This is a genomic window from Sandarakinorhabdus sp. DWP1-3-1 (assembly GCF_049896705.1).
In the GTDB taxonomy this organism is placed as follows: Bacteria; Pseudomonadota; Alphaproteobacteria; order Sphingomonadales; family Sphingomonadaceae; genus Sandarakinorhabdus.
This window is the reverse complement of the sequence record NZ_JAFCUV010000001.1, coordinates 1,183,358-1,236,802: the sequence shown is the minus strand read 5'-3', so window position 1 is coordinate 1,236,802 and position 53,445 is coordinate 1,183,358. Positions and strand designations below refer to the sequence as shown.

General features: G+C 67.9%; 61 protein-coding genes (2 of these 61 only partly in view). 46 read left to right on the top strand and 15 right to left on the bottom strand.

All coding sequences use genetic code 11. From position 1 onward, the window contains the following. The 17 genes from fliE to fliD all read left to right on the top strand — a co-directional run. A protein-coding gene (fliE, locus tag ACP7AI_RS05955) for a flagellar hook-basal body complex protein FliE (RefSeq protein ID WP_426165121.1) crosses the window boundary here: on the top strand, positions 1-148 show its 3' end. Its footprint begins 185 nt before the window's first position; the window shows 148 of its 333 coding nt (coding positions 186-333); its start codon lies off the left edge, out of view; its stop codon occupies positions 146-148. Between the two features lie 16 nt (positions 149-164). After that, the gene (fliF, locus tag ACP7AI_RS05950) at positions 165-1,706 is read left to right on the top strand and encodes a flagellar basal-body MS-ring/collar protein FliF (protein WP_426165119.1); all 1,542 of its coding nucleotides are present in this window, start codon (positions 165-167) and stop codon (positions 1,704-1,706) included. Continuing rightward, positions 1,703-2,695, top strand: a complete 993-nt coding sequence (locus tag ACP7AI_RS05945) for a flagellar motor switch protein FliG (protein WP_426165117.1) — start codon at positions 1,703-1,705, stop codon at positions 2,693-2,695. Before fliF ends, ACP7AI_RS05945 begins: the two co-directional genes overlap by 4 nt. Continuing rightward, the gene (locus ACP7AI_RS05940; RefSeq protein ID WP_426165115.1) at positions 2,688-3,212 is read left to right on the top strand and encodes a FliH/SctL family protein; all 525 of its coding nucleotides are present in this window, start codon (positions 2,688-2,690) and stop codon (positions 3,210-3,212) included. The genes ACP7AI_RS05945 and ACP7AI_RS05940 overlap by 8 nt, the downstream gene beginning before the upstream one ends. Then, a complete protein-coding gene (locus ACP7AI_RS05935; RefSeq protein ID WP_426165113.1) occupies positions 3,209-4,525 on the top strand; it encodes a FliI/YscN family ATPase in 1,317 nt (438 codons plus the stop codon). The genes ACP7AI_RS05940 and ACP7AI_RS05935 overlap by 4 nt, the downstream gene beginning before the upstream one ends. Next, entirely contained in the window at positions 4,522-4,881 is a 360-nt protein-coding gene (locus ACP7AI_RS05930) for a hypothetical protein (protein ID WP_426165111.1), read from the top strand. Before ACP7AI_RS05935 ends, ACP7AI_RS05930 begins: the two co-directional genes overlap by 4 nt. Next, positions 4,881-6,347, top strand: coding sequence for a hypothetical protein (locus ACP7AI_RS05925; RefSeq protein ID WP_426165109.1), 1,467 nt, complete (start codon positions 4,881-4,883; stop codon positions 6,345-6,347). Before ACP7AI_RS05930 ends, ACP7AI_RS05925 begins: the two co-directional genes overlap by 1 nt. A gap of 12 nt (positions 6,348-6,359) precedes the next feature. Then, positions 6,360-6,869: a flagellar basal body-associated FliL family protein gene (locus ACP7AI_RS05920; RefSeq protein WP_426165107.1), complete on the top strand. Its 510-nt coding sequence runs from the start codon at positions 6,360-6,362 to the stop codon at positions 6,867-6,869. After that, a complete protein-coding gene (locus ACP7AI_RS05915; RefSeq protein ID WP_426165105.1) occupies positions 6,866-7,582 on the top strand; it encodes a hypothetical protein in 717 nt (238 codons plus the stop codon). Before ACP7AI_RS05920 ends, ACP7AI_RS05915 begins: the two co-directional genes overlap by 4 nt. Beyond that, positions 7,579-7,863: a flagellar motor switch protein FliN gene (gene fliN / locus ACP7AI_RS05910; protein ID WP_426165103.1), complete on the top strand. Its 285-nt coding sequence runs from the start codon at positions 7,579-7,581 to the stop codon at positions 7,861-7,863. Before ACP7AI_RS05915 ends, fliN begins: the two co-directional genes overlap by 4 nt. Next, entirely contained in the window at positions 7,860-8,051 is a 192-nt protein-coding gene (locus ACP7AI_RS05905) for a flagellar biosynthetic protein FliO (protein WP_426165101.1), read from the top strand. Before fliN ends, ACP7AI_RS05905 begins: the two co-directional genes overlap by 4 nt. Then, positions 8,048-8,707, top strand: a complete 660-nt coding sequence (gene fliP / locus ACP7AI_RS05900) for a flagellar type III secretion system pore protein FliP (RefSeq protein WP_426165099.1) — start codon at positions 8,048-8,050, stop codon at positions 8,705-8,707. Before ACP7AI_RS05905 ends, fliP begins: the two co-directional genes overlap by 4 nt. An 11-nt stretch (positions 8,708-8,718) precedes the next feature. Then, entirely contained in the window at positions 8,719-8,991 is a 273-nt protein-coding gene (locus tag ACP7AI_RS05895; protein ID WP_426165097.1) for a flagellar biosynthetic protein FliQ, read from the top strand. Further along, positions 8,988-9,707, top strand: a complete 720-nt coding sequence (locus ACP7AI_RS05890) for a flagellar biosynthetic protein FliR (RefSeq protein WP_426165095.1) — start codon at positions 8,988-8,990, stop codon at positions 9,705-9,707. Before ACP7AI_RS05895 ends, ACP7AI_RS05890 begins: the two co-directional genes overlap by 4 nt. After that, positions 9,708-10,832: an EscU/YscU/HrcU family type III secretion system export apparatus switch protein gene (locus ACP7AI_RS05885; RefSeq protein WP_426165093.1), complete on the top strand. Its 1,125-nt coding sequence runs from the start codon at positions 9,708-9,710 to the stop codon at positions 10,830-10,832. A gap of 113 nt (positions 10,833-10,945) precedes the next feature. Beyond that, positions 10,946-11,596, top strand: a complete 651-nt coding sequence (locus ACP7AI_RS05880) for a PEPxxWA-CTERM sorting domain-containing protein (protein ID WP_426165091.1) — start codon at positions 10,946-10,948, stop codon at positions 11,594-11,596. Between the two features lie 43 nt (positions 11,597-11,639). After that, positions 11,640-13,040, top strand: a complete 1,401-nt coding sequence (gene fliD / locus ACP7AI_RS05875) for a flagellar filament capping protein FliD (protein ID WP_426165089.1) — start codon at positions 11,640-11,642, stop codon at positions 13,038-13,040. Positions 13,041-13,104: 64 nt separating this feature from the next. Here the strand turns inward: fliD and ACP7AI_RS05870 are convergent, their stop codons facing one another. Then, on the bottom strand, positions 13,105-14,103 hold the full coding sequence (locus ACP7AI_RS05870; protein WP_426165087.1) for a sigma-54 interaction domain-containing protein: 999 nt from the start codon (positions 14,101-14,103) through the stop codon (positions 13,105-13,107). A gap of 285 nt (positions 14,104-14,388) precedes the next feature. Here ACP7AI_RS05870 and ACP7AI_RS05865 point away from each other — a divergent pair, with 285 nt between their 5' ends. Then, positions 14,389-15,102 carry a hypothetical protein gene (locus tag ACP7AI_RS05865; protein ID WP_426165085.1) on the top strand — a complete coding sequence of 238 codons (714 nt, stop codon included), beginning with the start codon at positions 14,389-14,391 and terminating at the stop codon, positions 15,100-15,102. 24 nt (positions 15,103-15,126) lie between these two features. Further along, positions 15,127-15,492 carry a bleomycin resistance protein gene (locus ACP7AI_RS05860; RefSeq protein ID WP_426165083.1) on the top strand — a complete coding sequence of 122 codons (366 nt, stop codon included), beginning with the start codon at positions 15,127-15,129 and terminating at the stop codon, positions 15,490-15,492. A 111-nt stretch (positions 15,493-15,603) separates the two neighbouring features. Here ACP7AI_RS05860 and ACP7AI_RS05855 read toward each other — a convergent pair whose 3' ends face one another. From ACP7AI_RS05855 to ACP7AI_RS05845, 3 genes are all read right to left on the bottom strand, one after another. After that, positions 15,604-16,077: a BLUF domain-containing protein gene (locus ACP7AI_RS05855; RefSeq protein ID WP_426165081.1), complete on the bottom strand. Its 474-nt coding sequence runs from the start codon at positions 16,075-16,077 to the stop codon at positions 15,604-15,606. A 121-nt stretch (positions 16,078-16,198) separates the two neighbouring features. Continuing rightward, positions 16,199-17,173, bottom strand: a complete 975-nt coding sequence (locus tag ACP7AI_RS05850; protein WP_426165079.1) for an alpha/beta fold hydrolase — start codon at positions 17,171-17,173, stop codon at positions 16,199-16,201. Continuing rightward, complete coding sequence (locus ACP7AI_RS05845) at positions 17,174-18,559, bottom strand: cytochrome P450 (RefSeq protein ID WP_426165077.1); 1,386 nt, start codon at positions 18,557-18,559, stop codon at positions 17,174-17,176. It lies immediately after the preceding gene. Between the two features lie 125 nt (positions 18,560-18,684). On the opposite strand from ACP7AI_RS05845, the gene crtY reads away from it, so the two are divergent. The 3 genes from crtY to ACP7AI_RS05830 all read left to right on the top strand — a co-directional run bounded on the left by crtY (position 18,685) and on the right by ACP7AI_RS05830 (position 22,584). Then, positions 18,685-19,857 carry a lycopene beta-cyclase CrtY gene (gene crtY / locus ACP7AI_RS05840; RefSeq protein ID WP_426165075.1) on the top strand — a complete coding sequence of 391 codons (1,173 nt, stop codon included), beginning with the start codon at positions 18,685-18,687 and terminating at the stop codon, positions 19,855-19,857. Positions 19,858-19,937: 80 nt separating this feature from the next. Further along, the gene (gene crtI, locus ACP7AI_RS05835) at positions 19,938-21,575 is read left to right on the top strand and encodes a phytoene desaturase family protein (RefSeq protein ID WP_426165073.1); all 1,638 of its coding nucleotides are present in this window, start codon (positions 19,938-19,940) and stop codon (positions 21,573-21,575) included. Positions 21,576-21,651: 76 nt separating this feature from the next. Beyond that, entirely contained in the window at positions 21,652-22,584 is a 933-nt protein-coding gene (locus ACP7AI_RS05830; RefSeq protein ID WP_426165071.1) for a phytoene/squalene synthase family protein, read from the top strand. Between the two features lie 36 nt (positions 22,585-22,620). On the opposite strand, the gene ACP7AI_RS05825 is transcribed toward ACP7AI_RS05830, so the two are convergent. Both ACP7AI_RS05825 and ACP7AI_RS05820 read right to left on the bottom strand, forming a co-directional pair. Continuing rightward, the gene (locus ACP7AI_RS05825; protein ID WP_426165069.1) at positions 22,621-23,256 is read right to left on the bottom strand and encodes a metallophosphatase domain-containing protein; all 636 of its coding nucleotides are present in this window, start codon (positions 23,254-23,256) and stop codon (positions 22,621-22,623) included. A 47-nt stretch (positions 23,257-23,303) separates the two neighbouring features. Continuing rightward, positions 23,304-23,921: a sterol desaturase family protein gene (locus ACP7AI_RS05820; RefSeq protein ID WP_426165067.1), complete on the bottom strand. Its 618-nt coding sequence runs from the start codon at positions 23,919-23,921 to the stop codon at positions 23,304-23,306. Positions 23,922-24,028: 107 nt separating this feature from the next. On the opposite strand from ACP7AI_RS05820, the gene ACP7AI_RS05815 reads away from it, so the two are divergent. Both ACP7AI_RS05815 and ACP7AI_RS05810 read left to right on the top strand, forming a co-directional pair. Beyond that, positions 24,029-24,334, top strand: a complete 306-nt coding sequence (locus ACP7AI_RS05815; RefSeq protein WP_426165065.1) for a hypothetical protein — start codon at positions 24,029-24,031, stop codon at positions 24,332-24,334. Beyond that, complete coding sequence (locus ACP7AI_RS05810) at positions 24,322-24,843, top strand: excalibur calcium-binding domain-containing protein (protein WP_426165063.1); 522 nt, start codon at positions 24,322-24,324, stop codon at positions 24,841-24,843. The genes ACP7AI_RS05815 and ACP7AI_RS05810 overlap by 13 nt, the downstream gene beginning before the upstream one ends. A gap of 53 nt (positions 24,844-24,896) precedes the next feature. Here ACP7AI_RS05810 and uvrB read toward each other — a convergent pair whose 3' ends face one another. Next, positions 24,897-27,104 (bottom strand): excinuclease ABC subunit UvrB, encoded by a 2,208-nt coding sequence (uvrB, locus tag ACP7AI_RS05805; RefSeq protein WP_426165061.1) that lies wholly within the window; start codon positions 27,102-27,104, stop codon positions 24,897-24,899. A 151-nt stretch (positions 27,105-27,255) separates the two neighbouring features. Between uvrB and ACP7AI_RS05800 the strand changes: the two genes are divergently transcribed. Then, positions 27,256-27,612 carry a DUF6152 family protein gene (locus ACP7AI_RS05800; protein ID WP_426165059.1) on the top strand — a complete coding sequence of 119 codons (357 nt, stop codon included), beginning with the start codon at positions 27,256-27,258 and terminating at the stop codon, positions 27,610-27,612. Positions 27,613-27,615: 3 nt separating this feature from the next. Next, positions 27,616-28,062 carry a hypothetical protein gene (locus tag ACP7AI_RS05795; RefSeq protein ID WP_426165057.1) on the top strand — a complete coding sequence of 149 codons (447 nt, stop codon included), beginning with the start codon at positions 27,616-27,618 and terminating at the stop codon, positions 28,060-28,062. 135 nt (positions 28,063-28,197) lie between these two features. On the opposite strand, the gene ACP7AI_RS05790 is transcribed toward ACP7AI_RS05795, so the two are convergent. Next, positions 28,198-30,594 carry a TonB-dependent receptor gene (locus tag ACP7AI_RS05790; protein WP_426165056.1) on the bottom strand — a complete coding sequence of 799 codons (2,397 nt, stop codon included), beginning with the start codon at positions 30,592-30,594 and terminating at the stop codon, positions 28,198-28,200. A gap of 198 nt (positions 30,595-30,792) precedes the next feature. On the opposite strand from ACP7AI_RS05790, the gene ACP7AI_RS05785 reads away from it, so the two are divergent. Together ACP7AI_RS05785 and ACP7AI_RS05780 are read left to right on the top strand one after the other, a co-directional pair. Then, positions 30,793-32,040: an MFS transporter gene (locus ACP7AI_RS05785; protein WP_426165054.1), complete on the top strand. Its 1,248-nt coding sequence runs from the start codon at positions 30,793-30,795 to the stop codon at positions 32,038-32,040. A 17-nt stretch (positions 32,041-32,057) separates the two neighbouring features. Beyond that, positions 32,058-32,444, top strand: a complete 387-nt coding sequence (locus ACP7AI_RS05780; RefSeq protein ID WP_426165052.1) for a hypothetical protein — start codon at positions 32,058-32,060, stop codon at positions 32,442-32,444. Positions 32,445-32,456: 12 nt separating this feature from the next. Here ACP7AI_RS05780 and purC read toward each other — a convergent pair whose 3' ends face one another. Then, complete coding sequence (gene purC, locus ACP7AI_RS05775) at positions 32,457-33,233, bottom strand: phosphoribosylaminoimidazolesuccinocarboxamide synthase (RefSeq protein ID WP_426165050.1); 777 nt, start codon at positions 33,231-33,233, stop codon at positions 32,457-32,459. A gap of 225 nt (positions 33,234-33,458) precedes the next feature. Here purC and ACP7AI_RS05770 point away from each other — a divergent pair, with 225 nt between their 5' ends. Genes ACP7AI_RS05770 through ACP7AI_RS05755 form a run of 4 tightly spaced genes read left to right on the top strand, consistent with a single transcriptional unit; the run spans position 33,459 to position 35,052 of the window. Beyond that, the gene (locus tag ACP7AI_RS05770; protein ID WP_426165048.1) at positions 33,459-33,776 is read left to right on the top strand and encodes a DUF1476 domain-containing protein; all 318 of its coding nucleotides are present in this window, start codon (positions 33,459-33,461) and stop codon (positions 33,774-33,776) included. Between the two features lie 4 nt (positions 33,777-33,780). Then, positions 33,781-34,011: a BolA/IbaG family iron-sulfur metabolism protein gene (locus ACP7AI_RS05765; protein ID WP_426165046.1), complete on the top strand. Its 231-nt coding sequence runs from the start codon at positions 33,781-33,783 to the stop codon at positions 34,009-34,011. Positions 34,012-34,020: 9 nt separating this feature from the next. Then, positions 34,021-34,353: a Grx4 family monothiol glutaredoxin gene (gene grxD / locus ACP7AI_RS05760; protein ID WP_426165044.1), complete on the top strand. Its 333-nt coding sequence runs from the start codon at positions 34,021-34,023 to the stop codon at positions 34,351-34,353. Between the two features lie 3 nt (positions 34,354-34,356). Beyond that, entirely contained in the window at positions 34,357-35,052 is a 696-nt protein-coding gene (locus tag ACP7AI_RS05755) for a hypothetical protein (RefSeq protein ID WP_426165042.1), read from the top strand. Here the strand turns inward: ACP7AI_RS05755 and ACP7AI_RS05750 are convergent. Further along, positions 35,049-35,654, bottom strand: a complete 606-nt coding sequence (locus ACP7AI_RS05750) for a GNAT family N-acetyltransferase (RefSeq protein ID WP_426165040.1) — start codon at positions 35,652-35,654, stop codon at positions 35,049-35,051. The two genes, ACP7AI_RS05755 and ACP7AI_RS05750, sit on opposite strands and share 4 nt — an antisense overlap. Further along, positions 35,651-36,505 (bottom strand): oxygen-dependent coproporphyrinogen oxidase, encoded by an 855-nt coding sequence (gene hemF, locus ACP7AI_RS05745; RefSeq protein ID WP_426165038.1) that lies wholly within the window; start codon positions 36,503-36,505, stop codon positions 35,651-35,653. The genes ACP7AI_RS05750 and hemF overlap by 4 nt, the downstream gene beginning before the upstream one ends. Before the next feature lie 195 nt (positions 36,506-36,700). Here hemF and petA point away from each other — a divergent pair, with 195 nt between their 5' ends. The 5 genes from petA (at position 36,701) to ACP7AI_RS05720 (ending at position 40,978) form a co-directional block, all read left to right on the top strand. After that, entirely contained in the window at positions 36,701-37,267 is a 567-nt protein-coding gene (petA, locus tag ACP7AI_RS05740; RefSeq protein ID WP_426165036.1) for a ubiquinol-cytochrome c reductase iron-sulfur subunit, read from the top strand. A gap of 10 nt (positions 37,268-37,277) precedes the next feature. After that, the gene (locus ACP7AI_RS05735) at positions 37,278-38,591 is read left to right on the top strand and encodes a cytochrome b (protein WP_426165034.1); all 1,314 of its coding nucleotides are present in this window, start codon (positions 37,278-37,280) and stop codon (positions 38,589-38,591) included. A gap of 11 nt (positions 38,592-38,602) precedes the next feature. Next, positions 38,603-39,448 carry a cytochrome c1 gene (locus ACP7AI_RS05730; RefSeq protein ID WP_426165032.1) on the top strand — a complete coding sequence of 282 codons (846 nt, stop codon included), beginning with the start codon at positions 38,603-38,605 and terminating at the stop codon, positions 39,446-39,448. 76 nt (positions 39,449-39,524) lie between these two features. Continuing rightward, positions 39,525-40,055, top strand: a complete 531-nt coding sequence (locus ACP7AI_RS05725; RefSeq protein WP_426165030.1) for an adenine phosphoribosyltransferase — start codon at positions 39,525-39,527, stop codon at positions 40,053-40,055. Between the two features lie 119 nt (positions 40,056-40,174). Continuing rightward, positions 40,175-40,978: a hypothetical protein gene (locus tag ACP7AI_RS05720; RefSeq protein WP_426165028.1), complete on the top strand. Its 804-nt coding sequence runs from the start codon at positions 40,175-40,177 to the stop codon at positions 40,976-40,978. Between the two features lie 94 nt (positions 40,979-41,072). Here ACP7AI_RS05720 and ACP7AI_RS05715 read toward each other — a convergent pair whose 3' ends face one another. Genes ACP7AI_RS05715 through ACP7AI_RS05705 form a run of 3 tightly spaced genes read right to left on the bottom strand, consistent with a single transcriptional unit; the run spans position 41,073 to position 44,716 of the window. Then, complete coding sequence (locus ACP7AI_RS05715; protein ID WP_426165026.1) at positions 41,073-41,402, bottom strand: DUF6481 family protein; 330 nt, start codon at positions 41,400-41,402, stop codon at positions 41,073-41,075. A 24-nt stretch (positions 41,403-41,426) separates the two neighbouring features. Further along, positions 41,427-43,523 (bottom strand): molybdopterin-dependent oxidoreductase, encoded by a 2,097-nt coding sequence (locus tag ACP7AI_RS05710; RefSeq protein WP_426165024.1) that lies wholly within the window; start codon positions 43,521-43,523, stop codon positions 41,427-41,429. 23 nt (positions 43,524-43,546) lie between these two features. Continuing rightward, positions 43,547-44,716: an aminotransferase class I/II-fold pyridoxal phosphate-dependent enzyme gene (locus ACP7AI_RS05705; RefSeq protein ID WP_426165022.1), complete on the bottom strand. Its 1,170-nt coding sequence runs from the start codon at positions 44,714-44,716 to the stop codon at positions 43,547-43,549. A 107-nt stretch (positions 44,717-44,823) separates the two neighbouring features. Here ACP7AI_RS05705 and ACP7AI_RS05700 point away from each other — a divergent pair, with 107 nt between their 5' ends. From ACP7AI_RS05700 to ACP7AI_RS05685, 4 genes are read left to right on the top strand one after another with little or no spacing between them, the layout of a single operon-like run. Further along, positions 44,824-45,315 carry a pyridoxamine 5'-phosphate oxidase family protein gene (locus ACP7AI_RS05700; RefSeq protein WP_426165020.1) on the top strand — a complete coding sequence of 164 codons (492 nt, stop codon included), beginning with the start codon at positions 44,824-44,826 and terminating at the stop codon, positions 45,313-45,315. 41 nt (positions 45,316-45,356) lie between these two features. Next, complete coding sequence (locus tag ACP7AI_RS05695) at positions 45,357-46,019, top strand: Pr6Pr family membrane protein (protein ID WP_426165018.1); 663 nt, start codon at positions 45,357-45,359, stop codon at positions 46,017-46,019. A 58-nt stretch (positions 46,020-46,077) separates the two neighbouring features. Beyond that, positions 46,078-47,598, top strand: coding sequence for an acyl-CoA synthetase (locus ACP7AI_RS05690; RefSeq protein ID WP_426165016.1), 1,521 nt, complete (start codon positions 46,078-46,080; stop codon positions 47,596-47,598). Continuing rightward, a complete protein-coding gene (locus ACP7AI_RS05685) occupies positions 47,598-48,452 on the top strand; it encodes a TraB/GumN family protein (protein ID WP_426165014.1) in 855 nt (284 codons plus the stop codon). Before ACP7AI_RS05690 ends, ACP7AI_RS05685 begins: the two co-directional genes overlap by 1 nt. A 10-nt stretch (positions 48,453-48,462) precedes the next feature. Here the strand turns inward: ACP7AI_RS05685 and ACP7AI_RS05680 are convergent, their stop codons facing one another. Beyond that, positions 48,463-49,071, bottom strand: coding sequence for an RBBP9/YdeN family alpha/beta hydrolase (locus ACP7AI_RS05680; protein ID WP_426165012.1), 609 nt, complete (start codon positions 49,069-49,071; stop codon positions 48,463-48,465). Between the two features lie 329 nt (positions 49,072-49,400). Here ACP7AI_RS05680 and ACP7AI_RS05675 point away from each other — a divergent pair, with 329 nt between their 5' ends. From ACP7AI_RS05675 to ACP7AI_RS05655, 5 genes are all read left to right on the top strand, one after another. Continuing rightward, positions 49,401-50,027, top strand: a complete 627-nt coding sequence (locus tag ACP7AI_RS05675) for a 50S ribosomal protein L25/general stress protein Ctc (RefSeq protein ID WP_426166564.1) — start codon at positions 49,401-49,403, stop codon at positions 50,025-50,027. A gap of 65 nt (positions 50,028-50,092) precedes the next feature. Beyond that, entirely contained in the window at positions 50,093-50,656 is a 564-nt protein-coding gene (gene pth / locus ACP7AI_RS05670) for an aminoacyl-tRNA hydrolase (RefSeq protein WP_426165010.1), read from the top strand. A 122-nt stretch (positions 50,657-50,778) separates the two neighbouring features. Next, positions 50,779-51,879 (top strand): redox-regulated ATPase YchF, encoded by a 1,101-nt coding sequence (gene ychF, locus ACP7AI_RS05665; RefSeq protein ID WP_426165007.1) that lies wholly within the window; start codon positions 50,779-50,781, stop codon positions 51,877-51,879. Between the two features lie 126 nt (positions 51,880-52,005). Continuing rightward, the gene (locus tag ACP7AI_RS05660; protein WP_426165005.1) at positions 52,006-52,467 is read left to right on the top strand and encodes an RcnB family protein; all 462 of its coding nucleotides are present in this window, start codon (positions 52,006-52,008) and stop codon (positions 52,465-52,467) included. A 101-nt stretch (positions 52,468-52,568) separates the two neighbouring features. Then, positions 52,569-53,445: the 5' portion of a molybdopterin-dependent oxidoreductase gene (locus ACP7AI_RS05655; RefSeq protein WP_426165003.1), read on the top strand. 275 nt of this gene lie beyond the right edge of the window; the window shows 877 of its 1,152 coding nt (coding positions 1-877); its start codon is at positions 52,569-52,571; its stop codon lies off the right edge, out of view.

The window sequence follows — 53,445 nt, the reverse complement described above, 5'->3', positions numbered from 1 at the left end:
CACCGATGCCTATGAGCGCGGCGACAGCCAGGATCTCGCCGGCGTGATGATCGCCCGGCAAAAGGCCTCGATCGCCTTCGAAGCGACGCTGCAGGTGCGCAACCGCCTGCTCGGCGCCTACAAGGACGTGATGAGCATGCCGCTTTGACGTGGCTTGCTGACCGATGACCGAGACGGGCCTGGCCGTCATCGAGGCGTCGCCGCTCGCCTGGCAGGATCGCGCCCGCGCGATCGCCGCCAGTCCCGCCGTGGTTCGCGCCCGGCCGGCGATCTTCGCCGCGCTCGCGCTGGTCGTCGTGATGCTGCTGTGGCTGGCGCTGCGCGCGCCCGACTGGCGGCCGCTGTACGGCGAGATGTCCGATGGCGACAAATCGGCGGTGATGACCGCGCTGGCCGCGGGCAATTATGCCGCGCGCATCAACCCCGACAGCGGCAGCGTCGAGGTCGGCGCCGGCGATGTCGCGGCGGCGCGTATCCTGCTGGCGGGCCAGGGACTGCCGAAATCGGCCAAGGCGCTCGATCCCGTGGGGGACATGCCGCTGGGGCTGAGCCGCGCCGTTGAGGCGGCGCGGTTGAAGAATGCCGCATCCGTCGAGCTGGCGGCGTCGATCGAGGCCATCGACGGCGTTCGTCATGCCACCGTCCATATCGCGACGCCCGAGCCATCGGTGTTCGTGCGCGACAAGGCGCCGGCGAGCGCGTCGGTGTTCGTGACCCTGGCGCCGGGCCGCGTTCTGGGCGAGGCGCAGGTGCGCGCCATCGTCTGGCTGGTATCGTCGTCGATATCGGGGCTGGCGGCCGACAAGGTCAGCGTCGTCGATCAGTCGGGCGCGCTGCTGTCGGCGGGCACGAGCGTCGGCGAGGCGGCGCAGCTCGGTTATCAGGTCAAGGTCGAAGGGATGGTGCGCGAGCGGCTGTGGAAGCTGCTGACACCGCTGATCGGTACCGGGCGCTTTACCGCCGAAGTCGCTGCCGATGTCGACTATAGCGAAAACCAGGCCTCGTCGGAGCGCTATGCCCCCGGCGGCGTGCTGCGCAGCGAGGCCGCGACCCGGGCGATCGACACGTCGCCGCTGCCGGCGCGCGGGATTCCGGGCGCGCTGTCGAACACCGCGCCGGCGGCGGCGCAGCTGACCGCCACGCCGCCGGCCGCAGCGCCGGTGCCGGCACCGGCCCCGCAGGTGACCAATGAAAGCACCAACCGCGCCTGGGAGATCGGCCGCGACGTGACCGTGACGCGCGGGCTGGCGCCGCGCCTGCGCCGGCTGTCGGTCGCGGTCGTCATCGACAAGGCGGCGCTGGCCAAGGCGACGCCGGCGGACATCGCCGGGCTGGTGCGCATCGTCCGGGGCACCGTCGGCTACGACCAGGCCCGCGGCGACATCGTCGAGGTGCAGCTGCGCGGCTTTGCCGTGCCGACGCCCGAGCCGCTGCAGCCCTGGTATGAAAAGCCGGCCGTGAAGGATTATGCGCCGCTGGCGGCACTGGCGCTGCCTCTGCTGGTCGGCGGGGTGATCGCGGCGCTGCGGTTCCGCAGGCGCGCCGTGCCGGCCCTGGCCGATCCGATCGACGGTGGCGAACTGATGCCGGTCGGCGAAGCGGTGCCTGGCATCGATTACAGCGAAAAGCTGGGCACGACGCGCGGGCTGGTGACCGCTGACGCCGATCGCGCGACGGCGGTGGCGCGGCAGATGCTGGCGGCATGACCGCGCCCCTCACCGGCGCGCAGAAATGCGCCATTCTCGTGCTGCTCCTCGAGGAGGTGCAGGCCGCCGAGCTGCTGCGCCGCATGGATGCGGCCGAGGTCCAGGCGGTCGGGGAGGCGATGCTGACCGTCGCCGAGATCGAGCCGACGCTGATCGACGGCGTGCTCGATGAGTTCATCAGCCGTACCCGCGGGGTATCGGCGCTCGACAGCCAGGGTCGGCAGGTGCGCGCCGTGCTGTCGCGGGCGCTGGGCACGCCGCGCGCCGAGCGGGTGATCGAGCAACTGGGGCCGCCCGCCGCGCCGCGCCGCTTCGCCGGGCTCGACTGGCTCGATACGGCGACGATCGCGACGCTGTTGTCGGACGAGCATCCCCAGGCCGCGGCCCTGGTGCTGGCGCATCTGGCGGACGTGCGTGCCGCCGCGGTGCTCGATGCGCTGCCGCTGGCGATGCGCGGCGATGTCGTGACCCGGCTGGCGACGATGAAGCCGGTCGCCCCGGCCGTCATTGCCGATCTGGAGGCCGACCTGGAGGCCAAGCTGGCGGCGCAGGAGAGCGCTGCCAACGAGGCGCTGCTTGCCGGCACAGAATTCACCGCGCGGCTGGTCAAGCTGTCGACCGACAAGGCCGGGCTCCTTGAAGCGCTGGCCGGCGTCGATGCCGATCTCGCTGCCGAGGTTGCGGCGCAGCAGTTCGTGTTTGCCGACTTGCTCGGCCTCGGCATGAAGGACGTGCAGCTGGTGCTGCGCGAGGTCGATCCGGCGACGCTGGCCGTGGCGCTGAAGGGTGCCGACGCGGCGCTGCAGGGCCTCGTCTTCTCGGCCATGTCGAAGCGGGCGGCGTCGCAGTTGCAGGACGACCTGGCCGAACGCGGCCCCATGAAGCGCGCCGAGGTCGATGCCGCGCAGGCGGAGATCTGTGCGCTGGTGCGGCGGCTGGGCGAAAGCGGCGCGGTGATGATGCCGGGAGCGGCAGGTGCCTATGTCTGAGGGGCTTGCGGGGCTGCTGTCGGCGCTGCAGCCGCGGGTCGAGGTGCCGGTCGTGGTGCCCGACCTGGACGCGGTGCGGGCCGTGGCGTTCGACGCCGGCTTTGCCGCCGGCGCAGCCGAGGCCGACGCCGCGCTGGCACCGCTGCGCGACCAGCTCGCGGCGGCGGCAGCGGCCTATGAAGCGGCCTGTTTGATCGAGGCCGATACGCTGCGGCCGGTCCTTGCCGCGCTGGTGCGGCGGATGGCGGAAACGGTGCTGATGACCGAGCTGAAGGCCGGCGCGGCAGTGCTGCTGCCGCTGGTCGAGGCGGCGTTGGCCGCGGTGCGGCCGGGCGCAGCGGCGACGCTCAACGCCCATCCCGACACGCTGGCGGCGCTGCGGCCGCATCTGCCGGACATCGCCACCGCCGCCGATCCGGCGCTGCCGCCGGGCAGCGTCTGTGTGACGGGTACCGAATTCTGTATTGCGGTCGACATCGGCCAGCGGCTCGACGACGTGCTGGCGGGGCTGGCATGACGGTGACCGCCGCCCTGACCGGCTTGGCAGCCGGTGCCGTGGTGCCGCCTCTGCCTGTGCGCCGTGGCGGGCGGGTCGTGGGCTTCGACGGCACCACCGTCGAAGCGATCGGCATCGAGGCGCTGGTCGGCGGCCGGGCGCTGGTCGGCACGGGCCGCCAGGCAGCGGAGATCATCGGCTTTCGCGATGGCCGCGCCGTGCTGATGGGCCTGTCGCCGCTGGCCGGCATCGTGCCCGGCGCGCCGGTGCTGACCGATGGCATCGACAATGATGTCGCCACGGGTCCGGCGCTGCTCGGGCGGATCATCGACGGGCTGGGCCGGCCGCTCGACGGGCTGGGGCCGATTGCAAGTGCCGAGCGGCGCCCGGCGCAGGGGCGGGTGCTGGCGCCCGGCGATCGCGCCCGGGTGACGGCGGCGCTCGATACCGGGGTGCGGACGATCGACGGGCTGCTGACGCTGGGGCGCGGACAGCGCGTCGGCATCATGGCCGGCACCGGCGTCGGCAAATCGGTGCTGCTCGGCCAGGTGGCGCGCTGGGCGGCGGCCGATGTCGTCGTCATGGCGCTGATCGGCGAGCGCGGCCGCGAGATCACCGATTTCATCGAGCTTGAACTCGCCGGCGCGGCGCGGGCGCGGACCGTGACCATCGCGGTGCCGGCCGGCGATGCGCCGCTGCTGCGCGTGCGCGGGGCGGAACGGGCCTTTGCCATCGCCGAGGGCTTTCGCGACGCCGGGCGGCACGTCCTCCTGATCCTCGACAGCCTCAGCCGGGTCGTCCACGGCGCCCGCGAGGTCGCGCTGGCGCGCGGCGAGCACGCCGGCGGGCGCGGCTATCCGCCGTCGGCGATGGCGCTCATCGCCGCGCTCGCCGAACGCGCCGGCGGTGATCGCCGCAGCGGCGGGGCGACCACGGCGATCGTGACGGTGCTGCAGGAGGGCGACGACGCCGGCGACCCGGTCGCCGATGCGGCGCGCGGCGTGCTCGACGGACATATCCTGCTCAGCCGCAAGCTGGCGGGGCGCGGGCAGTTCCCGGCGATCGACATCGCCACCTCGGCGAGCCGGGTTATGGCGGATGTGTGCAGCGACGACCATCTGGCGGCGGCGGCGCGGTTCCGGCGGCTGTCGGCGCTGATCGAGGACAATCGCGACCTGGTGCTGATGGGCGCCTATGCGCCCGGCGCCGATCCCGAGCTCGATGCCGCGCTGGCGCTGGCGCCGCAGCTCGAGGCCTGGCGCGCCCAGCCGCGCGGCGAGCGTGTCGATGCTGTGGCGGCGCGAGCGGCGCTCAACGCCCTGGTGATGCCATGACGGATCGGGATGCGGCGCGCGTGCTCGACAGGTTGATCCGTGTGCGGCGGGTGCGGGCGCGGCTGGTACTGGCGGCGCTGGGGCGCACCCAGGCGCGGGCGCTGGCGGAAGCGGCACTGCAGGCGCGGGTGACGAATCTGTTGGCGCATGGCGGTGCCGCGCCGGGGCCGGTGGCGGCGGCCGCCGCCGCGTCACGGGCGATGACCGACGCGATGCTGGGCCGGCTGGCGGACGATGTGGCGCGCCGGCTGGCGGCGACCACCGCGGAACGTCGCGCCGGTGTCGAGGCGCTGGGCCGGGCCCGCGCCGCGGTCGATGCGGCGGTGGCACGGCGGGCTGAACGGGAGCAGGAATGATGATGATCGCTGAAATTTCGCCGCCGGTGGCGGTCCCCGGGCCCGCGGTCGGCGCCGGCAACGCCGTCGGTCCGGGCTTTGCCGCGGCATTGTCTGCCGCCTTGCCGGTTGCGCGCGCCGATGCTGCGACGATGCCGGCGGTGGTGCCGACGATGCCGGCCGATACGACCGTGCCGCCGGTATCGCCGGATCCGGGCGTGGACACGCCAGCGGCGGAGGGTGCTGACCCTGAGGCTGCACCGCTCATGCCTCCCGCGGTACGCAAGATGCCCGAGCGCCCGCTGATCCCGAGGGTGGCCGGTGCGACGGCAATCGCGCCGCCGGCCGAGGCGTCGATGGTGCGCGAGCCCGAGCCGTTGCGGTCGGAGCAGGTGCTCGGGCGCCGGTCCGCGGTGGCGAGGCGAGCCGTGCCCGCCGTGCAGTTGCTGCCGGAACCGTCGCCATCCGCGTACAGTTTGCCCAGTCCGCCGATCGTCGTCCCCCTGATGGCGACGGCGGGCCCCCACAACAGCCTGACGCCGACGTCGCTGCCGATCCCGCCGGTTGCCGCGGCGTTGCCGATCACGCCGGTTGCCGCGGCGTTGCCGCCCACGGTCGGCCCGACTGTCGGCATCCCCGTGTCACTGTCGTCGTTCGAGCTTGACCTGCCGCCGACGATCGGCCCGACGGTCGGTATTCCAGCGCCACTGCCGTCCCTTGAATGGCCGTTGCCGCCGACGATCGGGCCGACTGTCGGCACCTCCGCCCACCTGCCGGCAACGCCTGTTTCGCAAGGCCCGGTAATCGTTGCGATGGCGCCGCCGGTGGCGCCGGCACCCCGGACACAGGCGCCGATCGCGTCGCGGGGCACCGATGTCCCTGCCGAGGCGCCGACCGGGGCAGCGGCGGCAGCCGGGGCGGTCCCGGCGGCCGTCCCGGCTTTCCCGACCGCCAGCGGCGGCCGGCCGGCGGTCCGCGACGGCGCGGCAAGGGACCGCGCCGATCCGCTGGGGCACGCGGCAGCATCGCCGCGGCTGCCCGATGCATCGCAGCTTTCCGTGGTGCCGCTGCCGGGCTTTGTGCCGCCACCTGCCGCTGCGCCGCCACCACCCGGGAATGCCGCGCCGCCCGGTGCGCCGGCAGATGCCGCGCGCGCGGCCGACGCTGGGGCGCTTACCGTCACCACGCCGGCGCTCGGCGATGTCCGCATCGCGCTCGATGGCGGGCCGCAGGATCTACGCGTCTCGCTGGCGCTCGGTGCCGGTGGCGCCATGCTCGTCAACGCCGATGCGGCGCGGCTCGGCACCGATCTGGCCGCGCAGGGGCTGCGGCTGCAGTCGCTCGACGTCGGTGGCGGCGGGGGCGGCGGTGGTGCAGCCGACAGCAATCCGGGCAGTGGCGGCGGCGAGACACGCCGACCGGTGCCGCCGCGCCTGTTCGTCGCCCAGCCGTCCGACCGCTTCGCCACCCCGGACCGCTACGCCTGAAGGTAACCGACCATGTCCGATGCCCCCGCCACCGATGCCAGGCCCGCCAAGCCCAGGGGTCGTCTTGCCAAGCTGCTGTTCATTCCGCTGGCCTTTGCCGCCGGGGCCGGCGCGGGCGGGTTCGGCGCCGTCATCGCCGCGGGCAAGCTGGGCCTTGGCGATGATGGCGGCGGCCATGACGCGGCGCCCACCGCCAGCGTTGCCGCGCCGGTCGAGTATATCGAGATCGACACCGCCTTCACGTCCAACCTCGTCGATACCGGGCGCTACCTGCAGGTCCGGCTGTCGGTGTCCACGACCGGCGGCCCCGATGTCGTCGCCGCCATCGCGCGGCACAAGCCGGCGCTCGTATCGACGATCCTGTCGGTGCTCGGCGAACTGTCCGAAAACGACGTCGCCGATCGCGCCGGCAAGGACAAACTGCGCGGGCGGCTGAAGATCGCCGTCAACGACATGCTGGCGCAAAAGGGCGTCGCCAACGGCGTCGACGAGGTCTTCTTCATCTCGCTGGTTGTGCAATGAGCGACCTGCGTATCCGGTCCGAGGCTGCCAACGAACGCTGGGTGGAGGCGTTCCTGCCGCCCCGCGCCGATGCCAGCGACCGCCCTGGCGGCGACGATGGCGACTTCGCGCCGTTCCTCACGGCCTGTGCCCGCGCGCTCGCCACGCTGTTCGGGGCGCCTGTCGAGATATTGCCGGCCCGGCCGCGCGATCCGGCGGCGCCGCGCATCGCGGCGGAGCTGGCCGGCTTGCTCGCCGGCGTGCGCATGGGCGGCGATGCCACGCGGCCGGCGGTGGTCGGCGGTGTCGCCCAGGTGCGCTATGCGCGGATCATTGCCGATACGCTCGACGCCTGTGCGGTCCGGGTGTGGCCGGCGGCATCGAACGCAGCGGGCTATGACCTCGATATCAGCTGCGGCGCGGTCAGCGGCCATGCCCATGTCCCGGCGCCGCCGCCGCTGGCCACGCTCCACGCGGCGGTGCCGGCGTCATTGCCGCGGCGCGACGACCTGCCGCTGCGGTTGCGCGTCGAGCTGGCCAGCGACCTGGTGCTGGTGTCGAGCCTGTTGCCGCTGCGCGCCGGCGGCGTGCTGCCGATCAGCCCGCGGCCCGAAATGCCGCTGATCATCGGCGATCACCGCATCGGCCGGGTCACGGTCGTGCCGCATGCCAACGGCAGCCAGCAGGCCAGCATCGTCGCCATCGGCGTCGAACATCGGGGGGAACGACCATGAATGCCGAAACACCCGGCGGGTTCCACGCCGATGAAAGCGTCGGGCTGGGCGCCTTTGGCGCCATCACGGTGCGACTTTCGGTGGAGGTCGGTGCCATCCGCATGACCCTGCGCGATGTGCTGGCGCTGGAGGTCGGCAGCGTTCATGCCCTCGATCGCCGGGTCGACCAGCCGGTCGATGTGCTGATCAACGAACGGCTGATCGCCCGCGGCGAGATCGTCGCCATCGGTGACCGGTTCGGGGTCAAGCTGACCGAGATCGTGCCGGGGGCGGCGGCATGACGGCGCTGCTCGATCGGCTGCGGGCGGGATTGAAGCTGCCGGCCGGCCCCGCCCATGCGCGGGTGCTGCAGGCCGTACCGCTGGGGCCGGGGACGCGGCTGCTGGTGGTGGAATTCGCCGGCCGGCAGGTGCTGGTCGGGCAGGGGCGCGGCGGTTTGGTGGCACTGGCACAGGGCGACGCCGCATGACGCCTGCCGTAACGGCGAGCCTGCCGAGCCTGTCGTCTTCGCTGCAGATCCTGCTGCTGATGTCGGCGCTGACGCTGCTGCCGGCGGCGCTGTTGATGATGACCTGCTTTACCCGCATCGTCATCGTGCTCGCCATCCTGCGCCAGGCGCTGGGCCTGGGGCAGAGCCCGCCCAACCAGCTGCTGGTCGGCATGGCGCTGCTGATGACGGTGTTCGTCATGCAGCCCAATCTCGATCGCATCTATACCGCCGCCTATCAGCCGATGGTGGCCGGCACGCTGGGCGCCGAGGTGGCGCTGGCGCGGGCCGGCGACGAGCTGAAGGGCTTCATGCTCGGCCAGACGCGGGAGGCGGACCTGCGCAAGTTTGCCGAGATCGCGCACAGTGGCCCCTATGCCAGCCCGGCCGATGTGCCGCTGCCGGTGGTGCTGCCGGCGTTCGTATCGAGCGAACTGAAAACGGCGATGCAGATCGGATTCGTGGTCTATTTGCCGTTCCTCGTCATCGACCTGATCGTATCGTCGGTGCTGATGTCGCTGGGCATGATGATGGTGTCGCCGGCGACTGTCAGCCTGCCGATCAAGCTGGCGCTGTTCGTGTCGATCGACGGCTGGACGCTGATGCTGGGGTCGCTGGCCAAGAGTTTCGGGGGGTGACGGGCGGCGAGATGCCCGACGATCGCGTGCTGGAGGAGATCGCGCGCGCCGCGGTGTTGCTGTTCGCGCAGGATGCGGCGCTGTTCCTGGTGCCGGTGCTGGTCGTCGCCGTCATTGTCGGGCTGGTCCAGACCATATTTTCCGTGAACGAGAACAGCCTGTCGTTCCTGCCCAAGCTGGCGACGCTGATCGCGGTGATGGGCATCGCCGGCGGTGCGGTGATGCAGGGGCTGGGCGATTTCATGACCGGCGGGCTGATCGACATCGTCGGCGCAATACGGTGATCGTCGACATCCCGGCCTTCGACGGCCTTGCGCTGATGCAGCGCTTCACGCTCGCCGGCGTACGGCCACTGGCAATGCTGGCGCTGCTGCCGGGCTTTGCCGGGGCGGTACTGCCGTGGCGGGCGCGTCTGGCGGTGGCGGCGGCGCTGGCGGTGTTCACGGCGTTCGGCCCTTCTGCGGTGCCGTTGACGCTGGCGATGCTGCCGGGGGAGGTGCTGGCCGGGTTGCTGGCGGGCCTTGCGGTGGCGCTGGCCTTTGCCGCGGCGCAAATGGCGGGGGAGGTCGCGGCGCAGATGATGGGGCTGGGCTTTGCCAGCTTTCCCGGCGCCGGCGGCAATGTCTCGGTCGTCGGCGGGCTGTTCGCGATGCTGATGTGGTGCGCCTTCCTGACCGGCGACGGTCATCTGCTGCTGTTTTCGACGCTGGTGGCCGGCCAGCAGTTGCTGCACCCTGGCGGCGTGACGCTCGACCTCGTCGCGGCCTATGGCGCGGTGATGTTCGCCGGTGGCTTGCGCATGGCGCTGCCGGTGGTGGCGCTGCTGCTGCTCGGCAACCTGCTGGTGGCGGTGGCGTCGCGGTCGGCGCCGCAGCTGGGGTCGATGGCGGTCGGGCCGGCGGCGCTGCTGCTGGCGTTCGTCTGGGCGCTGCCGCTGCTGTTCGCGGCGCTGATGGGCCGGGCGCGGCTGACGCTCGATGCCGCCTGGGGGCTGCTCTGAATGGCCGAGACCGACGCCGAGAAAACCCAGGCGCCGACACCGCGGCGGCGGGAGGAGGCGCGCAGGCAGGGCAACATCTGGCAGCCGCGCGAACTGGGGCCCGCCGCGGCGGTGGCGACGGCGGCGCTGGCGATGATGGTGGGTGGCCCGGCGCTGTGGCAGGCGCTGGGGCAATATCTGGCGCTTGCGCTCGACAGCGCGGTGCCGATGGCGGACGACAGCCTGCCCGTCGGGGAACTGGCGGGGCGGCTGCCGCTGGGGCTGCCGGTGGCGCTGGCCGCGATGGTGGCGCTGGTGACGGCCGGGCTGCAGGTGGCAGCGTCGCGCCATGTGACGCTCGCCAGCCTGGCGCCCAAGGTCGGACGGTTGAGCCCGGTGGCGGGGCTGAAGCGGATCTTCTCGATGACCGGGCTGGGTGGCGCGGTGACGGCCGTGCTGAAACTCGCCGCGGTGGCCGGCGTCGCCGCCGTCGTCGTGCTGCCTCTGGTGCCGGTGCTCGCCAACATCGGGGAGGGCGGCGGCGCGCTGGCGGTGATCGGCGCCGCGGTGGCGCGATTGTTCGGCGCGGCGGCGTTGGTGCTCGCAGGCGTCGCGCTTGTCGACGGCGGCATCTCCTTTGTCATCCGCGAGCGCAAGCTGATGATGACCCTGGATGAAGTGAAGCGCGAGAGCCGGCAGAACGATGGCGCGCCCGAGGTCAAGGCGGCGATCAAGCGCGCGCAATATGCGGCGGCGACGGGGCGGATGCGGTCGAGCCTGAAGGATGCCAGCGTCGTCGTCGTCAATCCGACGCATTTTGCCGTGGCGATGCGGTACCAGCCGGGCAGCGACGCGGCGCCGATCGTGGTCGAAAAGGGCCGGCTGGAAATGGCGGCGGCGATCATCGCGGTGGCGCGCGAGCTGCAGGTGCCGGTGATCCGCACGCCGCGCCTGGCCCGCGCGCTGTTCTTCACGGCGCGGCCCGGCGAACCGGTGCGCGAGGAGCTGTTCGCCGCGGTGGCGACCATCCTCGCGTTCGTGATGAGTTTCGAGGCACCCGAGGCCGAAGCGACGCCGCCGGTGTTCGTGCCGCCGGCGTTCGATTTCGACGAGGCGGGCGCGCGGCGCAAACCCGGCGGCGGGTGACTGGCACATAAGGTGCCCTTGCGCTTCATAAGGCTTAACTCTTTCTGGAACTTTGTTTGCAGCGGTAAACGATTCTGCTAAGGGCTGTGCCGGGCAATTGCAGGGGTGCAAGCATGAACATGAAGATGGGTCTGGTGGCGGCTGTGGCATTCGGCGCGCTGGCGCTGGCGCCGGCCGGCATGGCGGCGGCCGCGGTCATCGATGTCGGGCCGCAGACGGGGACGTTCACCAGCAACACGCGCGGCTATTGGTTCACGGCGCCGGTCGATTTCTACATCACCGGGCTGTTCGTGCCGACCGATGCCAGCATCGCCAACCAGAACATCGCGGTCCTCCGGCTGAGCGCTGCGCCACCGCAGTTCGCGGCAACGACCAACGATTTCACGACGCTGGCGCTGATCCGCGATAACAGCAGCGCCGGCTTCATCAGCACCAGCATCCAGTTCCTCGCCGGCGACGTCGTCGGCATCCTGGGGAGCCGTGGCACCACCAACTCCTATGGCGCCGGCAACTACGCCTCGGCCATCGGCGGCAATGCGGTCACCCTGGCGCGCTTCGGCATGCAGTTCCCACTGGCGACCGTCGATCCCCAGGACCTGTGGACCGAAGCCGGTGGCTCGATCAGCCGCGTCGAATTCAGCTATGAACTCGGCCGCCTGGCGGCGCCCGGTGTTCCGGAACCCGCTAGCTGGGCGCTGCTGATCGCCGGCTTCGGCCTGACCGGCGCTGCCATGCGCCGCCGCCGGGTTGCTGTTGCCGGCTGATCGGGATCGCTAAAGAGATCGGAGTCCTGGCCGTGATGTGGCCATGGACTCCATTATCTCCACTCTTGGCGCCGGATCGGGCATCGATACCAAGGCGCTGATCGACGGGCTGGTGGCGGCCGAGAAGTCCGCGCGCCAGACACCGCTGACGACCAAGGCGGCGGCGCTCGACGCGCGGATCTCGGCGCTAGGCCAAGTGCGGTCGGCGCTGCAGGGCATTGCCACCTCGCTCGAAACGCGGGTCGGCAACGGCGTGCTGGGTCTGGCACCGCAGAGCAGCAATGTGGGTGCGGTGACGATCGCCGCCTTCGGCACCGGGCCGACAGGTGCCTTTGTTTCATCCCTGACCGTCAATCGGCTGGCGGCGGCACAGCAGCTGGCCGGCCCGGCGCTGGCCGGCGCCGATGCGCCGGTGGGCGAGGGGACGCTGACCATCGGCTTCGGTACGCGCACCGCCAATGGCGACGGCAGCTTCGGTTTTGCCGGCAATGGCAGCGCCGGGGTCGACATCGTCATCGATGCCACCAACAACACGCTGACCGGGCTTCGCGACGCCATCAACCGCAGCGGCGCCGGCATCACCGCGGCGATCGTTGCCAGCAATGGCCAGGCGACGCTGAGCCTGCGCGGCCGCGAAGGCGCCGCCAACGGCTTCATCTTGAGCGCGGCGGGCGACCCGGCGCTGGCGCGGTTTTCCTACACGCCGGGGGCGCCGGCGATGGCTCTGGTGGCCGGCGCCGTCGACGCCGATCTCGGCCTCGACGGCATCGCGGTGACGCGGAGCAGCAACGTCATCGACGACCTGGTGGCCGGCACGCGCATCCGGCTGGTCAAGGCCGACGCGGCGCCGGTGACGATCAGCGCGGCGCGCGACGGCGCCCAGATCGGCACGACGGTCGCCGACCTGGCGTCGGCGCTGTCGGCGATGCGATCGCTGGTCGGCGATTTCCGGAAAGGTGCCGCCGGCAGCGAGGCGCCGGGGGCGCTGGCCAACGACGCGACGGCGCGGCTGCTCGACCAGCGTCTGGCCGCGCTGGTGGCGACGCCGTTCGCCGAGGCCAACGGATTGCGGCTGCTCGATCTCGGGGTCTCGGTCAGCCGTACCGGCGAAATTGGCTATGACGCGGCGCGCTTTGCCCGGCTGTCGCCGACGCGGCTGGGTGATGCCGAGGCGCTGCTGAAGGCGCTGGCAGCGCCGGCCTCGGCAAGCCGGCCCAGCCGGCTCCAGTCGATCGCCGCGCTGGCAACGCCGGCCAGCCAGGGCCTGGCGCAGCAGAAGGCCGCGGTGACCGCGCGGCTGGCGCGCGAGGATGCCCGGCTGGCGACCTATCGCGCGACGCTGACCCGCCAATATGGCGCGATGGAGCGGCTGGTGGCGGCGTCGAAGGCGGTGGGGTCGCAGCTCGACCAGCAGATCAGGGCCTGGCAGAACCGGGACAGTTGAGAACTTGATGTGGTGTAGTGTCCTCCCGGCGAGCCTTCGGCGCGCCGGGAGGACAGGTGGGAGGTTAGCCCGCCGTCCCGATGTGCAGGCGCCGCATCTTCTCGATCAGCGTCGTCCGCTGCAGGCCGAGCAGCTTGGCCGTGGCGGCCACGGCGCCGCCCGACGCTGTCAGCGCCTCGGTGATATAGGCCGCTTCGAGGTCGGTCAGGATGCGTTTCAAGTCGATGCCGGCGTCGGGGATCGGTTCGGGCGTCGGCGTCGCGGACCGGGGGGCGGGGGGCGTGAACCCGCGCAGCAGCCGGGGCAGCAGCTCGGCGCCGATGATCTCGCCCGGGAAATGCGCCTGGGCGCGTTCCACGAAGTTCTTCAGTTCGCGGACATTGCCCGGCCACGCCTGCTGCATCAGCAGGTCCTCGGCGGCGGCGGTGAAGCGGACCGGCTGGCCGGGCAACGCCGCGGCGAAATGGCGGATCAGCAGCGGCACGTCCTCCGGCCGATCGGCGAGCGCCGGCATCTCGATGCGGATGACGTCGAGGCGGTAGAGCAGGTCGCAGCGGAAATCGCCGCGGTCGATGGCGGCGAACAGGTCGACGCTGGTGGCGGCGATGACGCGAACGTCGACGGCGATCGGCAGCATGCCGCCGACCCGCTCGACGACGCGGGTTTCGAGGGCGCGGAGCAGCTTGGCCTGCATTGCGGTCGCCATGTCGCCGACTTCATCGAGGAACAGCGTGCCGCCGTGGGCCGCCTCGAAGCGGCCGGGCCGGGCCTTGACGGCGCCGGTGAAGGCACCGGCCTCGTGGCCGAACATCTCGCTTTCGAGCAGGTCGGGTGCGACAGCGGCGCAGTTCAGCGCGACATAGGGCCGGGCGGCGCGGCGGCCGCGCTGGTGCAGCAATTGGGCAACGACGTCCTTGCCGGAGCCCGACGGGCCGGTTACCAGCACCGAGGCAGCGGAATCGGCGAGTTTTTCGATCTCGTCCCGAATATCGGCAATTGGCTTGCTGGTACCGACAAGTCGGGCGAGATGATCGGCAGGAACAAGTTCACGACGTGTAGACATGATGCTATCCAGCAGAGTGGTTAACTACTCTTTAACACTTTCGCGAATTACTCGCTGTTCCTCCTCACAGCTTATGATCTAGACTAGAGGCGAAACGAAGTTCTTGACCATGGAAGTTCTGCCGAAATGACTGCCTCAAGCCCGATTGCGACCCATGATTGGAGCCGTAATGGCGCAAAAACCACGCCTGTTAGGGTTTTAACGAGCAGTGAGACGTGGCCCGGTACGCCGGTCGATGCCGGCTCCGGGTGGGTGGTCATCCGTCAACCGCTTGAAATCCTGCGCATGACGCGCGGCGCCGACGGCGATTGCCTGGCACTGGAAAGCGGCGATCTGGCGGCTTTTTCTGTGGATGAACTCGCGGCTTGGGGTCTGCCTGTCGTGCTCGTGCTGGGGGCCAGCGGCGACGACGCGACACGCCGCCTGCCGGCGCTGGCCGATCGTGCCGACGGCTTTGTCTTTGCCGACGACGATGCGGCGACGATCCGCCAGGTCGTGGCCGGGATCACCGCCGGTACGCCGGCGCTGCAGGTGCGCGACCTGTCCGACGGCACCGCCCGCACCATCAACGCGCTGTCGGTGGAGGCCGGACGCATCGCCGACGCCCTGGCCCGGCTGGCGGACCAGCAGCGCGACGGTGGCGTTGCCCAGCAGCCGGTCGATGCGGTATTCGTGCGGCGACTGCTGAAGGTGCGACGCGACCGCGACCGCTTCTTTCCGGCCGAGATTTTCGCCGATCCGGCCTGGGACATGCTGCTCGACCTGATCGCCGCGCAGCTGGAGGGCAAGCCGGTGCCGGTATCGAGCCTGTGCATCGCCGCCGCGGTGCCGACGACGACCGCGCTGCGCTGGATCCGCAGCCTGTCGGAAGCCGGGCTGTTCGTCCGACAGACCGACCCTGCCGATGCCCGGCGGACCTTGATTTCGCTGGCGCCCGACGCCGCCGAGGCGATGCTGGCCTGGCTGCGGCTGTTTGCCGGGCAATTCGCGGTGCGATAGGCTGATGACCGTGGAGCCATCGCCATGGTCGATCATGCAACGCCGAACCTGCCGTCCCGCGATTTCGAGGCGACGGCGCAATTCTATGCCCGGCTCGGCTTTGTCGAAAGCTGGCGCGATCCCGGCTGGATGATCCTGCGGCGCGGCGACCTGGTGGTGGAGTTCTTCCCCTACCCCGGCCTCGACCCGGCGACGAGTTCGTTCAGCTGCTGCTTCCGGATGGACGATGTGGGAGCGTTCTTCGACTTGGCGGTGGCGGCCGGCGTGCCGGTGCAGACGACGGGCTGGCCGCGGGCGCATCGGTCGAAGCGCGAACCCTGGGGCGGACTGGTCGGCGCGCTGATCGATCCGGACGGCACGCTGGTGCGCCTCGTGCAGGAGGACGGTTAGACGGCTTGACATTTATCACCGATATGGTTATATAATCCGGCGCGCCGTTCTTTGACATCGTGAGTATCGACAGGGCGGGTGGCTCCGCGTGTGGGCCCCACGACGGCGCCATCAACTGCGCCCAAGCGTGTCCAGCGAACCCCGATCGAGGTGCTTCAGGATACGCCGCAATGCCGCGATGCTGCTTGCGTTTTCAGCGCTTTCAAGCGCCTCCTGCAGCACCGCGCGGATGTCGTCGGCGCCGACCCGCTCCATTTCCCAGTTCGGATACAGGCGCTCGCGCTTCTCCATGCTCCGGTCCAGCACGACGATGTCGTAGTGCCGCGGATCATCGTGAAGGCTGGCGACCAGGGTGTTCACCTCGGCAGGCGGGCCCTCGATCCACTGGAAGAAAACGCCGCTGCCGAACACCAGGACCCCGGTGATCTGGCGTTCGACATTGCGGCGTTGCGACCGTTCGATGAGGCGGTCGACCTCGACATCGTCGACCCCTTCGGCGGCACGGCTGCAATAAACGAACGTGTCGAGAATTTGCGCGTCGGGATCCCCGTCGGGGCCTCGCGGAAAACCAATTTCGTCGAACATCGATTGGATCGCTTTGTCTGTGGCGGGCAGGCCGTGCCGGCCGGCAACTCGGCGTCGCCTTAGCGCATCTTTCCGCACCGGGTAAGAAAGCATCGGACGTCCCGTTCCGAGCCTGCGTCTGTTACCGGGCGGGCGTCACCTGCTCCAGCAGGCCCAGCACCGGTGCCAGCGACCGGTCGGGGGCTTCCTCCATCGGGATATGGCCGACCTGGTCGAGGATGGTGACGCGGGCGTTGGGCAGGTGTTTGGAGAACCAGTCGGCGGAGCTGACCGGGATCAGCTTGTCCTCGCGGCCCCAGATGATCTGGGTTGGCATGGTGACCGACTTGAGCAGCGCCGTGTCGTCCTGGCGCTTGTAGCCGGCGAAGCGGTCCATGGTGGCGCTGCGGTTGCCGGGATAGCGCAGCAGTTCCCAATAGCGGTCGACGGCGGCGGGGGTGACGATGCTCTGCACGCTGACCGACTGGTGCAGCGACTGGTCGATCATGCTGCGCGGCAGGACCGAGGCGAGCAGGTCGCGGATCACCGGCATGCCGGCGATGCGGAAGCCGATGGGCGGGGTCGATTCGCCGGGTTCGGGTTCGCCGACGCTGTCGACCAGCACGAGGCCTGCGACCTTGTCGGGATGCGCCGCAGCATAGTGCCAGGCGACGCCGCCACCCATCGAATTGCCGGCAAGGGCAAAGCGGGTGAGGCCGAGGCGATCGACGATCTTTTCGGTGACGGCGACATAGCTGGCCTGCGAATAGTCGCGCGACGGCACCGGGCCGGACAGGCCGTGTGCCGGGAAATCGAAGCTGATGACGCGGTACTTCGGCGTCAGCCGCGCCACCCAGGGTTCCCAGGTGTGCAGCGAGGCGTTGGAGCCGTGCAGCAGCACGATCGGGAAACCATCGCGCGGGCCCTCGTCGCGCAGGTGGATGACGGTGCCGGGCGCGATCTCGACATAGCGCGACGCCGGGCTGCCGTATTTGGCGCGCAGGTCTTCAACCGGGATGTCGGGCACGTGGAAGGCGACGAACAGCCCGGCGATGAGCAGGACGAGGGCGCCGGCGCCGATGGCGATGCGGCGCGGCCAGCGCGACTTGGTGGCCATTCAGAGGCGCTCGATGCGGATCGGCAGGCCGTCGCGCGGCTTGGGGATGGGGAACATGATGAATTCGCCCTTGTAGCCGTCGCCCGGCACGATGCGATGTTCGGCGAGCAGGTGAAAGAAGAAGGATTTGACCTGCATATAGGCGAAATGCAGCCCCAGGCACATATGGCCGCCGCCGCCGAACGGCACCCAGGCATATTTGTGCCGGCCCCTGGAGTTTTCGGGCGTGAAGCGCAGCGGATCGAACCTGGCGGGTTCGGGCCACACATCGGGGAGGCGGTGGGTCATCATCGGGTTGACCCCGACATGGCTGCCGGCCGGAATACGGTGGTTCATGAACACGAAGTCCTTCAGCGCGCGGCGCGGCATCGATGGCACCGGCGGGATCAGGCGCAGCGATTCCTTGAAGACCAGTTCCATGGTTTCCATGTCGGCGAGTGTTTCATAGGTCAGTTCGCCGGCGGTTTTTGCCTTGATGCCAAGGATTTCGGCGCGGATCCTGTCCTGCCATTCGGGATATTGGCCGAGGAAGTGCACCGTCGAGGTGATCGACGAGGTGGTGGTGTCGTGCGCCGCCATCATCAGGAAGTTCATGTGATCGATGATGGCCTGGTCGGTCAGCTGGACGCCATCGTCGTCGGTGGTGTTGCAGATCTGGGTGAAGATGTCGTCGCCCTGGCGGCCGCGGCGCTTGGGGATTTCGCGGCCGAAGAACTCGCTCATATATTCGCGGCCCTTGACGCCGCGGCGCATGGCGGTGAGCGGCAGCGGCTTGCGGATGACCGCGACGGACGCGAGCACCATGTCGACGAACGCCTTGTTGATCTTGGCGGCATCGGGCCCCCAGGGCACGCCGAGGAAAGACGCGGCGGCAAGGTCCAGCGTCAAAGCCTTGATCGCCGGGTAGAATTTGAAATCGCCCTGGCCCGGCCAGCCGGCTATGCCGCGGGTGATGCCGGAGTTGAGTTCGCCGAGATAATGCTTCATCGGCTCGGTCTTGAAGGCGACCGACAGCGCCTTCCTGTGGATGCGATGCTCGTCGAAATCCATCAGCATCAGGCCGTGCGGGAACAGGTTCTCGAGCACCGGATTCCAGCCGAGCGATGACGAGAAGATCTTGTCCTTGTTGAACAGCACCAGCTCATTGGCTTCCGGGCCGATCATCGACACGCCCCAGCCGCCGAAATCCTGGCGGCGGAAGACGCGGCCATAGGTTTCCACCATCTTCTGCGAGCGGCCGAGCGGGTCCTTGAGGAAATCGATGGTGCGCAGCACCGGCATCCGCGCCGGCGTCATGCCGGGCAGGTGGGCGAGGTCGGCAAAGCTCGGTTCGGGCAGGTCGGCCGGAATGAAGGCGGAGGCGGGGTGCGGGGCGTTCATCGTCATGCTCTCCTGTATGCGGAGCCGTGATACGCAAATGCCCGGCAGTTAACAACAGGGCCGCAATGGTCCGGCGCGGCAGTCTGCCACTGGCGGCTTTCGCTGCGACACAAGCCTGCTAATGACGGATAGTGGAGTCCGATATCATCCTTGCCGGCGGCGGCCTGGCCAATGGCCTGATCGCGCTGCGGCTGGCGCAGTTGCGGCCCGATGTGCGGGTGACCATCATCGAAGGCGGTGCGGCGATCGGCGGCAACCACACCTGGTCGTCGTTCGCCAATGACCTGACGCCCGACCAGGTCGAGTGGACGGCGCCGCTGTTTCGCTATCACTGGGATCGCTATGAAGTGCGCTTCCCGTCGGCGACGCGCCAGCTGGAGGCGGGTTATCGCAGCGCCACTTCGGAATTGCTCGCCGCCGAGATCGCGCGTGCGCTGCCGCCCGAAAGGGTGATGACCGCCGTGCCTGTCGTGGCGATGACGCCGACCAGCGTGACGCTCGCCGACCAGCGCGTGCTGACCGCCGCGGCGGCGATCGACGGCCGCGGGCAAGGCCCGACGAGGGCGCTCGACCTCAGGTGGCAGAAGTTTCTGGGGCAGGAGGTCGAGCTCGCCGAGCCGCATGGCCTCGCCGGCCCGATCATCATGGATGCGACTGTGCCGCAGTTCGACGGCTATCGCTTTGTCTACACGCTGCCGTTCGGGCCGCGCCATGTGCTGATCGAGGACACCTATTTCAGCGACGGCAACGACCTGTCGCCCGACCTGCTGCGCCGCCATCTTGCCGATTATGCGGCGTCGCAGGGCTGGACGATCACCGGCATCATCCGCGAGGAAAAGGGCATCTTGCCGCTCGGCATCGGCGGCGACATCGAGGCCTTCTGGGACGAGGCAGCGGCGGCCGGGGAGGCCGGGGTGCCGCGCGTCGGCCTGCGTGCCGGCATGTTCCATCCGGTTACCGGCTACAGCTTTCCCGATGCGGTGCGCATGGCCGACCTGATCGCCGCGCTGCCGGTCCTCGATGCGGCGACGATCTATCGCGCCGCCCGCGACCATAGCGTCGCCGCGTGGCGGGCGCGGGGCATGTACCGGCTGCTCAACCGCATGCTGTTCCTCGCCGCGCATGACGAGGAACGGCGCCATGTGCTGCAGCGCTTTTACGAGCACAACGATGCGCTGGTCGGTCGCTTCTATGCGGCCCAGCCGGTGTTGAGGGACTGGATGCGGATATTGAGCGGCAAGCCGCCGATCCCGCCGATGCGGGCACTCGGCACGTTGCTCAAATACGAAATCGGGAAAGCATAGGGACGTCTGGTCGTGGCTGGATCATTGCTGCGACACATTCGGCTTTGAACTCGGATGGCGAACCGCGTAACGCCCGTTACATGGAACAGCCAAGAAAATCCGCGATCGTTATCGGTGCCGGCATTGGTGGCATTGCCTGTGCCATGCGCCTGCAGAGCCTGGGTTTCGACACGCGCATCGTCGAGGCGCTCGATGCCCCCGGCGGCCGCGCCTATGTGCGGCGGGCGGCGGGCTTCACCTTCGACATGGGCCCGACGGTGCTGACCGTGCCGCATCTGATCGAGGAGCTGTTCTCGCTCGAACAGGACCAGGCCATGCTCGGCGAGCCGGATTTCCCGGCGCATGTGCTGGGCGACGACAAGCGGATCTTGTCGGGCATCAGCGGCGGGCCGAATACCAGCCGCTATGTCGAGATCGTGCCGATCCTGCCGTTCTACCGCATCTATTTCGATGACGGCACATTCTTCGACTATGACGCCGATCCGGTCCGGGTGCGGGAACAGATCGCGCGCCTCGCGCCCGAGGATCTGCAGGGTTACGAGGACTTCCACGAGGCGGCGCGGGCGATCTTCAACCGCGGCTTCCTCGAACTCGGCTATACTTACTTCGGCAATGTCGGCCAGATGCTGGGCGTGGTGCCCGACCTGTTGAAGCTGGGGGCGGTGCAGCCGCTGTTTTCGCTGATCAAGAAGTATTTCAAGTCCGACAAGATGCGGCAGGTGTTCAGTTTCGAACCGCTGCTGGTCGGCGGCAACCCGATGAAGGTGCCCGCGATCTATGCAATGATCCATTTCGTCGAAAAGACCTGGGGCATCCACTTCGCGCGCGGCGGCACCGGCGCCCTGGTATCGGCGATGGTGCGCAAGTTCGAGGACATGGGCGGCACATTGCAGCTTAGCGCCGGAGTCGCCTCGATCGATGTGGTCAAGCGTGGCGGCAAGCGGGTGGCGACGGGCGTGACACTGAAATCGGGCGAGGTGCTGGCCGCCGATGTGGTGGTTTCCAACGCCGACTATGCCACGACCTACATGCGGCTGATCGACAAGGCGCATCGCCGCATCAATCGCGACGCGCTGGTGAAGTTTCGCAAGCAGTCGATGTCGTTGATGGTGATTTACTTCGGCTACAAAAAGGCTGACGGCGACCCGGACCTGCAGCACCACAACATCATCCTGGGGCCGCGCTACGAGGAACTGCTGACCGATATCTTCGAGCGCAAGATATTGGGGCCGGACTTTTCGCAGTATCTGCATATTCCGACGCTGACCGACCCCAGCCTGGCGCCGGAGGGGCATCATGCCGCCTACACGCTGATCCCGGTGCCGAACAACCAGAGCGGCCTCGACTGGAGCAAGATCGGCGAAGGTTTCAAGGATGTCGTGCTGACCTTCCTGGAGGAACGCGGCTATATTCCCAATCTGAAGGAACGGCTGGTCTACCAGAGCTTCGTGACGCCGGATTATTTCGAGCAGACGCTCGGCTCCTATCTCGGCAATGGTTTCGGGGTGGAGCCGGTGCTGACCCAGACGGCCTATTTCCGGCCGCACAACCGCAGCGAGGATGTGTCGAACCTCTATCTGGTCGGCCAGAGCACCCAGCCGGGCGGCGGCACGCCTTCGGTGATGATGTCGGCAAAGATGACGGTGCGCGAGATTGCCCGGGATTTCGGCATCGCTTCATCGGTCGTCAACGGCGTCCCGGAACGGGCTGTCGCCTGACGACCGCTGCCAGGCTGGTCGTGCCAGGGGGCAGCTTGCGCTTGACCCCTCAAGTCCGGCGCGGGAGAGGTGTTGCATGACAGATGTGCTCGGCCATGCCCGCCAGGCGATCGCGCGGGGCTCCAAAAGCTTCGCGATGGCGTCGCAGCTGTTCGATCCGGTCACCCGCGACCGGGCGATGCTGCTTTATGCCTGGTGCCGCCATACCGACGATGTCATCGACGGCCAGGTGCTGGGGCAGGGCCGCAACGACGACACGCGCCCGCCGGCGGAGCGGCTCGCCGAGGTCGAGCGGTTGACCGAGATGGCGCTGGCCGGGCAGCCGACCGGCGATCCGGCCTATGAGGCGCTGGCCCGGGTGGTGCGCGAAACCGGCATGCCGGCGCAGTATCCGCGCGACCTGATCCACGGCTTTCGCATCGACATGGAGGAGCGGCCGTTCCGCACCATCGAAGACACGTTGACCTATTGCTATCACGTCGCCGGTTGCGTCGGGGTGATGATGGCGATCGTGATGGGGGTCAGGCCCGACGACCGCGCCACGCTCGATCGCGCCTGCGACCTCGGCATGGCGTTCCAGCTCAACAACATCGCCCGCGATGTCATTGAAGACGCGATGAATTCGCGCCGCTATATCCCGGACGACTGGCTGGCGAACGTGCAGCTGGCAGCCAACAACTTCGCCTTTCCGCCGCATCGGCGCCAGCTGCATCGGCTGGTCACCCGGCTGGTCAATCTGGCCGAGGAGTATGAAGCATCGGCGCGCTACGGCACGCCGGCGCTATCGAAGCGCGCGGCCTGGGCGGTGCTGGCGGCGGCGCGCATCTATGGCGGCATCGGCCGGAAGGTCCGCGATGCCGGGCCGGACGGACTCGACACGCGGATGAGCACGACGAAGCCCGAAAAGCTGCGCGCGGTGGCGGTGGCGCTGAGCGAGGCCCTGGCCCGCAAGTCCCGCTGGCCGCTGCCGGGGCCGAGCCGTGACGGGCTATGGACGAAGCCCGGCTAGCCAATCCCCTCCGTGGTCGGGACGCGAGGACGCCCTTCAAGCTTGCAGGGTGAACGTCACCGGCGGCCGGATGGTGCCGGTACCGCTTTCGATCGACGAGGCGTTGATGAACAGCGTGTCGCCGATCCGGCGTTGCCCGGCGCTGGCATGGACATGGCCGAAACAGTGCACCCGGGGTGCGATGCGCGGCAGTTCGGCGGCCAGCGCCGCGCAGCCGTGCGACTGCCCACCGCGCGACCGGTCGAGTATGGACCGTGGCGGCGTATGGGTGACGAGAATGTCGAGCCCTGGCGGAACCTGCGCCCAGCACCGGGCGAGCGATGCCCCGTCCTTGAAAAAGGCATGGCGCGCCAGGTTGGGCACCCAGGGCGCGCCGAAGATCTTCAGCCCGCGCAACACGACGGTTTCGTCCCTGAGAAAGCGGGCGTGCTTCAGCGGCTGCGCACGGTGCGCGGCGGCGGCTTCGAGCTCGCGATCATGGTTGCCGCCGGTGTAGAGGATGGTCTCGAATGGCTGACGCCGGAACCAGGCATCCATGCGCGACAGTCGCAACGGCGAGCGGCTGAACAGGTCGAACATGTCGCCGCAATGGATCAGCAGGTCGCCCGGAGGCAGGTCGAGTTCGTCATGTCGCCAGTGCGTGTCGCTGATGACGGTGACGCGGGTGTCCATCCTGCGTATTTAGCGGGAGCGGCAGGTTCGATGCAACGGAGAGCGATTCAGTGCCGGGTGCCGCCCTGCGGCTCGGCATCGGCGTGCAGGACCGTGGGCCGGGCGTATTTTTCGGCATTGTCGAGGTCGAGCTTGCCGACATCCATTTCGGTCCGCGTCTTGGCCGATGACCGGATCTTGCCCTTGCCGTTGGCCTCCAGCTGCGCCAGCAGGTCGCGCACCGGCGGGGCATACAGGAAACCGAAGCTGACGGTGCCTTCCTTCGATTCGACGACATGGTGCATGCGGTGCGCTTGGACCATGCGCTTCAGATATTTCTGCTGCGGGTTCCAGCCATGGCGGACGCGACGGTGGACGAGCACGTCGTGCACGCCGAAATAGATGGCGCCGTACATGGTGATGCCGGCGCCGATGGCAGTGAACACCGGCCAGTCCTGGCTGGTACCGATGACGAGCAGGATGATCGACGGCACCGCCCCCATGACGCCGAACCAGTCGTTTTTCTCGAACAGGCCGGTGCGCGGTTCATGGTGCGACTTGTGCAGCGACCACAGAAAGCCGTGCATCACATATTTGTGCGCGACGATGGCGACGACTTCCATGATCGCGACCAGCAGCAGCGCAATGGCGATGCCCTGCCAGATGTTGATTTGGGCGGTGAACATGATCGTTCCATAACCGCTGGCGGGCGGCTTTGCACCCCACCCGATGCCGCACCCTTTCGCCGGTGGACCGTTCGTGCGATAGGCGGGCAAATACCTATGGCAGATTCATGAAGATGCGTGCGCCCATCCTGTTCGTGTTCATCGTGCTCGCCGGTTGCGCGACGCCGGCGCAGCGGATCGCGCGCAAGCTGGGCGAATATGGCGTGCCGCCGCGCCAGGCGCAGTGCATGGGTGACCGGCTGCAGTCGCGGTTGAGCCTGGCGCAGCTGCGTCGCCTCGACGAGATCGGCAAGATGCTTCCCGATGGTGGCCGCCGCCTGTCGGTCGGCGACATCGCGCAGCGCCTGGGCGATCCCCGCGATCCGACCGTCGTCATCGAGGTCGTCAAGGCCGGGGTCGGATGCGCAATCTGACCGGACAAGGGGTGGCCGGAACGATGCGGGCGCGCTGGCGCCGGCTGACCGGTGCCGACGGGCCGCCGACCGACGAGGCCGATATCGAAAGCGAAGCCGAACGCGCCATCCGCATGTTCGGCGCGCCGGCGCAGAATCCGTTTCCGGAACCGATCCGCTACCAGGCCCAGCAGCCCGACCGCCGCGCCGAACGCGAGCGGGCGCGGGCGCCGTTCACGGTGTTCCTGCCCGGCCTGCTGATCGGCGGTGTGCTCGGCTATGCGCTGACCGTCGATGATCCCAAGACGGTAAAGGCGCTGCCCGACCGGGCGTACAACATCCTCCACGGATCGCCCTATTACCTGAATTGCGCGCAGGTGCGGCTGTTCGGCGCGGCGCCGCTGTACAAGGGCCAGCCGGGCTATTCGAAGCGGCTCGACACCGATGGCAACGGCGTGGCCTGCGAACCGTTCTTCGGCGAAGCGCCGCCGCCGCCTAAGGGCTTAGGCAAGGGCAAGCGCGAGAAGTAGGGCGGGCAAGGCCATCGCGTGTGCCAGCATGACGCGGTTTTGGAACAGGGCGTCTACCGCGCCCCCGCCCGGCGCTTCCCGAAGCTTGCCTTCTTTTTCATCTTTTCGAAGCGCGTCGTGCGGGTGCCCGGTGCGCCGCCCATGCTGCGGCCCTGAATCGGCGCCACGCGCTCGCCGGCCGGCACGCCGAGTTCGTCCATCTCGAGCCGCCTGATCTGGTCGCGAATGGCGGCGGCGGTCTCGAATTCCAGGTCGGCGGCGGCGGTCTGCATCTGCTTTTCGAGGTCGGCGATATAGGCCTTGAGGTTGTGGCCGACGAGGTTGGGCGTCTCGTCGTCGCCGGTATCGACGACCAGGCCGTCGCGCATCGACACGTCGGCCAGCACATCGGAGATGTTGCGCTTGATCGTCATCGGCGTGATGCCGTGCTCGGTGTTGTACGCCTCCTGCCGGGTGCGGCGGCGGTCGGTCTCGCGGATGGCGCGCTCCATGCTGCCGGTGACATGGTCGGCATACAGGATGACGCGGCCGTCGACGTTGCGCGCGGCGCGGCCGATGGTCTGGATCAGCGAGGTTTCCGAGCGCAGGAAGCCTTCCTTGTCGGCATCGAGGATCGCCACCAGCCCGCATTCGGGGATGTCGAGGCCCTCGCGCAGCAGGTTGATGCCGACGAGCACGTCATAGACGCCGAGCCGCAAGTCGCGGATCAGCTCGATGCGCTCCAGCGTCTCGACATCGCTGTGCATGTAGCGGACGCGAAGCCCGGCCTCGTGGAGGAACTCGGTCAGGTCCTCGGCCATGCGCTTGGTCAGCGTCGTCACCAGCGTGCGATAGCCGGCGGCGGCAACCTTCTTGGCCTCCTGGATCAGATCCTCGACCTGGTCCTCGACCGGCTTGATCTCGATCGGCGGGTCGATGAGGCCGGTCGGCCGGATGACCTGCTCGACGAAGACGCCGCCGGTCTTGTCCATTTCCCAGCTGCCCGGCGTCGCCGACACGAACACCGTCTGCGGGCGCATCGCCTCCCATTCGGCAAAGCGCAGCGGGCGGTTGTCGATGCACGACGGCAGGCGAAAGCCATATTCGGCGAGCGTCATCTTGCGGCGGTGATCGCCCTTGGCCATCGCGCCCAACTGCCCGACGGTGACATGGCTCTCATCGACGAAAAGCATAGCGTTTTCCGGGAGGTATTCGAAAAGGGTCGGCGGCGGCTCGCCAGGCAGGCGCCCGGTCAGGAAGCGGCTGTAATTCTCGATGCCCGCGCAGCTGCCGGTGGCCGCGATCATCTCCAGGTCGAAATTGGTGCGCTGTTCGAGGCGCTGCGCCTCGAGCAACTTGCCTTCGGCGTTGAGCTCCTTCAGCCGCTCGGTCATCTCGAACTTGATGGCCTCGCTCGCCTGTTTCAGCGTCGGGCCGGGCGTCACATAATGGCTGTTGGCATAGACCTTGACATAGTCGAGCTTGGCGACGCTCTGCCCGGTCAGCGGGTCGAATTCGGTAATGCTCTCGATCTCGTCGCCGAAGAAGCTGATGCGCCAGGCGCTGTCTTCATAGTGCGAGGGAAAGACCTCCAGATTGTCGCCGCGGACGCGGAAATTGCCGCGGGCGAAGCCGGCGTCGTTACGCTTGTACTGGAGCGCGACGAGCTTCCGGATGATCTCGCGGCTGTCGGCCGTCTCGCCCTTTTTCAGCGTGAAGGTCATCGCCGAATAGGTTTCAACCGAGCCGATGCCGTAGATGCAGGACACCGAGGCGACGATGATGACGTCGTCGCGTTCGAGGAGGGAGCGGGTGGCCGAGTGGCGCATCCGGTCGATGGCCTCGTTAACGCTCGATTCCTTTTCGATATAGGTGTCCGACCGCGGCACATAGGCCTCGGGCTGGTAGTAATCATAGTAGCTGACGAAATATTCGACGGCGTTGTTCGGGAAAAAGCTCTTGAATTCGCCATAGAGCTGCGCCGCCAGGATCTTGTTGGGCGCCAGGATCAGCGCCGGGCGCTGCGTCGCCTCGATGACCTTGGCAACGGTATAGGTCTTGCCCGAACCGGTGACGCCCAGCAGCACCTGGTCGCGCTCGCCGTCATTGGCCTGGGCGACGAGCTCGGCGATGGCGACGGGTTGGTCGCCGGCCGGTGTGTAGTCGCTGATCAGCTCGAATTTCTTGCCGCCTTCGGACTTTTCCGGCCGCTCGGGGCGGTGCGGGACGAAATTCTCCGAACCTTCCGGCTCGGCGAGGCTGGTGCGAATCTGGATGGCCATAGCGGTAATATGGTCGATGGACCGGTTTTGTTCCAGTGCTGTCTGCGCCGCGCCCTGCGTCACCGCTGCCGGTCGCCGATCTTGGGTTGCAGCGCCGGCACCGGGCCGCAATACTCGCAGGGCGCGGGGGCAATATCGGGAGACTTCTGCCGTGGCCATTTTTCGTCGTTCCGCCCTTGTCGTCGCCGCGCTGCTCGCCGCGCCGCAGGCCACGCAGGCCCATCATGGCTGGAGCAGCTATGCCAGTGACAAGCCGATCAAGCTGACCGCACCCGTCACCGGCGTCACCTGGGGCAACCCGCATGGCGCCGCCAAGGTCAGCTATGGTGGCAAGACCTGGGTTGTGGTCCTGGCGCCGACGGCACGCATGGAGGCGCGCGGCCTGAAGCAGGATGCGCTGGTCAAGGCCAGGGCGGTGACGCTGGAGGGCTATCCGCGCAGTGACGGCACCCCCGAGATGCGGATCGAGCGGGTCACGATCGACGGCAAGACGGTCGAGTTGCGCTAGGGCGTGCTTGCCGGACTGGTCGCCTGGCTGTCGACCTCGGGCATTGCCGCCTGGGCCGGCGGTGGCGGCGTCTATCCGTTGGCGAATGTCGTCCATCTGTTCGGGCTGGTGATGCTGCTCGGCGGCATCGGGATCGTCGACCTGCGGCTGTTGGGGGCGTTTCCGGCCTTGCCGGCGGAGGCGCTGTCACGGGCGCTGACGCCGGTCGCGGTTGCCGGGCTGGCGGTGATGGCGATCAGCGGCCCGGTGCTGTTCGCCGCCGATGCGGCGTCGCTGGTGGCATCGCCGGTGTTCGGCTGGAAACTGGCGATGATCGCGGCGGCGCTGGTCAATGCGGCGGTGTTCCGCTGGCTGTTGCGGGAGGGGCCGGGGCGGCGGGTGGCGGCGGCTGTGTCGCTTTCGGCCTGGGCGTCCGTGGCGGTGCTCGGGCGGATGATTGCGTACAGTTAGCGGGGGCTGCCAAGGCAGGGGCGCGGGCAAAGCCCGCGCGTCGGACGGGTTCGGCGGGGTGGACCCGCCGCCCCGCCGTCCGGTCTGGCGCCTGCCGGCGCGCTTGACTGCGCCAGCGTGCTCGCGGCGCTGCGACTAGAACGCCTTTCGTGCCGTCAGCCCGAACGTCCGCGGCTGGTTGGTCGCATAGCCGATGCGTGCCCGGCCACCGCGTTCGCGGTCGAGCGACAGCAGCGCGTTTTCGTCGAGCAGGTTGTTGATGTAGGCGGTCAGCGACAGGCCCTGGCCGAAATCGACCGCGGCGCTGATGTTGACGAGCTGGTACGACGGCAGCTTCAACGTGATGTTGCGGACTTCGCTGCCGGTGGCGCCGCCAAACGGTAGCCCGGACTGGAAGAACGACGCCGGCGGCTCCTGGTCGCTCGGCTGGGTGAAGCGGTCGCCGATGTGCTGGACGCTGGCATTGAGCACGATCTTCGCCGTCTCCCCGATCGGGAAGCTGTAGTTGGCATTGGCCGAGATCTGGAATTTCGGCACCGTCGGCAGGCGGTTGCCATCGCGGATGCCGCCGATCACCGAGCCGTTGCCGGCGGTAACGGTCGAATCGAACTTGGCATCGAGGACGCTGCCCGAGACGCCGAGCTGCAAGCCTTCGACCGGGCGCGCCGTCAGCTCGAATTCGACACCGACGGTGTGCGCCTTGGGCACGTTGAAGACGATGCGCGACGAGCAGGAGCCGGCATCGAGCGTCGTCTGCAGGTTCTTGATGTCGGTGTAGAAGACGGCGGTGTTGAAGGTGATGCCGCCCGATTTCGCCTTGATGCCGGCTTCATAGTTCCACAGCGTTTCGTCGCCGAAGCTCTGGAAGCTGCCGAAGGTCTCGCGGTCCGAACCCTGGCAGAGATTGGCATTGAGCGGATCGTTGACGCCGCCGAGGCGGAAGCCCTTGGCGGCCTGGACATTGACGTTGACGTCGTCGTTGAGCGCATAGCTGGCGAGGAAGCGCGGGTTGATGCCGGTCGATGTCGTCTTGTTGCGGGTGCCGCTATCACCGTTCGCGAACAACCCGCCCGACGTGATCGTGCGCTGCTCCTGATAGGCGTAATAGCGCAGGCCGGCGGTGATCGTCAGCTTGTCGAAGAAGCGGTAGCTTGCCTCGCCGAAGCCGGAGATCTGCTCGAGCGTGTAGGGCAGCACCGAATTGAACGGCGAATCGACCTCGAAGCCGTTGGACACCGCCGCCGACGTGCCGGCCCCCAGCGTCGCATCGGTGAAGGCGTCGTAACCGGGGGTCGGCAGGCGCTGGTCGTAATCGCGGTCGGTGTTGGCGTAGAAGGCGCCGACGACCCACTGGAAATTGCCGTTGCCTGTCGAACCCAGGCGCAGTTCCTGGGTGAAGCTCTTCACCTTCGTCGTGTCGCGCAGGTTCGACGGCAGCGTGACGGCGGCGGCGGGGAAGCCCAGGTCGAGCGAGACCGAGCCGGTCAGCGAACTGGCGTCGCGGCTGACCAGGATGTCGCGATCGGTATAGCTCGACACGGAGGTCACGTTGACGCCGTCGAGGTCGACCTCGATGGTGCCGTCGACGATCAGGGTCTTGTCGCGGAACTGCTCGTTCAGCAGCAGATACTGCTGGCGCTCCTTGAAGGTCACCGCCGGGCGAGTGGTGGTGAACGGGTTGGCGAAGATGTTGTAGATTTCCTGGCGGTTGAAGCCGTCGGTGTGGACCTCCTGGTACAGCACGCGCGGGGTGATCTTCACATTTTCGGATGGCTGCAGCAGCAGCGCGATGCGGCCGCCATAGCGTTCGCCGCTGTTGACGTCGTCCTTGCCCGCAGGGCCGATGGCATCGATGAAGCCGCCGTAGCGGGTGTAGTAGCCGACGGCGCGCACCGCGGCCTTGTCGCCGAGCGGCAGGTTGACGGCGCCCTTCAGGCTGCCGCCGACGCCGCCCTTGTCGATGACATTGATGTCGGCTTCGACCTGGCCTTCGACGCTGGCCGTGGTCGGCTTGTTGGTGATGTAGCGGATGGTGCCGCCGACCGAGCCCGAGCCGAACAGCGTGCCCTGCGGCCCGCGCAGCGTCTCGACGCGGTTGAGGTCGAACAGGTCGATGTCGGGGGTGAACAGCGACAACGAGATGACCGATTCATCGAGGTAGAAGCCGACCTGTTCCTTGACGCCGGGTTGATCGCGCACGATTTGCCCGGCGGAGACACCGCGGATCGACACCTGGCTCTGGCCCGGCCCCAGGTTCTGGATGGTCAGGCCGGCGACATTGCGCGACAGGTCCTCGATGGTGGTGGCGCCCGACCGCTGGATATCGGCCTGGGTCTGGGCGTTGATCGAGAACGGCACGTCCTGCAGGTCCGACGCGCGCTTGGTCGCGGTGACGACGATGGTGTCGCTGTCCTCCGCAGCGGCGAGGCCCTGGTCGGTGGTTTGCGCGAGCACCGGCGCGGCGAGCAGCGCGGCGAGGGCGGTGGTGGCGGACAGACGCGCCAGGCGGCGCGCGGTCTGGTTGGCAAGCATAAGGTAACTCCCCGGGTTAACCATTTGGTTAGATTTATAACCCTATCCACCATCTGTTGCAGATCCGGTCAATAATTCGTGACGGACCAGGCAACGATTCCGGGGCAGTGTTGCAATATTGCCAGTTGCTGGCGGGCGGCATCAGGCGGCGCACTGTCGCGTCGTTGACTTTCATTCCGGTTGTGCCAGCCTTTGGCCATGGCATCTCGCGACGCGACGACCCCCGCTGCCGGCCGCGCCCCCGGGGCCGCCGGGCCATCGCTGGGCCTGGTGGTCATGGTCGGCGCGGCGATCATGCTCAACTATGTCGATCGCGGCGCGGTCTCGATCGCGGCGCCGCTGATCAAGGACGAGATGGGCCTGTCGGCGACCGGCTATGGCGTCGTCGTGTCGTCGTTCTTCTGGACCTATGTGCCGTTCCTGATGTTGTCGGGCTGGCTCGCCGACCGCGTGTCGGTGCATCGGCTGCTGGCGGCCGGCGTCGCGATCTGGGCGGTGGCGACACTGCTGATGGGCTTTGCCGGCGGATTGGCGTCGCTGGTCGTGCTGCGCCTGCTGATGGGGGTGGGGGAGGGCGTCGCCTTCCCCAGCGCATCGAAGCTGATGGCGCGGGCGCCCGATGCGCGGCGCGGCACCGCCAATATCGCGCTGTCGGGCGGGCTGGCGATGGGGCCGCTGGTCGGCACGCTGGCGGGCGGGGTGATCCTGGAGCTGTATGGCTGGCGGGAGATGTTCGTCATCTTCGGCGCGGTGACGCTCGTCTGGCTGCTGCCCTGGTCGCGGCTGCGCGGCGAAGTCGATGCGCCAGCGGCGGGCGATGAATGCGCGTGCGCCTATCCGCGGCTGCTGCGCACGCCGTCGCTCTGGGCGATGTCCGCCTATCATTTTTCCGGCACCTATGCGCTCTACTTCGTCATCGCCTGGCTGCCGCTCTATCTCGTCAAGGTCCGCGGATACGACATCACCGACATGGCGCTGCTGACCTCGCTGTTCTACCTCGGCCAAACCATCGGCGCCGCCGGTTCGGCGGGCCTGGTCGATCGCTTCATCGCGCGCGGGCGGTCGTCGGCATCGGTGCGGCGCGCCGTGGGCTTGGGCTGTTCGGCGGTGTCGGCGATCGGTGTTCTCGCCATCGCGCAGACCGAGACGACGCTGGCGCTGGCACTGTGGCTGGTGCCGACCAGCCTGTGTTTCGGCACCATCACCGGCATATTGTTCGTCTGCGGCCAGACGCTCGCCGGGCCGGCATCGGCGGGCCGCTGGGTGGGGGTTCAGAGCTCGGTGGGTAACCTGGCCGGGGTCATCGGGCCGGTCGTGACCGGGGCCATCGTCGATGCCGCCGGTTATGGGCCGGCCTTCGTGCTGACGGCAGCGATCATCATCGGGGGGGCGCTGGTGTTCGCGTTCGGGGTGCCGCGGCTGGCGCCGGTCGACTGGCCGCGCTGATGGGGCGGGCGTTTCTGTTGGGCGTGGTCGCGGCGCCCTTTGTGCTGGTGGGCCTGGCCTTCGGGCTCGCCTATTGGTGGGTCGTGGCCTGGCTGGTCGGCGGGATCGTCGCGATCGGGTTCGTCATGGCGTTGTTCGACATGGCCGTGGAAAAGGCGCGCCGGGCGGACGACGAGCGGCTGGATGTGGCCGCGCGGGTGTCCCGACTGTGGGACGCGCCGACCGAACCGGGCCCGCGCGTGTTGCCGCCGGAGGACGTCACGCCGTTCAGCGATGCGCGGGTCGACCTGGCGCGGCATCGCAGCCTGCGGGCGCGGTTCGATGGGTGGCGATACAAATTGCCGGTATCGGTGGCCGGTCCGGCCCCCACCCGGCCGTCAGGGACCGATTCGCCTCCCGCCTGAGGGGGGAGGAGACTATTTACCGCGGGACTTCCGGTGTTCGTCGAGGTCCAGGACGGCGGATTCGTCCTCCGGCATCAGGCCGAGACGGCGGGCGACTTCCTGATAGGCTTCGACTTCGCCGCCGAGGTCGCGGCGGAAACGGTCCTTGTCGAGCTTTTCGTTGGTCTTCATGTCCCACAGCCGGCAGCCGTCGGGGCTGATCTCGTCGGCAAGGATGATGCGGCTGAATTCGCCGTCGAAGAGCCGGCCGAATTCGAGCTTGAAATCGACGAGGCGGATGCCGACGCCGGCGAACAGCCCGGCCATGAAGTCGTTCACGCGAATCGCCATGTCGGCGATGTCGTGCATTTCCTCCTGGGTGGCCCAGCCGAAGGCGGCGATATGCTCCTCGGTGACCAGCGGGTCGTTGAGCGCGTCGTCCTTGTAGTAATATTCGAGGATGGTGCGGGGCAGGGTGGTGCCTTCTTCCAGCCCAAAACGCTTGGCGAGGCTGCCGGCGACGACGTTCCGGACGACGACCTCGATCGGCACGATCTCGACCTGACGGACCAGCTGCTCGCGCATGTTGAGGCGGCGGATGAAGTGCGTCGGGATGCCGATCGTCGCGAGCAGCGTGAACAGATGCTCCGAAATACGGTTGTTGAGCACGCCCTTGCCGCTGATCGTGCCCTTTTTCTGGGCGTTGAACGCGGTGGCATCATCCTTGAAATACTGGATGATCGTGCCGGGTTCGGGCCCCTCATAGAGGATCTTGGCCTTGCCCTCGTAGATCTGGCGGCGCCGGGTCATGGCTTCCTCCTCAGATGGTTCGCCGCGGGCTGGGCGAACGCAAGATGAAACGGGACGCCCCGGAGACACCCGGAAAGGGCGCGCCCGGGGCGGTGCATTGCACATAGCGCGCGCTTGTCCGGCTTACAATGACTCGATGCGCTGCCGGGGTTCGACACGCTTCGTCATTGAACCTGCGGCGCAGCGGCTCTATCTGCGACGGGACAGCCGTTGCCGGAGCCCTTGATGACCACGTTCGACAGTCGCGAAAATGCCTTTGAAAACCAGTTCGCCCATGATGCGGAGCTGCAGTTCAAGGTGGCGGCGCGCCGCGACAAGCTCGTCGGCCTGTGGGCGGCCGCCAAGCTGGGGCTGACCGGCGATGCCGCCGACGCCTATGCCAAGACGATCATCCTTGCCGATCTGGAGGAAGCCGGCGACGAGGATGTCGTCCGCAAGCTCGTCGCCGACCTGGGCATCGAAGGCGTCGCCGAGGCCGACATCCGGGCAGCGCTGCTGGAGCAGGGCCAGATTGCCCGCCGGCAGATCATGGAAGCGATGTAATCCGATGCCGATGGCAGCGCACGATATCGAGGCGGCGATCCTCGCGGCGCTGCCGGGCGCGACGGTCGAGATCGTCGACATGGCCGGTGACGGCGACCACTATGCGGCGACGGTGACGGCGGCGCAGTTCGCCGGCCTGCCCCGGGTGAAGCAGCACAAGCTCGTTTACAACGCGCTCGGCGACCGCATGGGCGGGGTGCTCCATGCCCTGAAATTGACTACAATCGCGGCCTGAGGAGGCATCATGTCCGACATCAACCAACGTATCGAACAGCTCGTCACCACCAACGACGTGGTGCTGTTCATGAAGGGCACGCCGCTGTTTCCCCAGTGCGGTTTTTCATCGACGGCGATCGCCATCCTCGAACGGCTCGGCGTCGATTTCGAGACTGTCGACGTGCTCGCCGACCCGGAAATCCGCCAGGGCGTGAAGACCTATTCCGATTGGCCGACGGTGCCGCAGCTGTACGTGAAGGGCGAATTTGTCGGCGGCTCGGACATCATGATGGAGATGTACCAGGCCGGCGAGCTGACGGCTCTGCTGGAGCAGGCCGGCGTGCCGCGCGCCGCCGCCTGAGCCGTGACAAGCCTCGCCGTCGGCGACATCTGGCAGTCGACGATCGCCGTCATCCGGCCGCGCCTGGGTGAACTGGTCGCGGTGGCGGCGCCGTTCACGCTGCTCGTCGACATGGTGCTGACGCTGTACGGGCCGACGCCGCCGCAAACGATGGCCGGCTATACGATCGACATCGTTCTGGTGCTGCTGCTGTTGCCGGCGCTGATCGGGATGATCGCCCAGCTTGCCGTGACCCGGCTGGTCGCCGTGCCGGAGGAGCCGCCGCGGCTGGCGCTGTCGGCGGCCTTTGCCACGGCCCCCCTCTATCTTGGCGCGCTGCTGCTGACCGCCGCACCGACGGCGCTCGGCATGTTGCTGTTGATCGTGCCCGGGCTCTATCTGGTCGCCCGGCTTTATGTGGTGGCGCCGATCATCGCGGTCGATAGGCTCGGCCCGGTCGCGGCGGTGCAGCGCAGCTGGACAATGACGGCGGGGCACGGCGGGCCGATCCTGCTGTTCCTGGTGCTGCTGCTGCTGTTCCTGTTCGGCGCGTCGATGCTGGCGGCCGGGGTCGGATCGGCGTTTGCGTCGGTGCTCGCCGTGGTCGGCCTGAAAGCGGTCGGCACCTTCGTTGCGGCACTGATCGGTGCCAGCGTTGCGATGCTGATGGCGATCGCGAGCGCGGTGGCGGCGACGGTGGTGTACCTGAAGCTGCGCTAGAGCAGCGGAACGCGCGGGGCGGTATCCGGCGGATACAGGCCGGCGGCGCGCGGGTCCTCGTAGATCTCGACGGCGCGGGCGAAGGGCCTGAAGCCTTCGCGCTGGTAGAAGCCGAGCGCCGAAGGGTGGTCGAGGTCGCAGGTGTGAACCCAGCCGCGCGTGATGGCCCGCCGGGCGGCGCCGCCGGTCCAGCCGAGCTGCAGCGCATGCGCCATGAGCCAGGCGCCATGGCCGTTGCCGGTTATACCGGGGACGAGGCCGAAATAGGCGATCTCGAATTCATCCGGCACGGCGAAGTCGAGCTCCAGCAGCCCGACCGCGACGCCATCGCGTCGGGTGACGACATGGACTTCGGTGGTGTCGGCGTCGAGGACGCGGCCGAGTTCGGCATCGTCCATGACCAGCCGGCCGCGCCACAGCCATTCCTGGCCGATCTGGCGGAACAGCGCGCGATAGCGTTCCCGATCGACCGGCGCCGGCCAGCGTTCGAGCCGCAGCGCCGACTTGCTGGGGCCGGCGACGGGTGGCGGCGCCAGCATTTCGAGGCTGGTGACCACCGTCGCCACATGGCCGGCGGGAACGGGGATCAGGCCGGCGCTCAATCCCAGCGCGCTTCCGGCGGCAGGCTCATCAGGATGGCGTCGACATTGCCGCCGGTCTTGAGGCCGAAGGTCGTGCCGCGATCGTAGACGAGGTTGAACTCGGCATAGACGCCGCGATAGCGCAGCTGCGCCAGCCGCTCCTCGGCGGTGAACGGCTGGTGCATCTTTTCGCGCACCAGCTGCGGATAGATGCTGTTGAAGGTGCGGCCGACATCCTGGGTGAAGGCGAAATCCCGGTCCCAGTCGCCGCTGTCGAGATGATCGTAGAAGATGCCGCCGACGCCGCGATGGCGGTTGCGGTGCGGTACCCAGAAATATTCTTCCGCCCATTTGGCATAGGCCGGGTAGTGCGCCGGATCATGGCCGTCGCACATGGTCTTCAGCGCGGCGTGAAACGCCTCGGTCTGCCCGGTGTCGGGCAGGGCGGGGTTGAGATCGGCGCCGCCGCCGAACCAGCGCTTGGTGGTGACGAGGTGGCGGGTGTTCATGTGTACAGCCGGCACGTGCGGGTTGCACGGGTGGATGACGAGGCTGATACCGGTCGCGAAAAAGCGCGGATCCTCGCCGGCGCCATTGATCTGCTTGGCGAATTCCGGGCTGAAGCTGCCGTGGACGGTGGAGATGTTGACCCCGGCCTTTTCGAAGACGCGGCCCTTCAGCACCGACATGACGCCGCCGCCGCCGTCCTCGCCGCTCGGGTCGGGGCGCTGCCAGGCGGTGCGTTCGAAGCGCCCGGCCGGCGCGTCGCCGGTCCCCTCGTCCTCGATCTTTTCAAGCGCGGCGCAGATGTCGTCGCGCAGCTGTCGGAACCAGGTCTGGGCGGCGGTCTGGCGGTCATCGAGCGTGTACATGGCGCCATTAACCGCATCGTGTGCCGAAACGGAACCCCGCAAAAGCGCGTAACGTTGCAATCCGGTCACCTGCACCCTTGCGCCAATTTGTCCGCACAAAGGGCGTTGCGTTATCTGCTATGATACGACTATTGCGGCGCTGATACGGGTGGCGCGCAGGTGACACCCGGATGGTTTCTTTTTCAGAGGTCCTTGATGGCTAGCGAGACGCGGCTTCCCCTCGACACCGGCTTGGCGCCCGAAGGCGAGCGCCGGCGCGATTTCCTGTATGTCGCCACCGGCGCCTTTGCCGCCGCCGGCGCCGCCGCGGTGGTCGTGCCGCTGGTCAACCAGATGAACCCGTCGGCCGACGTGCTGGCGCTGGCGTCGATCGACCTCGACCTGACGCCGATCCAGCCCGGCCAGGCCGTGGTGGTGTCGTGGCGCGGCAAGCCGGTGTTCGCCCGCCAGTTGACCCCGGCCGAGATTGCGGAGGCCAACAAGGTCGATGTGAAGAGCCTGCGCGATCCGCAGACTCTGGCCGAGCGCACCAAGCCCGGCAATGAAAAGTGGCTGATCACGCTTGGCGTCTGCACCCACCTCGGCTGCGTGCCGCTGGGCGCTCGCGAGGGTGAGAAGCGCGGCGATTTCGGCGGTTATTTCTGCCCGTGCCACGGCTCGCAGTACGACACCGCCGGCCGCATTCGTGGCGGCCCGGCGCCGACCAATCTCGAGGTGCCGAGCTATGCATTCAAGTCGCCAACATCCGTGACGATCGGCTGAGGAGGATCAGATGAGCTTTCCCTGGGCCAAGCAGTATCAGCCGACCACCGAGATCGGCAAATTCATGGACAGCCGGCTGCCGCTGCCGCGCTTTGTCTACGGTGCCCTTGGCGCCGGCTACCCGACGCCGAAGAACCTGAATTATTTCTATAATTTCGGCGTTCTCGCCGGTGTCGCACTGGTCATCCAGATCATCACCGGCGTCGTGCTTGGCATGCATTATGCCGCCAATGTCGCCGTCGCCTTCGATAGCGTCGAGCACATCATGCGCGACGTCAATTCGGGCTGGATGCTGCGCTACATGCATGCGGTGGGTGCCAGCTTCTTCTTCGGCGTCGTCTATGTGCACATCTTCCGCGGCCTGTATTACGGATCGTACAAGCCGCCCCGCGAAGTGCTGTGGATGCTCGGCCTGGTCATCTTCCTGCTGATGATGGCGACCGCGTTCATGGGCTATGTCCTTGTGTGGGGCCAGATGAGCTTCTGGGGCGCCACCGTCATCACCGGGCTGTTTTCGGCGATTCCGCTCGTCGGCAGTGCCATCCAGACCTGGCTGCTCGGTGGCTTTGCACCCGACAACGCGACGCTCAACCGTTTCTTCTCGCTGCATTATCTGCTGCCGTTCGTGATCTTCGGCGTGATCATCCTGCACGTCTGGTCGCTGCACATCCCGGGGTCGAACAACCCGACCGGCGTCGATGTGAAGGGCCCGCAGGATACCGTGCCGTTCCACCCCTATTACACCGCCAAGGACTTCTTCGGCCTTGGCGTCTATCTGACGCTGTTCGCCGCCGTGGTGTTCTTCGCGCCGAACGCGCTGGGCGAACCGGATAATTATATCCCCGCCAACTCGCTGTCGACGCCGGCACACATCGTCCCGGAATGGTATTTCTGGCCGTTCTACGCGATCCTGCGCGCCTTCACGACCGACTTCCTGTTCATTCCCGCCAAGCTGTGGGGCGTGATCGCGATGTTCGCGTCGATCCTGCTGCTGTTCTTCCTGCCCTGGCTCGACACGTCGCCGGTGCGCTCGAACAGCTATCGTCCGCTCAATCGTATCCTGTTCTGGGTGTTCGTGGTGGTCTGCCTCGTGCTCGGCGTCTGCGGCGGCAAGCCGGCGGCGGAACCCTGGGTGCGGCTCAGCCAGGTGCTGACGGCTTATTACTTCGCGCACTTCCTCATCATCACGCCGCTGGTCAGCCGCTTCGAAAAGACGCTGCCGCTGCCCCGGTCGATCTCGGACGCCGTGCTTGCCAAATACGGCAAGACGCCGACGGGCGGCGCGGGCGGTCTCGGCGGCGCCGCCGCGCAGCCGGCTGAATAAGGGTTCCATCGATGATTCGTCTTGGTGCGCTTGGCCTCGGCCTGCTGTTCGTCATCACCGTGCTGTGGGGCGCCATCCAGCCCCGCGACGTGGTCCCCGAGGATCCCGTCGAGAAGCTGCACAAGCATCCCGAGGAGATCGCCTGGACCCACAACGGCCCCGGCAACCTGGGGGTGCTCGGCACCTTCGACCGCAAGCAGCTGCAGCGCGGTTTCCAAGTCTACAAGGAAATCTGCTCGGCCTGCCATTCTATCAATCGCGTCGCTTTCCGCGACCTGGCAGCGCTGGGTTTCTCGGAACCCGAGGTGAAGGCGCTCGCGGCGCAGTATGAAGTGCCGTCGATCGACGACAAGACCGGCGAGCCGGCGACCCGCAAGGCGACCCCGGCGGATAAGTTCCCGTTGAACTATCCGAACGAAGTCGCGGCGCGGGCAGCTCAGAACGGCGCCTATCCGCCCGACCTGTCGCTGATGACCAAGGCGCGTGAGGACGGGACCAACTATGTCCATTCGCTGCTGGTCGGCTATGCCGATGCGCCGGCCAACTGGACGGTGCCGGACGGGCTGTACTACAATCCCTATTTCCACTCGCTCAACATCGCGATGCCGCCGCCGCTGGCCGCCGATGACCAGATCACCTATGCCGATGGCACCAAGGCGACCAAGGACCAGATGGCGCGCGACGTGTCGGCCTTCCTGACCTGGACCGCCGAGCCCAAGCTTGAAGCACGCAAGGAAACCGGCGTTGCCGCGATCATTTTCCTGCTGATCCTCACCGGCCTTGGTTACCTCAGCTATCGGAAGGTCTGGGCCGACATCAAGGGCAAGGCACGCTCGAACGTCGTTGATAACGTCTGAACGATAGGCGATACGAACGCGCGGGGGCGGCCATTCCAGCGGAATGGTCGCCCCTTTGCCGTCAGGGGGAATGATGATGACCGATGCCGAATTGCGGGCGCTGGTCCGCACCATCCCGGATTATCCCAAGCCCGGCATCCAGTTTCGCGACATCACCACGCTGCTGCTCGACGGCGCTGGCTTTGCCGCGACGATCGAGCGCCTGGCCGCGTCGGGCCCGGTGCCCGACCTGATCGCCGGCATCGAGGCGCGCGGCTTTATCTTCGGCGCGGCGCTGGCGCATCGCCTCGGCTGCGGGATGGTGCTGCTGCGGAAAAAGAACAAGCTGCCGGGGCGGGTGACGGGCATCAACTACGCGCTGGAATATGGCCAGGATCGGATCGAAATGCACGCCGACGCCGTGACGCCGGGCGCGAATGTGCTGCTGGTCGACGACCTGATCGCGACGGGCGGGACCGCGCTGGCGGGTGTCGAGTTGCTGCGCGGGGCGGGGGCGGTGGTCGAGCGGGCGGCGTTCGTGGTCGATTTGCCGGACCTCGGCGGCGCTGCGCGGCTGGCGGCTGCAGGGGTTGAGGTGACGGCGCTGTTGGGGTTCGAGGGAGATTAAGGGCCTCCGGCGGCTGGGGCCTTGGCCCCAGACCCCGATTTGACAGCGCCCCTGCGGCTTTTGGTGCCATACAGAGGAATGAGGCCGGCAGAAATGGCTGACAAGCAAGGCGGTTGGTCATGAAGTCGGCGTTCTTGGCAATTGCGCTTCACGGCCTTCTCGCCAACGCACCAGCCCAGGCCGCGAGCCCGTTTGATGGGGACTGGATTGCCGACCTCGACAGGCAGAGCGGTCTCGCTACTGACAGTTACCTAGTTCGAGACGGGCAATATGCGTGCGACTCCTGCGCGCCGCAGCGATCCCATCCGGCAGACGGCAAAATGCACCCTGTGGCTGGTGATCCCGACGTTGCCACGGAATCCGTGACCGTCACAGGCCCGCGATCGATCGTCACCCATATCATCGGTCCGCCGCTCGACCGGCTGACGACAATGACCGTTGCAGCCGATGATCAGACCGCGACATATGTCGCGATAGATCATCGCCCCGGCGTGTCAATTCCATTGCGAACCGAATACCTCGCCCGACGTCTCGCGCCCGCGCCTCCCGGCGCGCATCCGGTCTCGGGCAAGTGGCAGGGCGTGGAGTATATCGAGGTGCCCGAGATCGTCAGAACGACGCAGTTACGTCTTGAAGGGGATCAGTTCAGTCGGTCCAATCTGCTCGGGACATCCTATACCGCGCGTCTCGGCGGCGACTATGTGCCACTTCGTTCGACACATGGCGGCAATGTCACGATAGCGGTTCGTCGAACCGGCCAACGGCAGATCGAGGAGCGCGCGCAGAGAGACGGCCAATTGCTTGTCGTGCGCACCTTCACTGTCGCGCGCGATGGTCGCTCAATGGAGACGGCAACGACCGACCCCATACAAGGTACGACGTTCCGATCGACGTCCCACCGTGCTGGCAAACGACACAAGTGAGTTGTTCGCCGCTCCCGGAGCTTCGCACTCAGGCGTAAGCCGGGAACTCAAGAAAACGGGGTCCGGGCCTCAGGCCCGGCCGCCGGAGGCCTTGTTACCGGCCTTTTTTCCGCGCCGCGTAGCGCGCGTCGCGGGCGGCCTTCGCCGCCGCTTCGCGGGCGATTGCGACCAGGCGGTCCTGTTCGGCCTTGACCACGGCTTCGGCTTCCTTGGCGAGGCGAGCTTCCTCGGCGCGGACGGCGGCTTCGGCGCGTTCCTTCTTGCGCTCTTCCTCGCGTTCGGCGCGCTTTTCGGCGGCGCGGGCGCGGGCGGCGAGGGCTTCCTCGTTGGGGGGCGGCGCGCTCTTGAACTTGTCGAGGGCGGCCTTGCGGGCTTCGGCCGCGGCTTTGGCGCGGTCGGTGTGATCGGGGAGTTTGAATGCCATAGAGCGGGCTCCTTAGCCGCTCCCCTATTCCGCTGCAACTGCCTCGACGATACGGGCGACGGTAACCGGCGTGCCGACCAGCGCGGCGTTGCCCGACAGGGGGTCGATACGGTCGCGGCTGGTCAGGTCGTTGATGGAGACGCCGGGACGTTGCCGGGCGACGCCGAGGCGGACGCCCTTGCGGCCATGGCCGAAGCCATGAGGCAGGGAGACGACGCCGGGCATGACCGAATCGGTGACCTCGGCGACGACCTCGACGCGGCCGACGCTGCTGGCGATGCTGACCAGGTCGCCATCGGCGATGGCGCGGGCGGCGGCGTCATCGGGGGCAATCATCAGCGTGCAGCGCAGCGGCCCCTTGGCGAGGCGCGGTGAATTGCCGAGCCAGCTATTGTTGTTGCGGACATGGCGGCGGCCGATGAGGAGCAGGCCGTCGCCGGGCGCGGCTGCAAGCCAGGCAGCGAAGCGCCCGGTGAGGTCGGCGATGAGCAGTTCGGGCGCGCAGGCGATGGTCTTGTCCGGCGTCTTCAGCCGTTCCGGCAGGCGCGGTTCATGGGCGCCGAGATCGAGGCCGTGCGGATGTGCCTCGATATCGGCGAGGGTCAGGCCGCGCGGGCTGTTGCGCAGCATACGGTCGAGCGTTTCGCGCGGCGGCACGATATTGGGCAGCGGCTGGCCAAGGGCGCCGGCGATGGCGCGGGCGAGCTCGGCGACGATTTCCCAGTCGTTTTTCGTGCCTGGCGTGCGGTCGAACACCGGCGGCGAATAATTGGCGAAGTTGCGCGTGGCGATCGGCGCCAGGAACAGCGGGTAATGGTCCTTTTCCAGCGGGCCGCATGGCGGCAGGATGTAATGGGCATGGGCGCTGGTGGCGGTGACGTACATGTCGATGCTGACCATGAGCTCGATCCCGGCGAGCGCCGCATCGAGCGCGCCGCCATCGGGCACCGACAGCACCGGGTTGCCGGCGATGGTGAACAGCGCGCGGACCTCGCCCTCACCTGGCGTCGCGATTTCCTCCGCCATGGCGACGGCGGGGTATTCCCCCAGGATCTCGGGATGGCCCGAAACGCGGCTGTGGAAGCGGCCGCGGGTGCCCGATCCGGTCTGGCCGACGATGTCGACGGCGGGGGACGAAAACATGGCGCCGCCGACACGGTCGAGATTGCCGGTGGCGATGTTGATGAGGTTGATCAGCCAGTGGTTGAGCGTGCCGAATTCGGCGGTGGACACGCCGATGCGGCCATAGACGACCGCGGGTTCGCCGCTGCCCAGCGTGGTGGCGAGGTCGCGAATCACCGGCTCTGCAATCCCGCAGGCAGCGGCGCAGGCGGCGATGTCGAACCGGCGGAGGGCGGCCCAGGCGTCGTCCCAGCCGGCGAGCATCGGGGCCAGCCGGCCGGGGGCCACCAGCCCGGCCGCGTCGAGCGCCAGCAGCAGGCCGACGAGCAGCGCCGGGTCGCTGCCGGGGCGGATGAAATGATGGGCGTCGGCGATCTCCGCGGTTTCGGTGCGCCGCGGATCGATGACGGTCAGCGTGCCGCCGCGCGCCTGCAGCGCCTGGATGCGCTTCCTGACGTCAGGGACGGTCCAAACGCTGCCGTTCGACGCCAGCGGATTGCCGCCGATGATGACCATGTGCTGCGCGTGGTCGATGTCGGGGACGGGGAATAGCGCATTATGGCCGTACATCCACATCTGGACGAGCTGGTGCGGCACCTGGTCGACGCTGGAGGCAGAGAAGTTGTTGCGGGCGCCGAGTGCCTTGCGCAGCAGCGGGATCTGCGGCGTGACGCTGTAGTTGTGGGCGTTCGGGTTGCCGACATAGATCGCCGTCTCGCCGCCGCCGGTGCGCATGCCGGCGACACGGGCGGCGATTTCAGCATAGGCCTGGTCCCAGCCGATGGGTTGCCAGTCATCGCCGACGCGCTTTACCGGCGTGCGCAGCCGGTCGGGGTCGCTTTCCAGGTCGGCGATGGCCGTCGCCTTGGGGCAGATATGGCCGCGCGAGAGCGGGTTTTCGGCGTCGCCCTTGATCGACAGCACCGTGCGGCCTGCGGTTTCCACGACGATGCCGCAATTGGCTTCGCAGATGTGGCAGGTGCGAAAATGCGTGGTCATGGCGCGGCTCCTCGGGCCTGATGCTAGGCCTGCCGGCGGGCCGGCGAAAGGGCCGGTTGCGCGGCGAACCAGGGGACCAGCCGGCCGATCGCCGCCTCGACCAGCGGCGTCGACACGGCAAAGCTGAAGCGCATGAAGCAATGGCCGTCGACGGGATCGAAATCGATGCCGGGGGCGATCGCGACGCCGGTTTCCTCGAGCAGCCGGGCGCAGAAGGCCAGGCTGTCGTCGGTCAGATGGCCGATGTCGGCATAGATGTAGAAGGCGCCGTCGGGCGGCGCGATATGGGCGAGGCCGAGCGCCGGCAGCGCCGCCAGCAGCAGGTCGCGGTTGCGCGCATAGGTGACGATATGGCCATCGAGTTCGTCGCGGCAATCGAACGCCGCCAGCCCGACATGCTGGGCCAGCGAGCCCGGTGTCAGGAACAGATTGCCCATCCGTGCCCGCGCCGCGCCGATCAACGCCGGCGGCACCAGCAGCCAGCCGAGCCGCCAGCCCGGCATGCTGAAATATTTGGAGAAGCTGTTGACGACCAGCGCGTCGGGCGCGAATTCGAGCATCGATCGCGCCGGGCCGACATAGCTGAGGCCGTGGTAGATCTCGTCGGAGATGATGCGGATGCCGCGCGCCCGGCAGACGTCGGCAATGGCGGCCATTTCGGAGTCGCCGATGATGGTGCCGGTCGGGTTAGCCGGGCTGGCGATGATAACGCCGTCGGGCGCCGGTTCGAGCGCCTCGAGGGCGGCGGCGGTCAGCTGGTAACGTTCGGCGGCGCCGCAGGGGATCTCGACCGGCACAAGGTGCAGCGTCTTCAGCGTGTTGCGATAGGCGACATAGCCGGGGCGGGCGATGGCGACCCGGGCGCCCGGCGCGAACAGGCACGACAGCGCCAGCACGAACGCTGGCGAGGCGCCGCAGGTCAGCACGATCTGTTCGGGATCGATGGCGAGGCCATGGCTGTCGGCATAGTGAAGCGCGATGCGCGCCTTCAGCGCAGCGCTTTCCCAATAGCCGTTGTCGGGCCGGTCGAGCAGCTGATGAGCAAGCGCGATGGTCGCCGTGGGCGCGCCGGTCGACGGCTGGCCGAATTCCATGTGGATGATCGAACGTCCGGTTGCCTCCAGCTGATAGGCACGACGGCTGATCGTCATGGCGTGGAACGGCGCGATGTCGGGGATGGCGGTTGAGCTCATGTCCGATCGTCATGCCGCCAGCGGCGCCACAACGCAAACGGCACCGGAACCATCGCGCGTCGTCCGCCGTTTCGGCTGGCAACCCTCATCAGGCAAGGAGACACGACATGGCCACCCCGCAGGAACTCGAAGAGAAGTTCTGGGACGCGCTCGAATCCGATCGCACCATGATGCTCGGCATCGATGGCGCCGAGGACGGCCATGCCCGGCCGATGACCGCGCAGTTCGAGAACGACGCCAGCCCGATCTGGTTTTTCGGCGGCCGTGACAATGCGCTGTTCGATGCGGTGACCGGCACCGGCAGCTCGCGGGCGATCGCGACCTTCACGTCCAAGGGCCACGACCTGTTCGCCACCGTCCACGGCACGCTGGCGGTCGACAATGATCGCGCCAATATCGACCGGCTGTGGAACAGCCATGTCGCTGCCTGGTACGAACAGGGCAAGGACGATCCCAATCTGGTGCTGTTCCGTCTCGATGCCGAACGCGCCGAGATCTGGGAGAATGGCAGCAGCCTCGTGGCCGGCATCAAGTCGCTGCTCGGCCGCGATCCGAAGCAGGATTACGAGGGGAAGACCGCCGAGGTGCAGCTGGGCTAGCCCTATTGTCGGCGCGCTGGGCTTTCCGCTAGCGTGTGGTCATGCAGTACGAAGACATGACGACAGCGCGGCGGGCAGCGATGCTCGTCGCGCTTCTTGCAGGTGGGGCGGTGGTCACGCAGGCCGGCCTCAATGCTACGGCGGCGATGGTGAAGGGCACTTCGCCGATGCTCGCGGTCGCGTCGCTTTTCGGTTATTTCACCATCTGGTCGAACACGCTCGTGGCGGCGATTGCGGCGCGCTATGCGGCGCGGGGTGCCGGCGGCGGGCTGCTGACTCGGCCGGGAACGATGGCGGCGGCCGCGGTCTACATCGTCGTCGTCGGTGTCATCTACAATAAGCTGCTGGCGCGCTATAATCCGGTGACCGGGCTGCGGCTGGTGGTCGATACCGTGCTGCACAGCGTCGTGCCGCTGGCCTATGCACTTTGGTGGCTGGTGCTGGTACCGCGGGTGCAGCTCGCCTGGCGGGCACTGTGGCCGGCGCTGGCGTTTCCCTTTGCCTATTGCATCGTCGCCCTGACGCGCGGGCTGTCGACCGGCAAATATGCCTATTTCTTCATCGACATCGGCAAGTACGGCGCCGTGCAGGTGGCGATGAACATCTTGGGGCTGGTGATGTTCTTTGCCGGGTTGATGGCCCTGGTGATTGCCTTCGACCGCTGGGCGCATCGGCGCGGCATGGTCTCGGCATCGGCGGGATGACGGCGGCGCGTCGGCGCGCTAAGCACTCTGCAAAACACGACATCCGGGGAAAATCGTCATGCATCCGTCCGTCCACGCCGCCGCCAGGCCCGATGCCCCCGCCATCATCATGGCGGACAGCGGCCGCACGCTGAGCTATGCCGGGCTGGAGGCGCGATCTAACCAGGTGGCGCAGCTGCTGCGCGCCCATGGTCTGCAGCGCGGCGACACCATCGTCATACTGATGCACAACAGCATCGATTACCTGCCGATCTGCTGGGGCGCGCAGCGGGCGGGTATCGTGTTCGTCGCCATGTCGACCAAGCTGACGGCCGATGAAGCGGGCTATATCGTCCAGGATTCGGGCGCCAGGGCGGTGTTCGCCGGCGCGGCGCTCGGTGCCGTGGCGAGCGCTGCCGCCCCCGATGTGGCGGCACGCTTTGCGAGTGGAGGCCCGGTGGCGGGCTTCGCCGACCTCGATATCGCGCTGGCGGCGATGCCCGCCACGCGCATCGCCGACGAAAGCTGCGGCCGCGACATGCTGTATTCGAGCGGCACCACCGGCCGGCCCAAGGGCGTGCGCGGCGCGCTGCCGGAGGGGCCGATCGAGGCCGGCGACGCGCTGACCGGGCTGGTCGCGATGCTGTACCAGTTCGCGCCCGGCATGGTTTATCTGTCGCCGGCGCCGCTCTATCACGCCGCGCCGCTGCGCTATTGCATGGCCGTCCACCGGTTCGGCGGCACCGTCATCGTCATGGAACGGTTCGAGCCCGAGGCCTATCTGGCGCTGGTCGAAAAACACCGGATCACCCACAGCCAGCTGGTGCCGACGATGTTCGTCCGCATGCTGAAGCTGCCCGAGGACGTGCGCGCAAGATACGATTTGTCGAGTCTCAAGGTCGCCATCCACGCCGCGGCGCCGTGCCCTGTCGATGTGAAGCACGCGATGATCGCCTGGTGGGGGCCGGTGATCTATGAGTATTACTCGGCCACGGAAGGCGCCGGCTTCACCTCGATCACCCCGCAGGAATGGCTGCAAAAGCCGGGCAGTGTCGGCAAGTCGATCCTGGGCACCATCCGGGTGCTCGGCGACGACGACAGCATCCTGGCGCCTGGACAGACCGGCCGCATCTATTTCCACGGCGGCGGCAGCTTCAGCTATCACAACGACCCGGAAAAGACCGCGAGCGTCACCGGCGAGCACGGCGCCACCTTCGGCGACATCGGCCATGTCGATGACGACGGCTATCTGTTCCTGACCGACCGCGCCGCCTTCATGATCATCTCGGGTGGTGTCAACGTCTACCCGCAAGAGGCTGAAAACGCGCTGACCCTGCATCCGGAGGTGGCTGATGTGGCGGTGTTCGGCGTGCCCGATGCCGAGATGGGGGAGGCTGTGAAGGCGGTGGTGCAGCCGCGCGACATGGCGCGCGCGGGGCCGGAGCTGGAAGCGGAGCTGATCGCCTTTGTCCGCTCACGTCTCAGTCATGTGAAATGCCCCAAGAGCATCGATTTCCTGGCCGAACTGCCTCGGCACGACACCGGCAAGCTGTACAAGCGGCTGCTGAAGGACAAATATTGGGCGAAGGACGCAGCTTGATGCGATTGTTGTTCGGGCTGCTGGTCCTGCTGGTGGCGGCGCCTGCCGCGGCTGCCCCGGCGCTGTTCGTGGTCCGTGATGCCGATACCGAAATCACCCTGTTCGGCAGCATCCACGCGCTGCCCAAGGGGGAAAACTGGCAATCGCCGCGCATCATGGATCGCTTCACCGCCGCCGATACGCTGGTGCTGGAGGCGGTGATGCCCGAGGACCCGCTGGCACTGGCGCCGGTCGTGCAGAAGCTCGGCTTCGTGCCCGGCGGCAAGCCGCTGTCGGCGCGCATCGCGCCCGAATTCGCCGCCAAGCTGCCGCCGGCCGCCGCAGCGTCGGGCGTGCCGATCGCCGCGCTCGACCAGATGGCGACCTGGCTGGCGGCGGTGACGCTCAGCGAGGCGAGCTTTGCCGCCATGGGCCTCAGCCCCGCCGATGGCGTCGAACCGGCGCTGACGGCGCGTGCCAAGGCGGCGAAAAAGCCGATCATCGGGCTGGAGACCGCCGAGCAGCAGCTGGGCTATCTCGCCGGCCTGCCCGAGGCCGACCAGGTCAAGATGCTCGAGGCGACGCTCGACGATGTCGCCGCCGCGAAACAGGAAATCGCCGGTCTGATGGCGGCGTGGCGGGCCGGCAACGTGGAGACCATCGCCCGCGATTTCGCCAGCGAGACGCGCGCCTCCCCGGTGCTGCAGGCGACGTTGCTGACCAATCGCAACCGCCGCTGGGCCGACTGGATGGTCGGCGTGATGAAGCGGCCCGGCAAGCTGTTCGTCGCGGTCGGCGCCGGGCATCTCGGCGGGACGGATGGCCTTGTCGCCATGCTGAAGTCGCGCGGGTTGAGCGTCGAGGCCATGCCCTGACGCCGCCGGCTCAGGGCGGGGGTGCTGCTGCACTCCGCAACGCCGCGGCGCGGACATAGGGCGATCGGTCGGCGCTCGCCGTGCCAATCAGCGTGTCGAGCAGGACCTTGCCGAACGGCCAGTTGCCGAGGCCCGAGGCGGCGTTGATATGCCCGATCTGCCCGGCGTTGACGAAGGCGCTGCCCCAGTCGGAGGCAAAGGCGCGGGCCCGTTCAAGCGTCGCATAGCTGTCGTTGCTGCTGGCGACCACCGTCGAGCGGAACGGCAACGCCACCCGCGGCATCGGTGCGAAGCGGGTGATGCAATCCGGCAGGCCGGGACGTTCGACGTCGCAGGGCGCCACCAGCAGGGCGCCGGCGATGCCCGCGATGTTGCCGCCGCGCGCCACCCAGTGCGCGACCGTGGCGCAGCCGAGGCTGTGGGCAACGATGATGACCGGCGGCTCGGCAGCGGCAGCATGGGCCGCCAGCGCAGTGCACCAGCCGTTGGGATCGGGATCGTTCCAGCGGGCCTGTTCGACCCGGCGGCAATCTCGGCGTTCCGCCTGCCAGCGCGTCTGCCAGTGATCGGGGCCGGAGCCATTGTAGCCGGGAACGATCAGGACGGTGGCCGCCGGCATGACATTTTCCTCCGCTTGCAAAAAAATCGGCGGAAGCGTCGCCAGGCTGAACTGACCGGGGAGGTCGGGCGAGGCGCTTCCGCCGCATAGTGACAGCGCGCGGGGGAGACCGGTGCCGCGCTGACATCACCCGGCGGGCTGAGGGCCGAATGACAATCGCGACCATATCCTAGTTGCTTTATGGGGTATCGGTGGTTTTGCTTGCCGGCGCCAAAGGCAAACTTGCTTTTCAGGCTCGCATCGCCTATCCGCGCCGCTTCGCGTCATCCCCATCTGCATCCCTGGAGGCCGGGGCGGCGCGAATTTTGCTATTTTTGGAGAAGCGAGCAATGAGCGAAACGTTGAAGCTCGCGGCCGAGATGCGCGAACGGGCAGGCAAGGGAGCCTCTCGTGCCGTGCGTCGTACCGGCCGCGTCCCCGCCGTGATCTATGGTGCCGGTTCCGCCGCCACCCCGATCCATGTCGAGGAAAAACTGCTGGTCCGCCAGCTGTCCACCGGCCACTTCATGAACTCGGTCATCGAGATCGAGATCGCCGGCGGCGATACGGTTCGCACCCTGCCGCGCGACGTGCAGTTCCATCCGGTTTCCGACCGGCCGATCCATGTCGATTTCTTCCGCCTCGTCGGCAATGCCGTCATCACCGTCGAAGTGCCGGTGCACTTCATGGATGAAGACCAGTCGCCCGGCATGAAGCGCGGCGCGGTACTCAACATCGTTCGCCACGAGCTTCAGCTCGATTGCCCGTCGAACGCCATCCCCGACCAGATCGACATCAGCCTGGCTGGTCTCGACGTCGGCGATTCGATCCACATCAGCGCCGTCACCCTGCCCAAGGGCGTCGTCTCGCACATCAGCGACCGCGATTTCACCATCGCCACGATGGTCGCGCCGTCGGCGCTGAAGAGCGAGAACGCCGAAAGCGAAGCTGCCGCCGAAGAACCGGCCGCGGCCTGAGCCTGATCATTCGAGGCCGGCGGTGTGAAAATCTTCGCCGGACGCCTTAGTCGGAGGCCGGCAAAGTGAAGATCTTTGCCGGCCTCGGAAATCCCGGCGCGTCCTATGCGCTGCACCGGCACAATATCGGTTTCATGGCGGTCGACACGATCGCCGGCGTGCATGGTTTCGGCCCGTGGAAAACCCGTTTCCAGGGGCTGGCCAGCGAGGGCCGCATCGGCGCCGACAAGGTGACGCTGCTGAAGCCGGCGACGTTCATGAACGACAGCGGGCGTTCGGTGGGCGAGGCCTTGCGCTTCTACAAGCTCGCACCCTCGGATGCGCTGACCGTGTTCTACGACGAGCTCGATCTCGAACCATTCAAGGTGCGGGTGAAGCACGGCGGCGGCGCGGCGGGGCATAACGGCATCCGATCGATCGACGTCCATGTCGGGCCCGATTACCGGCGCGTCCGGCTCGGCATCGGCCATCCGGGGCACAAGGACCGGGTGACCGGCCATGTGCTCGGCAATTTTGCCAAGGTCGAGATGGATCCGCTGGCGGACCTGCTCGGTGCGGTGGCAGCCGAGGTGCCGTGGCTGCTGGTGGGGGACGAGGCGCGGTTCGTGAGCGAGATCGCGCGGCGCTGAACTCCCCTCCCTGCAAGGGAGGGCTGGGGGTGGGTGAGTCACTCCCGGACTTACGCTAACCACGCCGGCGACTCACCCACCCCCGACCCTTCCCTTGCAGGGAGGGGAGAAGGAAGAAGAACATGGCCATTCGCTGCGGTATCGTCGGGCTGCCCAATGTCGGCAAATCGACGCTGTTCAACGCCCTCACCGAAACCGCCAGCGCGGCGGCGGCGAATTACCCGTTCTGCACGATCGAGCCCAATGTCGGCAATGTGCCGGTGCCCGATCCGCGGCTCGACGCGCTGTGCCGCATCGGTGGTTCGGCCAAGATCATCGAGACGCAACTGGGTTTCACCGACATTGCCGGCCTTGTGCGCGGCGCGTCGAAGGGGGAGGGGTTGGGCAACCAGTTCCTGGCCAACATCCGCGAGACCGACGCCATCGTCCATGTGCTGCGCTGTTTCGAGGATGACGATGTCACCCATGTCGAGGGCCGCGTCGACCCGGTGTCGGATGCCGAGACGGTGGAAACCGAACTGATGCTTGCGGACCTCGAGAGCCTGGAAAAGCGCGTGCCGGCGCTGGTCAAGAAGGCGACCCAGGGCGACAAGGAGGCGAAGATCCAGGCGCGCGTCCTCGGCGAGGCACTCGAACTGCTGCGCGAAGGCAAGCCGGCGCGGCTGACTGAGCCCAAGGACGAAGAAGAGGCGCGGGCGCTCGGCCAGGCGCAGCTGCTGACGACCAAGCCCGTGCTGTATGTCTGCAACGTCGAGGAAGCCGCGGCGGCGACCGGGAACGCCCATAGCGCCGCGGTGCAGGCGATGGCCACGAAGGTCGGCGCCGGCGCGGTGGTCATTTCCGCCGCGATCGAGGCCGAGGTGGCGATGATGGAGCCGGCCGACCGCCCCGAATATCTGGAGGCCCTGGGCCTGACCGAAACCGGCCTCGCCCGCGTCGTGCGCGCCGCCTATGAACTGCTCGGCCTCATCACCTTCTTCACCGTCGGCCCTAAGGAAGCCCGCGCCTGGACGGTGACCCGCGGGTCGAAGGCACCCCAGGCGGCGGGCGCCATCCATGGTGATTTCGAAAAAGGCTTCATCCGCGCCGAGACGATGGCGTTCGATGATTATGTGAAGTTCAACGGCGAGGCCGGGGCGCGCGAGGCCGGGAAATATCGTTCGGAGGGCAAGGAATATGTCGTCCATGACGGCGATGTGATGCTGTTCCGGTTCAACGTCTGATCTCGCGACAGATCGCTATCCCCAACATTACGGTAGGATAAACAAGTCGTTCGCAATCCGTTCACCCGTCGACGCCGATAAGCGGTGTCGAGGTCGGCGCCATGCCGGCCCGGAAGGAGAGTTGAGATGCGCAACCTGATCATCATCGGCCTGTTGGCCGCCGTCGCGGCGCCGGTGTCCGCCCAGTCCGTCGGCGAGGTGCGTCGCGGCGAGCGCGACGTCCGGCAGCAGCAGCAGCAGCTCCAGGATGCCCGCCGCTATGGCGACCGCAACGACATCCGTGACGAACGCCGCGACGTCCAGGACGCCCGGCAGGAGCTGCGCGAGGATCGGCGCGACCTGCGCGATGATCGCCGCGATCGCCGCGCCTATGTCGCCCCCTATCGCAACTGGACCTATCGCCCCGTCGCCGCGGGCTACCGCCTGCAGCCCGGCTTTTACGGCCAGCGCTACATCATCGCCAATCCGTCCTTCTATCGTCTGCAGCCGGCTGCCCGCAATCAACAGTGGGTTCGCTATGGCAATGACCTGCTGCTGGTGAACATCCGCAACGGCCGCGTGCTCCAGGTCGTGCGCAGCCGCTACTGATCGGTCGCCTGCCGGCCCGTTTCCCGCGCCACGCTGGCCGGGGGGCGGGCCGGCATCGCCCGGGCCTTCCGCTGCGGCGGGAGTTTCGCTACCAGCGTCGGATGCTCTCGCGCCGCCACCTGCTCGCCGCCGCCACCGCCCTGCCGGCAGCGCGGGCACTGGCGGCGTCGACCCCGCCGCTGACCCGGGCCTTTCCCGGCAAGGCCGAGATGATCCTGCAGCGCACCACGCCGGCGCTGCTCGAAACGCCCCTGTCGGCCTTTCAGGATATCATCACGCCCAACGACCGGTTCTTCGTGCGCTGGCACTGGCCGTTCCCGACCGAGATCGACCCGGCGACGTTTCGCCTGAGGGTCGATGGTCATGTGACCAGGCCGCTCGATCTGTCGCTGGCCGCGCTGAAACGCCTGCCGCGATTCGAGATCACCGCCGTCAACCAATGCTCCGGCAATTCCCGCGCGCTGTTCAGCCCGCGCATCGCCGGCGCGCAATGGACGCATGGGGCGATGGGCAACGCACGCTGGACGGGGGTGCGGCTGCGCGACGTGCTCGATCGCGCCGGCGCGAAGCCGGGTGCGGTACAGGTGCGCTTTTCGGGGCTCGACGAGCCCGTCACGCCCGATGCGCCTGATTTCCGGAAATCGCTCGCTGTCGATCACGCCCGTAACGGCGAGGTGATGATCGCCTGGGCGATGAACGGCGAGGCGCTGCCAATCCTCAACGGCTTTCCGCTGCGGCTGGTCGTGCCCGGATGGTTTTCGACCTACTGGGTCAAGATGCTCGACCATATCGAGGTGCTGGACAAACCCGACGACAATTACTGGATGGCGAAGGCCTATCTGGTACCCGACACGCTCGATGGCAGCATCGCGCCGGGGACCAAGGATTTTGCGAAGCGGCCGATCAGCACGATGGTGCCGCGGGCGTTCATCACCAATGTCGCTGAAGGGGCGCGGTTGCCGCTGGCGCCCACGCCGG

Excerpts from the sequence above, each read along its gene's own strand:
- ACP7AI_RS05720 (WP_426165028.1), top strand. The coding sequence starts at position 40,175 with ATGAAGTCGGCGTTCTTGGCAATTGCGCTTCACGGCCTTCTCGCCAAC.
- ACP7AI_RS05705 (WP_426165022.1), bottom strand. The coding sequence starts at position 44,716 with ATGAGCTCAACCGCCATCCCCGACATCGCGCCGTTCCACGCCATGACG.
- ACP7AI_RS05815 (WP_426165065.1), top strand. The coding sequence starts at position 24,029 with ATGAAGATGCGTGCGCCCATCCTGTTCGTGTTCATCGTGCTCGCCGGT.
- ACP7AI_RS05945 (WP_426165117.1), top strand. The coding sequence starts at position 1,703 with ATGACCGCGCCCCTCACCGGCGCGCAGAAATGCGCCATTCTCGTGCTG.
- ACP7AI_RS05830 (WP_426165071.1), top strand. The coding sequence starts at position 21,652 with ATGACAGATGTGCTCGGCCATGCCCGCCAGGCGATCGCGCGGGGCTCC.
- fliF (WP_426165119.1), top strand. The coding sequence starts at position 165 with ATGACCGAGACGGGCCTGGCCGTCATCGAGGCGTCGCCGCTCGCCTGG.
- fliP (WP_426165099.1), top strand. The coding sequence starts at position 8,048 with ATGACGCCTGCCGTAACGGCGAGCCTGCCGAGCCTGTCGTCTTCGCTG.
- ACP7AI_RS05730 (WP_426165032.1), top strand. The coding sequence starts at position 38,603 with ATGATTCGTCTTGGTGCGCTTGGCCTCGGCCTGCTGTTCGTCATCACC.
- crtI (WP_426165073.1), top strand. The coding sequence starts at position 19,938 with ATGGAACAGCCAAGAAAATCCGCGATCGTTATCGGTGCCGGCATTGGT.
- ACP7AI_RS05770 (WP_426165048.1), top strand. The coding sequence starts at position 33,459 with ATGACCACGTTCGACAGTCGCGAAAATGCCTTTGAAAACCAGTTCGCC.
- ACP7AI_RS05675 (WP_426166564.1), top strand. The coding sequence starts at position 49,401 with ATGAGCGAAACGTTGAAGCTCGCGGCCGAGATGCGCGAACGGGCAGGC.
- fliD (WP_426165089.1), top strand. The coding sequence starts at position 11,640 with ATGGACTCCATTATCTCCACTCTTGGCGCCGGATCGGGCATCGATACC.
- ACP7AI_RS05845 (WP_426165077.1), bottom strand. The coding sequence starts at position 18,559 with ATGACGATGAACGCCCCGCACCCCGCCTCCGCCTTCATTCCGGCCGAC.
- ACP7AI_RS05790 (WP_426165056.1), bottom strand. The coding sequence starts at position 30,594 with ATGCTTGCCAACCAGACCGCGCGCCGCCTGGCGCGTCTGTCCGCCACC.
- ACP7AI_RS05850 (WP_426165079.1), bottom strand. The coding sequence starts at position 17,173 with ATGGCCACCAAGTCGCGCTGGCCGCGCCGCATCGCCATCGGCGCCGGC.
- ACP7AI_RS05660 (WP_426165005.1), top strand. The coding sequence starts at position 52,006 with ATGCGCAACCTGATCATCATCGGCCTGTTGGCCGCCGTCGCGGCGCCG.
- ACP7AI_RS05785 (WP_426165054.1), top strand. The coding sequence starts at position 30,793 with ATGGCATCTCGCGACGCGACGACCCCCGCTGCCGGCCGCGCCCCCGGG.
- ACP7AI_RS05940 (WP_426165115.1), top strand. The coding sequence starts at position 2,688 with ATGTCTGAGGGGCTTGCGGGGCTGCTGTCGGCGCTGCAGCCGCGGGTC.
- ACP7AI_RS05725 (WP_426165030.1), top strand. The coding sequence starts at position 39,525 with ATGACCGATGCCGAATTGCGGGCGCTGGTCCGCACCATCCCGGATTAT.
- ACP7AI_RS05895 (WP_426165097.1), top strand. The coding sequence starts at position 8,719 with ATGCCCGACGATCGCGTGCTGGAGGAGATCGCGCGCGCCGCGGTGTTG.
- ACP7AI_RS05735 (WP_426165034.1), top strand. The coding sequence starts at position 37,278 with ATGAGCTTTCCCTGGGCCAAGCAGTATCAGCCGACCACCGAGATCGGC.
- ACP7AI_RS05865 (WP_426165085.1), top strand. The coding sequence starts at position 14,389 with ATGACGCGCGGCGCCGACGGCGATTGCCTGGCACTGGAAAGCGGCGAT.
- ACP7AI_RS05885 (WP_426165093.1), top strand. The coding sequence starts at position 9,708 with ATGGCCGAGACCGACGCCGAGAAAACCCAGGCGCCGACACCGCGGCGG.
- ACP7AI_RS05925 (WP_426165109.1), top strand. The coding sequence starts at position 4,881 with ATGATGATCGCTGAAATTTCGCCGCCGGTGGCGGTCCCCGGGCCCGCG.
- fliN (WP_426165103.1), top strand. The coding sequence starts at position 7,579 with ATGAATGCCGAAACACCCGGCGGGTTCCACGCCGATGAAAGCGTCGGG.
- ACP7AI_RS05715 (WP_426165026.1), bottom strand. The coding sequence starts at position 41,402 with ATGGCATTCAAACTCCCCGATCACACCGACCGCGCCAAAGCCGCGGCC.
- ACP7AI_RS05930 (WP_426165111.1), top strand. The coding sequence starts at position 4,522 with ATGACGGATCGGGATGCGGCGCGCGTGCTCGACAGGTTGATCCGTGTG.
- ACP7AI_RS05685 (WP_426165014.1), top strand. The coding sequence starts at position 47,598 with ATGCGATTGTTGTTCGGGCTGCTGGTCCTGCTGGTGGCGGCGCCTGCC.
- hemF (WP_426165038.1), bottom strand. The coding sequence starts at position 36,505 with ATGTACACGCTCGATGACCGCCAGACCGCCGCCCAGACCTGGTTCCGA.
- ACP7AI_RS05880 (WP_426165091.1), top strand. The coding sequence starts at position 10,946 with ATGAACATGAAGATGGGTCTGGTGGCGGCTGTGGCATTCGGCGCGCTG.
- uvrB (WP_426165061.1), bottom strand. The coding sequence starts at position 27,104 with ATGGCCATCCAGATTCGCACCAGCCTCGCCGAGCCGGAAGGTTCGGAG.
- ACP7AI_RS05820 (WP_426165067.1), bottom strand. The coding sequence starts at position 23,921 with ATGTTCACCGCCCAAATCAACATCTGGCAGGGCATCGCCATTGCGCTG.
- ACP7AI_RS05905 (WP_426165101.1), top strand. The coding sequence starts at position 7,860 with ATGACGGCGCTGCTCGATCGGCTGCGGGCGGGATTGAAGCTGCCGGCC.
- ACP7AI_RS05810 (WP_426165063.1), top strand. The coding sequence starts at position 24,322 with ATGCGCAATCTGACCGGACAAGGGGTGGCCGGAACGATGCGGGCGCGC.
- ACP7AI_RS05855 (WP_426165081.1), bottom strand. The coding sequence starts at position 16,077 with ATGTTCGACGAAATTGGTTTTCCGCGAGGCCCCGACGGGGATCCCGAC.
- ACP7AI_RS05870 (WP_426165087.1), bottom strand. The coding sequence starts at position 14,103 with ATGTCTACACGTCGTGAACTTGTTCCTGCCGATCATCTCGCCCGACTT.
- ACP7AI_RS05690 (WP_426165016.1), top strand. The coding sequence starts at position 46,078 with ATGCATCCGTCCGTCCACGCCGCCGCCAGGCCCGATGCCCCCGCCATC.
- grxD (WP_426165044.1), top strand. The coding sequence starts at position 34,021 with ATGTCCGACATCAACCAACGTATCGAACAGCTCGTCACCACCAACGAC.
- ACP7AI_RS05710 (WP_426165024.1), bottom strand. The coding sequence starts at position 43,523 with ATGACCACGCATTTTCGCACCTGCCACATCTGCGAAGCCAATTGCGGC.
- ACP7AI_RS05695 (WP_426165018.1), top strand. The coding sequence starts at position 45,357 with ATGCAGTACGAAGACATGACGACAGCGCGGCGGGCAGCGATGCTCGTC.
- ACP7AI_RS05680 (WP_426165012.1), bottom strand. The coding sequence starts at position 49,071 with ATGCCGGCGGCCACCGTCCTGATCGTTCCCGGCTACAATGGCTCCGGC.
- purC (WP_426165050.1), bottom strand. The coding sequence starts at position 33,233 with ATGACCCGGCGCCGCCAGATCTACGAGGGCAAGGCCAAGATCCTCTAT.
- ACP7AI_RS05765 (WP_426165046.1), top strand. The coding sequence starts at position 33,781 with ATGCCGATGGCAGCGCACGATATCGAGGCGGCGATCCTCGCGGCGCTG.
- ychF (WP_426165007.1), top strand. The coding sequence starts at position 50,779 with ATGGCCATTCGCTGCGGTATCGTCGGGCTGCCCAATGTCGGCAAATCG.
- petA (WP_426165036.1), top strand. The coding sequence starts at position 36,701 with ATGGCTAGCGAGACGCGGCTTCCCCTCGACACCGGCTTGGCGCCCGAA.
- ACP7AI_RS05860 (WP_426165083.1), top strand. The coding sequence starts at position 15,127 with ATGGTCGATCATGCAACGCCGAACCTGCCGTCCCGCGATTTCGAGGCG.
- ACP7AI_RS05920 (WP_426165107.1), top strand. The coding sequence starts at position 6,360 with ATGTCCGATGCCCCCGCCACCGATGCCAGGCCCGCCAAGCCCAGGGGT.
- ACP7AI_RS05935 (WP_426165113.1), top strand. The coding sequence starts at position 3,209 with ATGACGGTGACCGCCGCCCTGACCGGCTTGGCAGCCGGTGCCGTGGTG.
- ACP7AI_RS05915 (WP_426165105.1), top strand. The coding sequence starts at position 6,866 with ATGAGCGACCTGCGTATCCGGTCCGAGGCTGCCAACGAACGCTGGGTG.
- ACP7AI_RS05825 (WP_426165069.1), bottom strand. The coding sequence starts at position 23,256 with ATGGACACCCGCGTCACCGTCATCAGCGACACGCACTGGCGACATGAC.
- ACP7AI_RS05700 (WP_426165020.1), top strand. The coding sequence starts at position 44,824 with ATGGCCACCCCGCAGGAACTCGAAGAGAAGTTCTGGGACGCGCTCGAA.